This is a genomic window from Mesorhizobium sp. RIZ17 (genome assembly GCF_051127865.1).
Classification (GTDB): Bacteria; Pseudomonadota; Alphaproteobacteria; order Rhizobiales; family Rhizobiaceae; genus Mesorhizobium; species Mesorhizobium humile.
On record NZ_CP147861.1, the window covers coordinates 6,190,930 to 6,246,946 of the forward strand.

Annotated in this window: 54 protein-coding genes and 1 tRNA gene (1 of these 55 cut by a window edge); 19 read left to right on the plus strand and 36 right to left on the minus strand. The window is 63.2% G+C overall.

All coding sequences use genetic code 11. The annotated features are described in order from the left end of the window. Positions 1–169: 169 nt before the first annotated feature. A complete protein-coding gene (locus tag WDX12_RS30225) occupies positions 170–406 on the minus strand; it encodes a hypothetical protein (protein WP_320295474.1) in 237 nt (78 codons plus the stop codon). Between the two features lie 113 nt (positions 407–519). After that, on the minus strand, positions 520–888 hold the full coding sequence (locus tag WDX12_RS30230) for a hypothetical protein (protein ID WP_434723072.1): 369 nt from the start codon (positions 886–888) through the stop codon (positions 520–522). Between the two features lie 197 nt (positions 889–1,085). Between WDX12_RS30230 and map the strand changes: the two genes are divergently transcribed. The 8 genes from map to WDX12_RS30270 all read left to right on the plus strand — a co-directional run bounded on the left by map (position 1,086) and on the right by WDX12_RS30270 (position 8,010). Continuing rightward, the gene (gene map, locus WDX12_RS30235; RefSeq protein ID WP_320295472.1) at positions 1,086–1,913 is read left to right on the plus strand and encodes a type I methionyl aminopeptidase; all 828 of its coding nucleotides are present in this window, start codon (positions 1,086–1,088) and stop codon (positions 1,911–1,913) included. Positions 1,914–1,948: 35 nt separating this feature from the next. Continuing rightward, positions 1,949–2,710 (plus strand): RadC family protein, encoded by a 762-nt coding sequence (gene radC, locus WDX12_RS30240; protein WP_434723073.1) that lies wholly within the window; start codon positions 1,949–1,951, stop codon positions 2,708–2,710. 142 nt (positions 2,711–2,852) lie between these two features. After that, positions 2,853–3,737, plus strand: a complete 885-nt coding sequence (locus WDX12_RS30245) for a cytochrome c oxidase subunit II (RefSeq protein ID WP_320295470.1) — start codon at positions 2,853–2,855, stop codon at positions 3,735–3,737. Positions 3,738–3,758: 21 nt separating this feature from the next. Next, complete coding sequence (gene ctaD / locus WDX12_RS30250; RefSeq protein ID WP_434723074.1) at positions 3,759–5,528, plus strand: cytochrome c oxidase subunit I; 1,770 nt, start codon at positions 3,759–3,761, stop codon at positions 5,526–5,528. Further along, the gene (locus tag WDX12_RS30255) at positions 5,525–6,229 is read left to right on the plus strand and encodes a cytochrome c oxidase subunit 3 (RefSeq protein ID WP_434723075.1); all 705 of its coding nucleotides are present in this window, start codon (positions 5,525–5,527) and stop codon (positions 6,227–6,229) included. Before ctaD ends, WDX12_RS30255 begins: the two co-directional genes overlap by 4 nt. 10 nt (positions 6,230–6,239) lie before the next feature. After that, positions 6,240–6,959 (plus strand): heme-copper oxidase subunit III family protein, encoded by a 720-nt coding sequence (locus WDX12_RS30260; RefSeq protein ID WP_320295467.1) that lies wholly within the window; start codon positions 6,240–6,242, stop codon positions 6,957–6,959. Positions 6,960–6,968: 9 nt separating this feature from the next. After that, the gene (locus WDX12_RS30265; protein ID WP_320295466.1) at positions 6,969–7,370 is read left to right on the plus strand and encodes a cytochrome C oxidase subunit IV family protein; all 402 of its coding nucleotides are present in this window, start codon (positions 6,969–6,971) and stop codon (positions 7,368–7,370) included. Positions 7,371–7,536: 166 nt separating this feature from the next. After that, positions 7,537–8,010: an aminoacyl-tRNA deacylase gene (locus WDX12_RS30270; RefSeq protein ID WP_434723076.1), complete on the plus strand. Its 474-nt coding sequence runs from the start codon at positions 7,537–7,539 to the stop codon at positions 8,008–8,010. Between the two features lie 43 nt (positions 8,011–8,053). On the opposite strand, the gene WDX12_RS30275 is transcribed toward WDX12_RS30270, so the two are convergent. The 5 genes from WDX12_RS30275 to tig all read right to left on the minus strand — a co-directional run bounded on the left by WDX12_RS30275 (position 8,054) and on the right by tig (position 12,989). Next, positions 8,054–8,872 carry a DUF2189 domain-containing protein gene (locus tag WDX12_RS30275; protein WP_434723077.1) on the minus strand — a complete coding sequence of 273 codons (819 nt, stop codon included), beginning with the start codon at positions 8,870–8,872 and terminating at the stop codon, positions 8,054–8,056. Between the two features lie 391 nt (positions 8,873–9,263). Beyond that, the gene (locus WDX12_RS30280) at positions 9,264–10,193 is read right to left on the minus strand and encodes a heme o synthase (RefSeq protein ID WP_434723078.1); all 930 of its coding nucleotides are present in this window, start codon (positions 10,191–10,193) and stop codon (positions 9,264–9,266) included. Between the two features lie 35 nt (positions 10,194–10,228). Continuing rightward, positions 10,229–10,609 carry a c-type cytochrome gene (locus WDX12_RS30285; RefSeq protein ID WP_320295568.1) on the minus strand — a complete coding sequence of 127 codons (381 nt, stop codon included), beginning with the start codon at positions 10,607–10,609 and terminating at the stop codon, positions 10,229–10,231. A 175-nt stretch (positions 10,610–10,784) separates the two neighbouring features. Beyond that, a complete protein-coding gene (locus WDX12_RS30290) occupies positions 10,785–11,312 on the minus strand; it encodes a hypothetical protein (RefSeq protein ID WP_320295462.1) in 528 nt (175 codons plus the stop codon). 177 nt (positions 11,313–11,489) lie between these two features. Further along, entirely contained in the window at positions 11,490–12,989 is a 1,500-nt protein-coding gene (gene tig, locus WDX12_RS30295) for a trigger factor (protein WP_434723079.1), read from the minus strand. 446 nt (positions 12,990–13,435) lie between these two features. Between tig and WDX12_RS30300 the strand changes: the two genes are divergently transcribed. Beyond that, positions 13,436–13,520, plus strand: a tRNA-Leu gene (locus WDX12_RS30300). 67 nt (positions 13,521–13,587) lie between these two features. Here the strand turns inward: WDX12_RS30300 and WDX12_RS30305 are convergent. Both WDX12_RS30305 and WDX12_RS30310 read right to left on the minus strand, forming a co-directional pair. Further along, positions 13,588–14,169 (minus strand): GDYXXLXY domain-containing protein, encoded by a 582-nt coding sequence (locus tag WDX12_RS30305; RefSeq protein ID WP_434723080.1) that lies wholly within the window; start codon positions 14,167–14,169, stop codon positions 13,588–13,590. Then, complete coding sequence (locus tag WDX12_RS30310; RefSeq protein WP_434725730.1) at positions 14,166–15,284, minus strand: DUF2157 domain-containing protein; 1,119 nt, start codon at positions 15,282–15,284, stop codon at positions 14,166–14,168. Before WDX12_RS30310 ends, WDX12_RS30305 begins: the two co-directional genes overlap by 4 nt. Before the next feature lie 235 nt (positions 15,285–15,519). Between WDX12_RS30310 and WDX12_RS30315 the strand changes: the two genes are divergently transcribed. From WDX12_RS30315 to WDX12_RS30335, 5 genes are all read left to right on the plus strand, one after another. Beyond that, positions 15,520–15,660, plus strand: a complete 141-nt coding sequence (locus WDX12_RS30315; protein ID WP_006335194.1) for a DUF1127 domain-containing protein — start codon at positions 15,520–15,522, stop codon at positions 15,658–15,660. A gap of 51 nt (positions 15,661–15,711) precedes the next feature. After that, a complete protein-coding gene (locus tag WDX12_RS30320; RefSeq protein WP_084508100.1) occupies positions 15,712–15,852 on the plus strand; it encodes a DUF1127 domain-containing protein in 141 nt (46 codons plus the stop codon). Between the two features lie 481 nt (positions 15,853–16,333). Then, positions 16,334–17,743 carry a methylenetetrahydrofolate--tRNA-(uracil(54)-C(5))-methyltransferase (FADH(2)-oxidizing) TrmFO gene (trmFO, locus tag WDX12_RS30325; protein WP_434723081.1) on the plus strand — a complete coding sequence of 470 codons (1,410 nt, stop codon included), beginning with the start codon at positions 16,334–16,336 and terminating at the stop codon, positions 17,741–17,743. A 70-nt stretch (positions 17,744–17,813) separates the two neighbouring features. Beyond that, positions 17,814–18,104, plus strand: a complete 291-nt coding sequence (locus WDX12_RS30330) for a type II toxin-antitoxin system ParD family antitoxin (protein WP_320295458.1) — start codon at positions 17,814–17,816, stop codon at positions 18,102–18,104. A gap of 123 nt (positions 18,105–18,227) precedes the next feature. Continuing rightward, positions 18,228–18,419 carry a type II toxin-antitoxin system RelE/ParE family toxin gene (locus tag WDX12_RS30335; protein ID WP_434725731.1) on the plus strand — a complete coding sequence of 64 codons (192 nt, stop codon included), beginning with the start codon at positions 18,228–18,230 and terminating at the stop codon, positions 18,417–18,419. 7 nt (positions 18,420–18,426) lie between these two features. Here WDX12_RS30335 and WDX12_RS30340 read toward each other — a convergent pair whose 3' ends face one another. From WDX12_RS30340 to yajC, 6 genes are all read right to left on the minus strand, one after another. Continuing rightward, positions 18,427–19,377, minus strand: a complete 951-nt coding sequence (locus WDX12_RS30340; protein ID WP_434723082.1) for a sterol desaturase family protein — start codon at positions 19,375–19,377, stop codon at positions 18,427–18,429. After that, the gene (locus WDX12_RS30345) at positions 19,377–19,802 is read right to left on the minus strand and encodes a hypothetical protein (RefSeq protein ID WP_434723083.1); all 426 of its coding nucleotides are present in this window, start codon (positions 19,800–19,802) and stop codon (positions 19,377–19,379) included. Before WDX12_RS30345 ends, WDX12_RS30340 begins: the two co-directional genes overlap by 1 nt. Positions 19,803–19,884: 82 nt before the next feature. Beyond that, the gene (locus WDX12_RS30350; RefSeq protein ID WP_320295455.1) at positions 19,885–20,751 is read right to left on the minus strand and encodes a phytoene/squalene synthase family protein; all 867 of its coding nucleotides are present in this window, start codon (positions 20,749–20,751) and stop codon (positions 19,885–19,887) included. After that, positions 20,752–21,141, minus strand: a complete 390-nt coding sequence (locus tag WDX12_RS30355; protein ID WP_140646714.1) for an Mth938-like domain-containing protein — start codon at positions 21,139–21,141, stop codon at positions 20,752–20,754. 85 nt (positions 21,142–21,226) lie between these two features. Further along, positions 21,227–23,776, minus strand: a complete 2,550-nt coding sequence (gene secDF / locus WDX12_RS30360; protein ID WP_320295454.1) for a protein translocase subunit SecDF — start codon at positions 23,774–23,776, stop codon at positions 21,227–21,229. 55 nt (positions 23,777–23,831) lie between these two features. Then, a complete protein-coding gene (yajC, locus tag WDX12_RS30365; protein ID WP_095765024.1) occupies positions 23,832–24,170 on the minus strand; it encodes a preprotein translocase subunit YajC in 339 nt (112 codons plus the stop codon). A 266-nt stretch (positions 24,171–24,436) separates the two neighbouring features. Between yajC and WDX12_RS30370 the strand changes: the two genes are divergently transcribed. After that, positions 24,437–25,309, plus strand: coding sequence for an ATP-binding protein (locus WDX12_RS30370; protein ID WP_434723084.1), 873 nt, complete (start codon positions 24,437–24,439; stop codon positions 25,307–25,309). Here the strand turns inward: WDX12_RS30370 and WDX12_RS30375 are convergent. Then, a complete protein-coding gene (locus WDX12_RS30375; protein WP_320295452.1) occupies positions 25,306–26,145 on the minus strand; it encodes an AraC family transcriptional regulator in 840 nt (279 codons plus the stop codon). The genes WDX12_RS30370 and WDX12_RS30375 overlap by 4 nt on opposite strands. A gap of 112 nt (positions 26,146–26,257) precedes the next feature. Between WDX12_RS30375 and WDX12_RS30380 the strand changes: the two genes are divergently transcribed. After that, complete coding sequence (locus tag WDX12_RS30380) at positions 26,258–27,148, plus strand: NAD-dependent epimerase/dehydratase family protein (protein ID WP_320295566.1); 891 nt, start codon at positions 26,258–26,260, stop codon at positions 27,146–27,148. Between the two features lie 107 nt (positions 27,149–27,255). Here the strand turns inward: WDX12_RS30380 and WDX12_RS30385 are convergent, their stop codons facing one another. The 13 genes from WDX12_RS30385 to WDX12_RS30445 form a co-directional block, all read right to left on the minus strand. Continuing rightward, the gene (locus WDX12_RS30385) at positions 27,256–28,779 is read right to left on the minus strand and encodes a peptidoglycan DD-metalloendopeptidase family protein (RefSeq protein WP_434723085.1); all 1,524 of its coding nucleotides are present in this window, start codon (positions 28,777–28,779) and stop codon (positions 27,256–27,258) included. Between the two features lie 357 nt (positions 28,780–29,136). Next, positions 29,137–29,790 carry a protein-L-isoaspartate(D-aspartate) O-methyltransferase gene (locus WDX12_RS30390; RefSeq protein WP_320295450.1) on the minus strand — a complete coding sequence of 218 codons (654 nt, stop codon included), beginning with the start codon at positions 29,788–29,790 and terminating at the stop codon, positions 29,137–29,139. 47 nt (positions 29,791–29,837) lie between these two features. After that, positions 29,838–30,596: a 5'/3'-nucleotidase SurE gene (gene surE, locus WDX12_RS30395; RefSeq protein ID WP_434723086.1), complete on the minus strand. Its 759-nt coding sequence runs from the start codon at positions 30,594–30,596 to the stop codon at positions 29,838–29,840. Between the two features lie 4 nt (positions 30,597–30,600). Then, positions 30,601–31,905: a serine--tRNA ligase gene (serS, locus tag WDX12_RS30400; RefSeq protein WP_434723087.1), complete on the minus strand. Its 1,305-nt coding sequence runs from the start codon at positions 31,903–31,905 to the stop codon at positions 30,601–30,603. 209 nt (positions 31,906–32,114) lie between these two features. Continuing rightward, on the minus strand, positions 32,115–32,978 hold the full coding sequence (gene tatC, locus WDX12_RS30405; protein WP_320295447.1) for a twin-arginine translocase subunit TatC: 864 nt from the start codon (positions 32,976–32,978) through the stop codon (positions 32,115–32,117). Then, on the minus strand, positions 32,975–33,703 hold the full coding sequence (tatB, locus tag WDX12_RS30410; RefSeq protein ID WP_434723088.1) for a Sec-independent protein translocase protein TatB: 729 nt from the start codon (positions 33,701–33,703) through the stop codon (positions 32,975–32,977). Before tatB ends, tatC begins: the two co-directional genes overlap by 4 nt. Before the next feature lie 83 nt (positions 33,704–33,786). Then, on the minus strand, positions 33,787–34,008 hold the full coding sequence (locus tag WDX12_RS30415; protein ID WP_320295445.1) for a twin-arginine translocase TatA/TatE family subunit: 222 nt from the start codon (positions 34,006–34,008) through the stop codon (positions 33,787–33,789). Between the two features lie 179 nt (positions 34,009–34,187). Beyond that, complete coding sequence (scpB, locus tag WDX12_RS30420) at positions 34,188–34,943, minus strand: SMC-Scp complex subunit ScpB (protein ID WP_320295444.1); 756 nt, start codon at positions 34,941–34,943, stop codon at positions 34,188–34,190. Further along, entirely contained in the window at positions 34,940–35,740 is an 801-nt protein-coding gene (locus WDX12_RS30425) for a segregation and condensation protein A (RefSeq protein WP_434725732.1), read from the minus strand. The genes scpB and WDX12_RS30425 overlap by 4 nt, the downstream gene beginning before the upstream one ends. A 62-nt stretch (positions 35,741–35,802) precedes the next feature. Beyond that, on the minus strand, positions 35,803–36,822 hold the full coding sequence (gene nagZ / locus WDX12_RS30430; RefSeq protein WP_434723089.1) for a beta-N-acetylhexosaminidase: 1,020 nt from the start codon (positions 36,820–36,822) through the stop codon (positions 35,803–35,805). A 131-nt stretch (positions 36,823–36,953) separates the two neighbouring features. After that, complete coding sequence (locus WDX12_RS30435) at positions 36,954–40,400, minus strand: SPOR domain-containing protein (RefSeq protein WP_434723090.1); 3,447 nt, start codon at positions 40,398–40,400, stop codon at positions 36,954–36,956. 103 nt (positions 40,401–40,503) lie between these two features. After that, positions 40,504–42,261 carry an arginine--tRNA ligase gene (gene argS, locus WDX12_RS30440; RefSeq protein WP_434723091.1) on the minus strand — a complete coding sequence of 586 codons (1,758 nt, stop codon included), beginning with the start codon at positions 42,259–42,261 and terminating at the stop codon, positions 40,504–40,506. Between the two features lie 61 nt (positions 42,262–42,322). Next, the gene (locus WDX12_RS30445) at positions 42,323–43,552 is read right to left on the minus strand and encodes a deoxyguanosinetriphosphate triphosphohydrolase (RefSeq protein WP_434723092.1); all 1,230 of its coding nucleotides are present in this window, start codon (positions 43,550–43,552) and stop codon (positions 42,323–42,325) included. Positions 43,553–43,622: 70 nt separating this feature from the next. On the opposite strand from WDX12_RS30445, the gene erpA reads away from it, so the two are divergent. The 3 genes from erpA (at position 43,623) to WDX12_RS30460 (ending at position 45,291) form a co-directional block, all read left to right on the plus strand. Beyond that, positions 43,623–43,970: an iron-sulfur cluster insertion protein ErpA gene (gene erpA / locus WDX12_RS30450; protein ID WP_320295439.1), complete on the plus strand. Its 348-nt coding sequence runs from the start codon at positions 43,623–43,625 to the stop codon at positions 43,968–43,970. A 163-nt stretch (positions 43,971–44,133) separates the two neighbouring features. Continuing rightward, positions 44,134–44,928: an exodeoxyribonuclease III gene (xth, locus tag WDX12_RS30455; protein WP_434723093.1), complete on the plus strand. Its 795-nt coding sequence runs from the start codon at positions 44,134–44,136 to the stop codon at positions 44,926–44,928. Positions 44,929–44,997: 69 nt separating this feature from the next. Further along, a complete protein-coding gene (locus WDX12_RS30460; RefSeq protein WP_320295437.1) occupies positions 44,998–45,291 on the plus strand; it encodes a hypothetical protein in 294 nt (97 codons plus the stop codon). Positions 45,292–45,489: 198 nt separating this feature from the next. Here the strand turns inward: WDX12_RS30460 and WDX12_RS30465 are convergent, their stop codons facing one another. The 7 genes from WDX12_RS30465 to WDX12_RS30495 form a co-directional block, all read right to left on the minus strand. Beyond that, entirely contained in the window at positions 45,490–46,317 is an 828-nt protein-coding gene (locus WDX12_RS30465) for a tetratricopeptide repeat protein (protein WP_434723094.1), read from the minus strand. Continuing rightward, positions 46,304–48,028, minus strand: coding sequence for a dihydroxy-acid dehydratase (ilvD, locus tag WDX12_RS30470; protein WP_434725733.1), 1,725 nt, complete (start codon positions 48,026–48,028; stop codon positions 46,304–46,306). The genes WDX12_RS30465 and ilvD overlap by 14 nt, the downstream gene beginning before the upstream one ends. Positions 48,029–48,318: 290 nt before the next feature. Continuing rightward, positions 48,319–49,542, minus strand: coding sequence for an OmpP1/FadL family transporter (locus tag WDX12_RS30475; protein ID WP_434723095.1), 1,224 nt, complete (start codon positions 49,540–49,542; stop codon positions 48,319–48,321). Between the two features lie 362 nt (positions 49,543–49,904). Further along, positions 49,905–52,688: a valine--tRNA ligase gene (locus tag WDX12_RS30480; protein ID WP_434723096.1), complete on the minus strand. Its 2,784-nt coding sequence runs from the start codon at positions 52,686–52,688 to the stop codon at positions 49,905–49,907. Positions 52,689–52,924: 236 nt separating this feature from the next. Next, a complete protein-coding gene (locus WDX12_RS30485) occupies positions 52,925–53,722 on the minus strand; it encodes a DUF2497 domain-containing protein (protein WP_434723097.1) in 798 nt (265 codons plus the stop codon). Between the two features lie 300 nt (positions 53,723–54,022). Further along, positions 54,023–55,402: a TolC family outer membrane protein gene (locus WDX12_RS30490; protein ID WP_434723098.1), complete on the minus strand. Its 1,380-nt coding sequence runs from the start codon at positions 55,400–55,402 to the stop codon at positions 54,023–54,025. A gap of 184 nt (positions 55,403–55,586) precedes the next feature. Then, on the minus strand, positions 55,587–56,017 hold the 3' portion of the coding sequence (locus WDX12_RS30495) for a protein-L-isoaspartate O-methyltransferase family protein (protein WP_434723099.1). 244 nt of this gene lie beyond the right edge of the window; 431 of the gene's 675 nt are visible here — the last part of the coding sequence; the start codon falls outside the window, past its right edge — the gene reads right to left on this strand; its stop codon occupies positions 55,587–55,589.

The following is a 56,017-nucleotide window of genomic DNA, read 5'->3' on the forward strand; positions in this document are numbered from 1 at the left end:
CGCCGCTCGATGTGAAAAGTTGCTTTTGCGGCCTTCTGACTCGCAAATGTGACCTCAGTGCGGTGAAGAATCGGTTCGCCGGCGCGGCAGATCGCGGAATGCGATGCGGAAATGGCTGCCGTTCGATGCAACCGCATCGCCTATCGGAGGTTCCCCATCCTCGTCCCACCTACTGGTTGGCCGGGTCGGTCTCGGCATCGTAGGCCATGCGGATGACCACCATCAGCACATAGGCGGACGGCAGCGCGAAAATGGCGCCGAGCACGATCGCCGCCGTTCCTTCCATGCGAAGGGTGGCGGCAACGGCCCAGTAGACGGTGCCGATGCAGATTACCGCCTGGATTGCCAGAAAAGAGGCAGCGGCCGCCGCGTGGGTAAGTGTCTTGAACGTCTTGATGCGTTGCATTGAATGGAATCCGAACTGACGCGCACACGACCGGCGGACGGCCTGTGGCCGTCGCCGTTTCGCGACGCGAAGGGATGTTTTTGGTTTGAATGCCGAGCTTGGCGGCTAGGGCTTTACGCGGCGGGCGGCGCGCGTGGCTGGTTGGTGCGCGAAGCTGTAGCGCTTCCCGATACGGGTGTGATGCCCATCTCGGCCGGCAACGCCTTGCCGATGAGCAGGAAATCGGATGCGGGCGCGAGCGCGCCGGGATTGCCGCTGACCAGCTTTGTCGGGAGCGGCCGGCTGGCCCGGACTTCAAGCGCCTGCGCCTTGCCGGTGGTTCTGAGCAGCGCGATCGTATCGCCCTGACGAGCAGCGCTGATGCTGGAACCACCCGAGAACGGGGCGGTCGACGCGGAGATTTCAGCCTGAGCGAAGCCCAGCAGCGCGAGCATCAGCAGCGCCATCAAGCCCGCAAAAGCGGTCCTGACCGGCAGCAGCATCGATCTTTCGCGTTCAGGTGCCGTCAAGGCAATCTCCATATACCAGAACCCGCCCTAACCCATGGAATGGCCGAAGGAAAGCCGCAATGGACGCCGCAACCGCACTTCGTCCTTGAACCTTGCGGCTTCCGGTGCCAAATCTGGGGCAGATTTTCGCGTTCGGCCCCTTTGGAGCCAACGCCGGCAAACGGACAAAAATGGTTACCTATCTCGACGCCTCCACCGCGCCCCTTCGAAATACCGGCCAGATCCGCCTCTATGGCGAGGAAGGTTTTGCCGGCATGCGCAAGGCCTGCGACCTCACCGCGCGCTGCCTCGACGAGTTGGTGCCGATGGTGAAGCCCGGCGTAACGACGGAAACGATCGACCGCTTCGTCTTCGAATTCGGCATGGACCATGGCGCGCTGCCGGCGACGCTCAACTATCGCGGCTACACCAAGTCGTCCTGCACCTCGATCAACCATGTCGTCTGCCACGGCATTCCCGACAACAAGCCGCTGAAGGAAGGCGACATCGTCAACATCGACGTCACCTTTATCCTCGACGGCTGGCACGGCGATTCCTCGCGCATGTACCCGGTGGGCACGATCAAGCGCGCCGCCGAGCGCCTGCTCGAAGTGACCTATGAGTGCCTGATGCGCGGCATCGCCGCGATCAAGCCCGGCGCCCGCACCGGCGCCATCGGCGCCGCGATCCAGACCTATGCCGAGGCCGAGCGCTGCTCGGTGGTGCGCGATTTCTGCGGCCACGGCGTCGGCCAGCTTTTCCACGATGCGCCGAACATCCTGCATTACGGCACCGCCAATGAAGGCGTCGAGATGCGGCCGGGCATGATCTTCACCGTCGAGCCGATGATCAATCTCGGCCGGCCGCATGTGAAGGTGCTGTCGGACGGCTGGACGGCGGTCACCCGCGATCGCTCGCTGTCGGCGCAGTACGAGCACACGATCGGCGTCACCGACACCGGCTGCGAGATCTTCACGCTGTCGCCGAAAAAGCTCGACCGTCCGGGCCTGCCGGCCTAGAACTTCGACCTAAGCCTGAGGGGGAGCGGGCGAGCATGGGGAAAGTCGAGGACGAGCCGGCGTTCTTTTCCGAAGGCTGGATCGAGCCGCCCAAGACGGCGCTGAAAAAAGCCGCAACAACAGAAACGCCGCATTATCACGGCCATCGTGACCGTCTGCGCGAACGCTTTGTCGCCGGCGGGCCGGATGCCCTGCCCGACTATGAACTGCTCGAACTGCTGCTCTTCCGGCTGATCCCGCGCGTCGACACCAAGCCGATCGCCAAGGCACTGATCGCCCGCTTCGGCTCGTTGGCCGAGGTGCTCGGCGCGCCGGCATCCCTGCTTGAGGAAGTCAAAGGCATCGGGCCGGCCGTCGCGACCGATCTCAAGGTCGTCGCCGCCACGGCCCAGCGCATGGCGCGCGGCGAGGTGCGCGGCCGCGAGGTCCTGTCCAACTGGACGCAACTCCTCGACTATTGCCGCTCGGCCATGGCCTTCGAGGCGCGCGAGCAGTTCCGCGTCCTGTTTCTCGACAAGAAGAACGGGCTGATCGCCGACGAGGTGCAGCAGACCGGGACCGTCGACCATACGCCGGTCTATCCGCGCGAGGTGGTGAAGCGGGCGCTCGAGCTCTCCGCCAGCGCCGTCATCCTGGTGCACAACCATCCTTCGGGAGATCCCACACCTTCCCGCGCCGACATCGAGATGACCAAGCAGATCATCGATACGGCCAAGCCCCTCGGCATCGCCGTGCACGACCACATCATCATCGGCCGCAAGGGCAACGCCTCGATGAAGGGCCTTCTGCTGATCTAGGCCTGACGTTCGAGGTTCCAGGCGCGAACAACATCGTCATCAGGTAGTCGGCTCTGGAATTTCAACCGAAAATCGAGCATGATGCGGCTTGGTATTTCCGTTGGATGCCTCGCGCGCCTGTGAAATACCGGAGGAACGGGACATGGCCATCGCGCTTGTACTCGTTTTGATCGTCGTAGGCTCGGTGTTGTTCCACCTCCTGAGCCCATGGTGGTGGACGCCGATTGCCTCGAACTGGGACTATATCGACAACACCATCATCATCAGCTTCTGGATCACCGGCGCCGTCTTCAGCGCCGTCGTGCTTTTCATGGCCTATTGCGTGTTCCGTTTCCGCCATCGCGAAGGCAACCGCGCCGCCTATGAGCCCGAGAACAGGCGCCTCGAATGGTGGTTGACTGTCGGCACTGCTATCGGTGTCACGACCCTCTTGGTTCCAGGCCTGTTCGTCTGGAGCCGCTTCGTCAACGTTCCAAGCGACGCGACCGAGATCGAAGTGATCGGCCAGCAATGGCAGTGGAGCTTCCGCCTGCCGGGCAAGGACGGCAAGCTCGGCACGTCGGACACCCGTGACGTCACCGCCGACAATCCGCTCGGTGTCATCCCCAGCGATCCCAACGGCCAGGATGACATCGTAGTCGAGGCGGCGGACCTGCATCTGCCAGTCGGCAAGCCGGTCAAGGTGCTGCTGCGCTCGATCGATGTTCTGCACGATTTCTACATCCCGGAATTCCGTGCCAAGATGGACATGATCCCGGGCTCGGTCACCTATTTCTGGTTCACCCCGACAAGGACCGGAACCTTCCAGGTCCTCTGCGCCGAGCTATGCGGCCAGGGACACCCGCTGATGCATGGCGAGGTCATGGTGGACACCGAGCAGGATTATCTCGCCTGGCTCGGCCAGCAGCAGACTTTTGCGCAATTGTCGGCGCCCAAGCAAACAGGCTCGGCGAACCCGTTGTCAGAAAAGACGATGGCGTCCGGTTTGGACGTCGGGGCAAAACTCGAAACGCTCGAGGCCCGCTGAACAGGGCACGGAGGTGCTCCCATGGTCGACGTCACACCCGCAGATGCCGTTCCGCCCGCCGAAGTCGGGGAGGTGGAACTCTACCATCCACACAGCTGGTGGACGAGATACGTCTTCTCTCAGGACGCCAAGGTCATAGCGGTCCAGTATGCGGGGACGGCCACGGCGATCGGCCTGGTGGCGTTGGTGCTGTCCTGGCTAATGCGGCTACAGCTCGGCTTCCCCGGCACCTTCGACTTCATCACGCCGGAGGCCTACTACCAGTTCATCACCATGCACGGCATGATCATGGTGATCTACCTGCTCACCGCGCTCTTCCTCGGCGGCTTCGGCAACTATCTGATCCCGCTGATGGTCGGTGCCCGCGACATGGTCTTTCCCTATGTCAACATGCTGAGCTACTGGATCTATCTGCTTGCCGTGTTGGTCCTGGTCTCGAGCTTCTTTGCGCCGGGCGGACCGACTGGTGCAGGCTGGACGCTCTACCCGCCACAGGCGATCATGACCGGAACGCCTGGCGGCCAGAACTGGGGCATCATCCTGATGCTCTCTTCGCTCATCCTGTTCATCATCGGCTTCACCATGGGTGGCCTGAACTATGTCGTGACGGTGCTGCAGGGCCGCACGCGCGGCATGACCTTGATGCGCCTGCCGCTCACCGTCTGGGGCATCTTCACTGCGACCGTCATGGCGTTGCTCGCCTTCCCGGCGCTGTTCGTCGCTTGTGTGATGATGCTGCTGGACCGCGCGCTCGGCACGTCTTTCTTCATGCCGGCGATCGTCGAGATGGGCGAGCAGTTGCAGCACAATGGCGGCAGCCCGATCCTCTTCCAGCATCTGTTCTGGTTCTTCGGCCACCCGGAAGTCTACATCGTGGCGCTGCCGGCTTTCGGCATCGTGTCCGACCTGATTAGCACCCATGCGCGCAAGAACATCTTCGGCTACCGAATGATGGTCTGGGCCATCATCGCCATCGGCGCTCTGAGCTTCGTGGTCTGGGCGCACCACATGTATGTCAGCGGCATGCATCCCTATTTTGGTTTCTTCTTCGCCACTACAACCTTGATCATCGCCATACCGACCGCGATCAAGGTCTATAACTGGGTGCTGACGCTGTGGCGCGGCGACATCCACCTGACCATACCGATGCTTTTCGCGCTCGCCTTCATCGTCACCTTCGTCAATGGCGGCCTGACGGGACTGTTCCTCGGCAATGTCGTTGTCGACGTGCCGCTGTCGGATACGATGTTCGTTGTCGCCCATTTCCACATGGTCATGGGCGTCGCCCCGATCCTGGTGATCTTCGGCGCGATCTATCACTGGTACCCGAAGGTCACCGGCCGCATGCTCGACGAGACGCTAGGCCGGTTCCATTTCTGGGTCACCTTCCTCGGCGCCTATCTGATCTTCTTTCCCATGCACTATCTCGGCCTGATGGGCATTCCGCGGCGCTATGCCGAATTGACTGATATGACCATCATGACGGAGTCGGCACACCATCTGAACTCGTTCATCAGCATCATGGCCTTCATCGTCGGTTTCGCCCAGATGGTGTTCCTGTTCAACCTGATCTGGAGCATCCGCCACGGTCGCGAGGCCGGCGGCAATCCGTGGCGGGCCACGACGCTGGAATGGCAGACGCCTGAAACGCCGCCGGCTCACGGCAATTTCGGCAAGGAACTGCCGATCGTCTATCGCTGGGCCTACGACTACAGCGTGCCGGGCGCCAAGGAGGACTTTATTCCGCAGAACGTGCCGGGCTCCTTCGCCCCCTCGAGGGAGCCGATATGAGCGTCATCCTGGTCTTCCTGGCTGTGATCGCCGGCTTTGCGGGATGGTGGCTTTCGCATCAGCGGCTAACGTCCAAGCCGTGGCTGGAACAGGGCCTGGCGGGGGATTTCGTCGGTCTCGACCGGTCTGCGCTGCCCACCGCCAAGATCGGCCTCGGCGTCTTCCTCGCCGTCGTCGGCTGCCTGTTTTCGCTATTCACCAGCGCCTACTTCATGCGCATGGGGCTGTCGGACTGGCGGCCGCTGCCACTGCCGCGCCTGCTCTGGCTGAACACCGGCGTGCTGGTGCTGAGCAGCATCGCGCTGCAGTGCGCCGTAGTCGCCGCGCGCAGAGGCCAGACGGACATGGTCAGGCTCGGTCTTGCAACGGCCGGGCTCACCGCCCTCGCCTTCCTCGCCGGCCAGTTGCTAGCCTGGCGCCAACTGACCGAAGACGGCTATCTCCTGGCTTCCAATCCGGCCAACAGCTTCTTCTATCTGATCACCGCAATGCATGGCCTGCACATTCTGGGCGGGCTGGTCGGCCTTGGCAGGGCAAGCGCCAGCGCTTGGAACGGCGCCCGGGCGGAGCGGCTGCGCCTCAGCGTCGAACTCTGCGCCATGTATTGGCACTTCCTGCTTTTCGTCTGGCTCGGCATCTTTGCCCTGTTGGCCGGTTGGGCGGGGACCTTCATCGACATTTGCCAACGGCTGCTGACCTAGGAGACTGGCGATGGCTGAGACGACACTGACGCATTCCAGCCAGTTGGATCGCCCCCAGGGTTGGCGCGGTATCGCCGCTGACTGGGCCTCGGATCAGCGCGCGTTCAAGAACGTGTCCTGGGGCAAGGCCATGATGTGGATCTTCCTGCTCAGCGATACCTTCATCTTCGGCTGCTTCCTGCTTTCCTACATGACGGCGCGAATCTCCACGCGCGTGCCCTGGCCGAACCCGAGCGAGGTCTTCGCCTTGCGCATCGGCGGTTCGGAAATTCCGCTGATCCTGATCGCCATCATGACCTTCGTGCTGATCTCGAGCAGCGGAACCATGGCCATGGCTGTCAATTTCGGCTACCGCCGCGACCGCCGCAAGACAGCGATCCTAATGCTCTTGACCGCCGCGCTCGGCGCGACATTTGTCGGCATGCAGGCTTTCGAATGGACCAAGCTGATCACTGAAGGGGTGCGGCCCTGGGGCAACCCTTGGGGCGCGGCACAGTTCGGCTCCTGCTTTTTCATGATCACCGGCTTCCATGGCACCCACGTCACGATCGGCGTGATCTTCCTGATCATCGTGGCGCGAAAAGTCTGGCGCGGCGACTTCGACACAGGGCGGCCCGGCTTCTTCACCAGCCGCAGGGGCCGCTACGAGAATGTTGAGATCATGGGCCTCTACTGGCACTTCGTCGATCTGGTCTGGGTGTTCATTTTCGCCTTCTTCTATCTTTGGTGAGAGGCAGACATGGCTGAAGCAACCGCAAACGGTCTCGGGCAGCACGCATTGCACCCTACCCATGCACATGAAGCCTCGGCGACAGTGGTCGTCGCCGAGGCTCATCAGCAACATCCGATCAAGCTCTATCTGGTGGTCTGGGCCTGGCTGTTCATCCTCAGCACCTGCTCCTATCTGGTCGACTATTTCGGCATCCACGGTTACCTCAGATGGTCGCTGATCCTGATTTTCATGGTGCTTAAGGCAGGGCTGATCGTTGCCGTCTTCATGCACATGGCCTGGGAGCGGCTGGCGATGTTGTATGCAATCGTCCTGCCGCCGATACTGGTGCTGGTTTTCGTGACCATGATGGTCTTCGAAGCCGACTACACGCTGCTGACCCGCATAGCGTTTTTCGGCGCCGGTCCCTGATCGCGGCTCGAATCCAACCCGCGACTGATCCAGCCGGGGGCCGCGGATGCCGGCACCTTGAAACAACAGGCTGCCGGTCCATTTTTCCCGGCCCGACGACAAGGGCGCGAGAATGATTGCGCTCGTGTGCACGCGCGTCACAAACTCAAGCAAAGGACGCCCAAAAATGACAATGGCAAACAGACTTAGGGATTTTATCGACGGCAAGGGAGTCTCGTACGACACCGTCGCGCATCATCGTACAGCCACCAGCAGGCAGGCAGCCATGGCCGCGCATGTGCCCGGCAGCATAATGGCGAAGTCAGTGGTCGTTCACCACGAACTTGGTTATGCACTGGCCGTGGTTCCCAGCACCCACAGGATCGAACTCGGTAAGTTGCAAGACGTTATGGACAAACGCCTCGGGCTCGCCTCGGAGGACGAGGTGGTATCGCTCTTCGATGACTGCGACATCGGCGCTGTTCCGCCGATCGGCGCGGCCTACGATGTGCCGGTAATACTTGACGAAAGCCTCGTCGACGCCGCCGATGTCTACTTCGAAGGCGGCGACCACAGGACGCTGGTGCATGTCAGTGGCAAGGATTTCCGCAACCTGACCACCGGCGCGCGCCAGGCTCGGTTCAGCCACCTGGCCTACTGAAAACGCGCCAGCGCTGTTGCCGGTGCGTCATTGCAGGATTTGCTCATCTCGCCGGTCCGGTCGCAGCCGGTGGTTCGACGACTTTGCGATAAACATGCCAGGTGGCGTGACCGAGGATCGGCAGTACGATCGCCAGCCCCGCGAACACCGGCACCGACCCGATGATCAGGGCCACGGCGACAATCAGTCCCCACACAGCCATCACAATCGGGTTCGCCAGGACCACGCGCACCGAGGTGTGGATAGCTTCGTAGGCGCCCACGTCACGGTCGAGAAGCAGAGGGAAAGCGACGACCGTCGTGCACAACACCACTACGGCGAAGACGAAGCCGATGACATGTCCCATGATGATAAGGGTCCAACCGCGTCCGGTGGCGAATATTTCGTTGATGAAGCTCGATATCGATTCCGGCGGCTCCGGGCCGAAGAGATGCTGGTAGAACAGCTGTGCTGTCAAAAGCCAGGTGATGAAGATTGCAAGCAGCATGATCCCGACGGCGGCGATGGCAGGCAGCGCCGGAGAATTCCTGACTTCGAATGCGTGACGCCAGGAGGTATCCAGGCTCGCTTCCCGCCGCCGGCTAATTTCATAGAGGCCAATCGCCGCGAATGGACCGATCAGCGCGAAACCGGAAACGAGCGGAAACAGCAGGGGAAGTGCGTTGGCCCCCGAGGTCCAGGCGGCAAGCACCACGCCGACAAGCGGATAGATCATGCAAAGAAAAACGATATGCGAGGGTTTGACCATGAAGTCGTCGACGCCGCGCCTAAGAGCATCGACGAGGTCGGCAACGCCGATTTTTCGAATTTTTGTGTGTTCCAGCGCCTCAGTGGCGCCAGCTATCACGTGAAAACTTGCCATGACCATTCCTCCAGACCGGGTCTGGCAAGGTCGCGGGCCTCGTGGTGCTGCCGTTCTGGCTGGCCACGCGTACCGCGACCTGCACTAGTGTCAATATACGCGCTTGCAAGGAGGTTGTCGCGCTTTGTCGAGGCGGCCTGCCGTTCGGAGCCAGAACCTGGCAAGGCGCGCTCTCGGATCGAGCGCTGGCTCTAGAGGGGTTTTTTCGATATTCTTGACGGACGGAGAAGGTCATGGATGCAAGGACGCTTCTCATACTCGGTCTTGGCGTCATCGCCCTGCTGATCCTGGGATTTTGCGCGCTTCCTACATGAAAGCCAGGGTTCAAGCGTCAGGACGCTAACTGTCGATCACCGTTCCGGCGACCGATCCACAAGCATTGCGCATGTGGTCAATTTGCAGCTGTCGCGCGCATCACAACGGTGTCGGTAAGCAGCATTGCGAAGATCGCGAAAAGATAGAAGATCGAATAGGCAAACAGCGTCCTTGCCGGTCTCATCTCTTGGTCTGGGGCAGCGAGAACCTTCCACGCATGCCAGATGAAGCCTCCGCCCAATGCGGTCGAGGCGGCCGCGTAGAATCCGCTGGCGAATCCCAGGGGCCAGGGCAGTACGCCGATCGGTGCCAGCAACAGAGCGTAAATGAGAATCTGTCTTTTCGTCGAAGCCTGGCCGGCCACGTTCGGCATCATGGGGATGCCGGCTGCTTCGTAGTCGCCGATCTTGAACAAGGCCAACGCCCAGAAATGTGGCGGCGTCCACAGGAAGATGACCAGGAACAGGACTAGGCTTTCAATACCGATTTGGCCGGTGGCGGCCGCCCATCCGATTACAGGTGGAAGCGCGCCCGCAGCACCACCTATAACGATGTTCTGCGGCGTCGAGCGTTTCAGCCACATCGTATAGATCACAACGTAGAAGAAGATGGTGAAGGCCAGCAGCGATGCGGCAAGCCACCCGACCAGCACCCCAAGCGTCATCACCGACAGCGCGGAAAGCACAAGGCCAAAGCTGAGCGCCTCACCGGCAGTGACACGGCCAGACGGCACCGGTCGCTTTGACGTGCGTGACATCAACGCGTCTATATCCGCGTCGTACCACATATTGAGGGCACCGGCCGCTCCGGCTCCAACGGCAATCGCGCCGATCGCTATCACCGCGATGATCGGATTCAAACCACTGGGCGCCACCACGAGACCGACGAAAGCTGTGAAAACGGCAAGCGCCATCACGCGAGGTTTCAACAGCGCGAAGAAATCGGCCGCCGTCGCTTCCGAAAGGCCGATGCCGGAATCCTTGAGGCTACTATCCTTGACCGACATTGGCACTTCCAACGGTGGGAGTGGGAACAGCCGGATTAGTTGGAGAATTGCTTCAGATAGGCAATGACGTTGGCCACGTCCTCGTCTGTCTTGAGGCCGGGAAATGTCATCTTCGTCCCTTTGACCATAGCCTTGGGGTCGTGAAGATATTTGGTGAGTGTCGGTTCGTCCCATTTGACGCCGGATTTCCCGGCTGCAACCATGGCTTCAGAATATTTGAAATCCGGATGCGTGCCGGCGGTCCGGCCAATCACACCGTGCAACGACGGGCCGACCTTGTTCTTGTCCTCTTCCGCCACATGGCAGACTTTGCACTTGACGAAGACTTTCTCGCCGGCCGCGGCATCCTGTGCCTGCGATGGGTGCACAACGAAGACAACAGCTGCCACGACAGCTGAGAACACGATTGAACGCATGGCATTTCCTCCCTGATCGCCATTATGCACGCGTGCCGGTCGCGGCGGCATGCTGCCCTCATGGCAGAGCGGAATATCCGCACCCTCCCAGTGGAATTGCGTTACCTACATACCACGGAATCCATCGGTCAGGTAGGAAAACCTAACATTTGCGAAGGTTTACAGCCAGCAGCGCTCAAGGCGGATCGGTTTTGCAGCTTGCCGCGATCTGGCCGATCGCCTCGGAAAGGCCCGCGAGTTCGAAATCGGCCTCGCCGCGTCCCGACAGCAGGCCGAAGCGCCACGACAGCGTCAGCCGGTTCGCTGAAGCCAGACGCTTGATGCCGTCGTCCCCATCCCTGACCAGCGTCCTGCCGCGCGTGCCGACCGACCAGCTTTCATCGGTTTTGCCGCCGCCGTCGACCACGACGGAGATGGTGATCTTGCGGCTGGCGGAGACGGCATCGTTGAGCTGGAGCCATTCGCTCCAGCGCGGTTCGCCATCGGGCCGGCAGGCCAAGGTCAGCACCGGACTGTAGCCCAACGCTCCGCCGCCGGTGATCAGCTTGTTGCTGGCGTGCAGCGATGCCGTGATCTGGCCGTCATTGCCAGCGCCAACGCTCCAATTGCCGAGATCCTGCTCAGCCCGGGCAGCGCCGGCGGCTGCGGCAAACAAGAGCGCCGCGGCGACGACCACGTCCCTCATCATGAACCCCAGTCTCACCAATGCCTCCAAGCGCCCGCGAATGCGATGAAGCGCAGATAATGTTCAACGGTTGGTATCGCCAGCGGCGGGCCATCAAGACAAGTTGTCTGTGTTGCCGCGCCGCCACAATAAAGTACCTCTCAACGAAAAAGGCCGCCCGGAGGCGGCCTTTCGAAATCGATGGATTGGAACCTGTTACTCGGCTTCCTTGGCGGCCTTCTTCTTCGGCGCGGCCTTCTTCTTCGGCTCTTCCGCCTCGTCGGCGGCTTCGCCCGCCTTTGCCTCGCTTGCCTTGGCTTCGGCCTTCTTCGAGGAAGCCTTCTTGGCCGGCTTCGCCTTGGTCGCGGTCTCGGCCTCCTCGTCGTCGGCCATCAGCTCGTCCTTGCCGACCTTGACGTCGTTGACCGAGATCTGGCCGAGCAGATAGTCGACGACCTTCTCCTCGAACATCGGCGCGCGCAGCGCGTTGATGGCTTCCGGATTGCTGCGATAGTACTCGAAGGCTTCCTGCTGCTGGTTGGCCGGGAAGCGGCGCACCTGCTCGAATAGGCCGCGCTGCAGTTCCTCGTCCGACACGGTGACGCCGGCCTTCTCGCCGATTTCGGCCAGAACGAGACCGAGGCGCACGCGGCGCTCGGCAAGGCGCATATATTCGGCGCGCGCCTCTTCTTCCGTCGTCTCTTCGTCGGTGAAAGTGCGGCCTGCGGCTTCAAGGTCACGGTTGACCTGAGCCCAGATGTTGTTGAACTCGGCCTCAACGAGCTTGGACGGCGCCTCGAAAGAATAGGCGGCGTCGAGCTGGTCGAGCAGCTGGCGCTTCACCTTCTGGCGGGTCATCGAGCCGAACTGGTTCTCGATCTGGCCGCGCACGATCTCGCGCAGGCGTTCCAGCGATTCCAGGCCGAGATTCTTGGCCGTCTCGTCATTGACCTCGAGCGCGCCGGGCGCCGACACCTCCTTGACGGTGACGTCGAAGGTGGCTTCCTTGCCGGCCAGATGCGCCGCCTGGTAGTTTTCGGGGAAAGTGACGGTGACCTGCTTCTCGTCGCCGGCCTTCGCGCCGATTAGCTGGTCCTCGAAGCCCGGGATGAACTCCTTGGAGCCCAGCACCAGCGGCTGATCGGTGCCGGCGCCGCCGGCGAAAGCCTCGCCGTCGATCTTGCCGACATAGTCGATGCTCACGCGGTCGCCCTCGGCGGCCTTGCCGGTCTTCGGCTCGTAGCTGCGCGCCGATTCGGCGACGCGCTTGACCTGATCCTCGACTTCCGTGTCCGGCACGTCATAGACTTGACGGGTCACCTTGATGTCGGAGAAATCCTTGATCTCGATCGCCGGGATGACTTCGTAGTTGAGGCTGAATTCGAAATCGGTGCCGCCGGCCAGGATCTTCTCGGCCTCCTTCTCGTCCTCGGTCATGATCACCTCGGGCTGCATGGCGGCCTTTTCGCCGCGCCCCGAAATGATCGAACGGGTCGAGTCGTTGAGGATCTCGTTGACGACCTCGGCCATGAACGACTTGCCATACATCTTGCGCAGGTGCTGCACCGGCACCTTGCCCGGGCGGAAGCCGTTGATGCGCACCTTGTCGCGGGCGTCGGTCAGCCGCGCCATCAGCTTGGCTTCCATGTCACCGGCCGGCACGGTGATCTTGATCTCGCGCTTGAGACCGGAGTTGAGCGTTTCGGTGACCTGCATCCTAGAACCTTTGTTTTCAACAACGAGACTGCCAAACGGTCGTAGCCGTTTACAGCCTGCCGGTATGATCTTGCCGGAAATGGCTTTTGGGACGGAACCTGGCGATTTGACCGCTAGCGCGGTTCAAACTCTCCTGAACTACGCTTTGCCGGATGCGAATAAGTTTTTGTTTTTCCTACAACTTTTCACATCTTGCAGAAGCGGAAACTCACGTTCCGTCACATTCGACACGCCTTTTGTCACAGGCTAGGCCAATTTTCAACTATCTTCGCTCCAATGCATGTCGCCCAAAAGCGCGCAGCGGTTTTGGGAAAACGGCATGCATCACAACAAAGACTTAAGGCGCGTCGCCTGAACCCGTTTCGACGCAACGCGCTTTAGCCGGATAAGCATGGCTTGAGCCGCGACATTGACAGAATGATGGCTACATGGGATTGCCGGGGAAAGCGGATGTGGCGGAATTGGTAGACGCCCTGGATTTAGGTTCCAGTGCCGAAAGGCGTGGGGGTTCGAGTCCCTTCATCCGCACCAGCCTTCGCTCTTCGAGCTTCGGGTTGCTAGCCAGCCAGCCCTGTCTCCTAGCCTTGGCGGCTGAGGACTAATAAAGCGGCTCCTCGAACAGCGTCTTGTCGCCGTCCATCAGCGCCTTGATCTGCGCCGTGCCGTCGGACGCTAGCGCGAGCTTGATGCCGAACGGCCGCACGCGCATGTCGTCCTGGATCGCCATGCCCTCGCCTTCGGGCACATAGAATCGATCGATCCCGTAGTCCGGTGCGATCGTCGCGTCGGGGCTGCGCAGGTCCCAGCCCGCGGCGACATGTCCGGCGATATCCGCCTCGTCCGCTCCGGCCGGGGCCGGCGCTTTGCCGAACCAGGCCGCCGTCGGCTGCCAGTAACCGTCAGCGCCCTTCTTCAATCGCACCGTGATCGAGCCGTCGTCGCTGGAAAACGCGCCTTGCGGAATGTTGGCGATCAGCTTCACCGAGACGCGCGAAATGGTGTTGTTCAACGAGACGTAGTCGCCGCGCAGGAGATCGCGCGGATCGATGGGCTCGACTTTCAGAAGCACTTCCTTGCCGTTGCGCAGGATCGCGGCCCGGCCGGCGATGATCCAGCTGAGAAAGCCGATCTGGACAAGCGCCAGCACCAGCGCCGAGACGATCAGTTTCTTGCCGGTCATGCCGTTGCTCCCTTCTCCGTGGGCGCCCTCATGCGTTTCTCGACGCGGATGATGATCAGCGCCAGGATGCCGAGCAGCACAGCCGCGGCCAGGAAGAATCCGGCCGTATCGAGCATCGACCGCAAGGTGACGCCGTAGATGATGGCGAGTTCGAAGGCGAAGCCGGCATAGGCCAGCCAGCGCAGCCCCCTGCTCTCGCGGCCAGCCTGGATGATTGACGCCACGATGCCGGCAAGCGCCACGATCGAGGCGACGGCGAAACCGCTGTTGTAGGTGCTTTCATCCGCCAGCTCGAACTGGATGATCGCCATGCCGGTGAGGAAACCGAACAAGGCGTGCAACGGCAGTCGGCCGTCCAGTTGAAGGATCCTATCGATCGGATCGCCCGCAAAGACGGCGGCGACAAAGAGCAGCGACGACACGATGGCCAGAGACATCGCTACCGGCAGCGTGTCATGATCCGTCGCCAGCAAAACCAGATAGAGAACCACCGACAGGATGATGAGGTGGCGTGCCGCCCGGCTGCGCGTCCAGAACGAAATGGCGAACAGGACGATCGCCATGACGATGAAGAGGTGCGGAATTTCCGCTCGCCAGTAGAAGCCGAACCCCTTGAGAACCAGCCAGGCATCGGCAATGCCAACCGCCGCCACCGTCAGCGGATTGGAACGCAGCGCCACCGCCGCCAGCGCCGTGCCGGCGCACCATGTCAACAGCGCCGAGGCCTCGTCGCCCGAGAGGTGATACATCTGGCCGATCAGCGCAATCGAGCCGCCGAAGGCGGCGGCGGCGACGATCCACAGCGCCTCGCCGATCGCGGCATGGTCGCGCGTCTTCAGCACCGCGCCGCCGACATAGCCACCGAGGATGAGGGCAAACAGCGCCGCCACGCGAACGAGACGCGGGATGACCTCCCAGTTGGCAGCGACGAAAATCAGGATCGCCGCGCCGAACAAAAGCGCCGCCATCATCGCCAGGATGGAACCGAAACTCAGCGACGCTCGCTCATTGGCGGCGATGTCGCTCGTCAATGCTTCCGCCGTGGCGGGATCGATCAGCCCTCTCTCCCGCCAGCGGGCGATATCCGCCCTCACTCGTGCCGCATAGCCCGCCATGCCTTCCCCCAAAAACCCGGTCATTCCCTTAGCCGGAACAGCCAAGCCGTTGACGCTGCGGCATTTTCCGATTCGGTCTTCTTCGTGACGCAGGCGTGAATGGCCGTTAATGTTGCATTGCACAATTTGCATTGCTGCCATGCGCCAACGGCACTTTTAAATCGATATGACCCCACCTATTTTCTATTCGTACACAAACGGAATGATCCGAACCAAAGACGAAACGAGAACTACCATGAACCTGATCCGCAACTACCGCAACTGGCGCCGCTACCGGGACACCGTCTCCGAGCTGAGCCGCCTGTCGAACCGTGAACTGACCGACCTGGGCATCAGCCGCAGCGACATCCACTACGTAGCCCGCAAGGCGGTCTAATCCGCTTCGGACCGCAAATGGTCCGAGCCAGTTTTGAAGAGAGTTAACACAATGAACCTGATCCGCAGCTATCGTAACTGGCGCGTTTACCGCGACACCGTTACCGAGCTGGGTCGGCTTTCGAACCGCCAGCTCCACGATCTCGGCATCGTTCGCGACGAGATCAAGATGGTCGCCCGCAAGGCGATCTAAGCAAGGAATTTCGCCAGGGTCGACCTCCTCCCCGACCCTGACGGATACGGCCAACCCTCACCTCCTCCCGAGGGTTGACCACCGAAACGGCGCCCGCCGGACCTCCTCCCCCGGCGGGCGTTGTTCCAGAAGTGAACGAAGTTCGTCATCCAAGCGAACGAAGTTCGTCTTCGAAGGTTTCGCCCCTTCTCAAAGGCGAAAGGAATTTTCGCCCTCAAAAGCGAAAGAGATTTCGTCGAAGCCGACCTCCTCCCCGGCAATGACGAATAAGGTCGATCTTCACCTCCTCCCGAGGATCGACCCCCAAAACGACACCCGCCGGACCTCCTCCCCCGGCGGGTGTTGTTGTTTTCAGAGCATGATCCCGAAAAGTGGGAACCGGTTTTCGGAAAAAGATCATGCTTCAGGGATATCGAGGGCAGGCGGCGCCGTTGCCGGCCGGCAATTGCAATCGTGCCGCCAAGCGACTATTCCGGCGCTCATGAGCAAAAATCCCGTACACGTCATCGGCGGCGGCCTCGCCGGCTCCGAGGCCGCATGGCAGATCGCCGAGGCCGGCGTTCCCGTCGTTCTGCATGAGATGCGCCCCGTGCGCGGCACCGACGCCCACAAGACCGACGGTCTGGCCGAGCTCGTCTGCTCCAATTCCTTCCGCTCCGACGACGCCCAAAACAACGCCGTCGGCCTGCTGCATGCCGAAATGCGGCTCGCCGGCTCGCTGATCATGAGCGCCGGCGACGCGCATCAGGTTCCGGCCGGCGGCGCGTTGGCGGTCGACCGTGACGGCTTTTCCGATGCGGTCACCGCGGGGATCGAGGCGCATCCGCTGATCACCATCCAACGCGAGGAAGTGCCGGGACTGCCGCCCGAGGATTGGGACCAGGCTATCGTCGCCACCGGCCCGCTGACGGCGCCTTCGCTGGCGCAGTCGATCGCCGAGGCGACCGGCGCCGATGCGCTTGCCTTCTTCGACGCCATCGCGCCGATCGTGCATTTCGACACGATCGACATGAACACGGCCTGGTTCCAGTCGCGCTACGACAAGGTCGGCCCCGGCGGCACTGGCAAGGACTACATCAACTGCCCGATGGACAAGGACCAGTATCTCACCTTCGTGGCGGCGCTTCTGGAAGGCCAGAAGACCGAGTTCAAAGAGTGGGAAGGCACGCCTTATTTCGACGGCTGCCTGCCGATCGAGGTGATGGCCGAGCGCGGCGTCGAGACCTTGCGCTACGGGCCGATGAAGCCGATGGGCCTGACCAACGTCCATAATCCGACGGTCAAGGCCTATGCGGTGGTGCAGCTTCGCCAGGACAATGCGCTGGGCACGCTCTACAACATGGTTGGTTTCCAGACCAAGCTGAAGCATGCCGAACAGGTGCGCATCTTCCGCACCATTCCGGGGCTTGAGAACGCCGACTTCGCGCGGCTCGGCGGCCTGCACCGCAACACCTACATCAACTCCCCGACCCTGCTCGACCCCTCGCTGCAGCTGAAGTCGCGGCCGGGCCTGCGCTTTGCCGGCCAGATCACCGGCTGCGAAGGCTATGTCGAAAGCGCCGCGATCGGCCTGCTCGCCGGGCGCTTCGCCGCCGCCGAACGGCTTGGACAGGCGCCGTCGCTGCCGCCTTCGACCACCGCATTCGGCGCATTGCTGAACCACATCACCGGCGGTCATATCGTCTCCGACGACGAGCCCGGCAAGCGCTCCTTCCAGCCGATGAACGTCAATTTCGGCCTGTTCCCTCCGGCGGAAGCGCCGAAGGTCGAGGGCAAGCGCCTGCGCGGCAAGGACAAGACCGTCGCCAAAAGGCACGCCATCACCTCGCGCGCGCTGGCCGATTGCAGGGAGTGGCTGGGACTGCCGGCGCAGGCGGAGGCGGCCGAGTAGCCGCTTCGCATTAGACACCATGGTACAAAGTAGGATATTATCCTACTTACTCTTCGATAGGAGCTGTGCCATGGAAGCCGCCGAGAAACTGTCCGTCACCGTCACGCCAGCCATGGCGCGAATGATTCGCGAAAAGGTCGAGGACGGGTCTTTTGGGTCGGCGAGCGAGGTTATCCGTGCAGCGCTACGCGCCTTCCAGCGCGAGGAGGAAGAGCATGCCGAGCGCATGGCATCGATCCGGGCGCGGGTGAAGGCTTCGATCGAGGACAAGCGGCCGAACCTTTCAGGAGAACAAGTGCGCGCTCATCTTCAAGGGCTGTTTGCCGAGCATTCGAGCCCTGTCGATGATTCAGCGGCTTGAAGTCGAATACCGCCAAAGCGCGAGAGACGATCTCGCTAACATTTTCAGGCACATAGCCGAGGCCAGCGGAAATCCTCTTGTAGCGCTGAATTCGTTCTGCGCATAGAAGACCGCTGCCAAAGCATCGGTGACGCACCCCGCGGCGGGCGCTCTCGTGACGATATAGCATCAGGTCTGCGAACCGTCCCTTTTGAGCATTCAGCCGTCATAGCTTATGTTGTCGAAAACGATGTTGTTCGCATACTCAACATCTTCTATGGCGGCCGTGACTATGAAGCACTGATGCGCGACGGTGGGTTGAGCGCTCCATCCTGAAGGGGTCTTACTCCGCAGGCTTGGCGTTCGCAGTCGGCAACCCCGGCCTGCCCGCCTCTCCCGGATTCCTCCGCACATAAGCCGCCTTCAGCGTCTCCGAGGTATCGCGCGAGCCATCATGGCTCCAGCCCGGCGGCTGGATGAGATAGTTGAGGCGTTGGCCGAACGTCAGCCCTGGCGCAAACGCATCCTTGAACATGCCGATCCATTCGTGGAAGGCCACCTTCAGCGGGTTGAAGGTGCCGATGTTCTTGACGATGCCGTAGCGCGGCCGATCCTCCTCCAGCTCCGCGACGAAGGTGCCGAACATGCGGTCCCAGATGATCAGCGTGCCGGCATAGTTGGCGTCGAGATAGCGCGGATTGGTGGCGTGGTGGACGCGGTGGTGCGAGGGCGTGTTGAAGATGAATTCGAACCAGCCCCACATCTTGCCGATCGTCTCGGTGTGGATCCAGAACTGCCAGACGAGGTTGAAGCCGAAGACGAAGGCGATCACCGCCGGATGGAAGCCGGCGAGCACCAGCGGCGCCTGCAGGATGAAGGTGAAGGTGAACAGCCCCGTCCAGCTCTGCCTCAGCGCCGTCGACAGATTGTAGTGCTGGCTGGAATGATGGTTGACGTGCTCGGCCCACACCCAGCGCACCCGGTGCGCGATGCGGTGATAGACGTAGTAGCGCAAATCATCGAGCAGGAAGGCGGCGACGAACACCCAGATCGACAGGCCGAGATTGAAGAAGCGGAACTGCCACAGCCACAGCAGCGCCCAGTAGGACACGACGCCGAGCAGCAGGCCGGCAACGACATTGCCGGTCCCCATCATCAGGCTGGCCAACGTGTCGCGCGTCTCGAACGATCCCTTGGCGCGGCCGGTGCGCACCAGCCAGAGCTCGATCAGGATCGCGGCGACGAAGAACGGGATCGCAAGCTGGGTCACCTGTGGGAAATTGTACTCGTCCATCACGCCGCCTTTCGGATCCCATCATGGCCCTGCAATGCCGCCGCCACCGCGAGCGCGCCGGCTTCGTCGGCAAAGACGAAATTGCCGCCTTTCCAGGTGAAATCATTGAGCCGCAGCGAGACCGCGTTCCTTTCCCTTGCCAGGGCCAGAATGTCGTGCGGCGTGACGATGCGCGTCAGAAAACAGTCGCCAATGCTCTGGACGATGCCGCAGCGCTGCGGGCCGAGATCGAGAAACGCAGCATGGGCGTCGGCTGTCAGCCGCACAGCGCCTGGCCTTTCATCGGGAAAATCCTCGGCAAAGCGTGCGAGCGCGTGGTCGGCGCCGGCAAGCGTCGCGGTCGTCGTGCCACCGGTGAAGTGCACGGCCGCGACGGACAAGGCGATGCCGAACACGACAAGGACGACCAGGACTGGCAGGCTCATGGAAAGGCGACTCCTCCAGCGGCCCGCATTTCTTTGACGCGAGTCCGCCCAAATGGAATCCCTAGCATGATTGACGTTTACGTCAAAGGGGCGTCCAGCCCCGCATAGCATGACGCAAGAGCAGCCAGTGGCGGCGCAAGGTGGAGAGCGTCGCCGTTGTACTGAGCGGCGACCTGCCCGCCTTCTCCATCTTGTCGAGATAGGCACGGGTCAGCGCCAGCGGCAGGAAGGCCGGCCGCAGCGCAACGGGAAGCGCCGGCGCGCCTTTCTCGAAGGCGTTGAGATGGTCGCGCGCCAGCGCGATCATCGCAGCGATCGCGCGCTCCGCGGCGGCCCCGCCCTCTCCCTTGACGAACCCTTCCGGCGTCGTGCCGGCTGCCGAAAGGATGTCCGCGGGCACGAAACATTGTCTACGCCGACGGTGCAGCGGCAGCAGAAGCAGCAGGCCGGTGATCGCCTGCGCGCAACCGGCTCGGCCCGCCAGTTCGGCAAAGCCTGGCGCCGCGACCGGGTCGAGCACCATCGCCGCAAGCTGGATCAGCGCCGCGGCCGTTTCGCCGCAATAGCCCTCGAGGTCGGTCCGCGACGGCATCGGATCGTCATAGAGATCGAAGATGCGCGCCTCGAGCATGTTGTCGAAGGCGGATCTCGGCAGATGATTGCCGACGATCGCGGCCTTCAGGGCGTCGGCGATCGGATGGCCGGTCTCCTCCGTGCCGTCGGCATCGATGACGTCGCGCCACCATTGCAGCCTGACCTCGCCCGGCAGCGGCTCATGGATGCGGTCGCGCACGCCGGCGATCTCGGCGTTGAAGGCGTAGAGGGCAAGCAGCGCGTCGCGCTTGTCGACCGGCGCATAGAGCGCCGACAGATAACGGTCATGGTCGGCGGCCCGGGCCGCACCCATGACGATGTCGCCATTCTTGACGATGTCGGGAGTGCCGGCCATTCAGTCGACGGCGATCAGCGCTGCGGCCACGGCGCGGTCTTCGGCGAGCAGCACGTTATAGGTCCGCACCGCTGCTCCGGTCGACATCGGGTCGGCCGAGATACCGGCCTCCTTGAGCGCGGCGCGCAGTGCCGCCGGCAGCGGCCGCAATTCCTTGCCCATGCCGACCAGCAGGATCTCCACCCTGCCGGCCTCGGCGAACAGCCTGTCGAAGTCCGAGGCCTTCAGCGCCAGCGGATCGGCCGGCTCCCAGCCGTGGATGCCTGACGGCAGGACGAGCAGCGATCCGCGATGCGACATGTCGGCAAAACGGAAGCCGCCATTGCCATAGGCCTCGATCGGCGCCTTGCCGGGGAAATGCGCCTCGCGGATGATGATGCCTTTGGCCATGGGTCTAGAGCATGATGCCGAAAAGTGTGAAGCGGTTTTCGGACGACATCATGCTCTATCTCTTTACCATCCGGCCCTGGCGACGTCAGGTCGCCACGGCCTTGCCGTTGACCGGCTTCTTCTCGTCTTCGGTGGCGGCCTGCGGCCGCAACCGGAACAGGATCAGCAGCGGCGCGGCAATGAAGATCGACGAATAGGTGCCGAACACCACGCCGAACAGCATCGCCATCGTGAAGGACCGGATCACCTCGCCGCCGAACAGCACCAGCGCCAGCAGCGCCAGGATGGTGGTGACCGAGGTCAGCGTGGTTCGAGACAGCGTCTCGTTGATGGCGTTGTTCAGGAGCTGCGGCAGCGGCATCTTCTTGTATTTTCGCAGATCCTCGCGGACGCGGTCATAGACCACGATCGTGTCGTTCAGCGAATAGCCGATGATGGTCAGGATCGCCGCCAGCGACGACTGGTTGAACTCCAGCCCTGTCAGGACGAAGAAGCCGATCGTCATCACCACATCGTGCACCGTGGCGACGATGGCGCCGACCGCGAACTGCCACTCGAAGCGGAACCAGACATAGAGCAGGATGCCGACCAGCGCGATCAGCATGGCGATCGTGCCCTGCTTGGCGAGTTCGCCGGAGACCGTCGGTCCCACCACTTCGACACGGCGGAAGTCGTACTGGTCCTGCAACTCGCCCCGCACCTTGTCGATGACGGTCTGCTCGGCGTTCTCGCCGCCGTCCTGCGTACCGACGCGGATCAGGACGTCGTTCGGCGCGCCAAACTGCTGCACCTGGATCTCGCCGATGTTGAGTTCGGACAGCCGGTTGCGGATGTCGCCGAGATTGGCGTCGCCCTGCTTGGACTGCACCTCGATCATCGAGCCGCCCTTGAAGTCGATGCCGTAATTGATGTCGATGGTCAGGAACCCGACGACCGACAGGATCGACAACAGGCTGGACAAAGCGAACGTCCAGCGGCGGATGCCCATGAACGGGATTTTTGTGCCCGGTGGAATGAAGGTGACCGGCGCGCGTGGCAGTTCCTTCGGCCGGGCGCGACGCAGCCACATCGACACCAGCATGCGGGTGAAGGTGAAAGCGGTGAAGACCGTCGTCAGAATGCCGATCGCATAGGTGATGGCAAAACCCTTGACCGGGCCGGTGCCCAGCCAGAACAGCACCACGGTGGCGATCAGCGAGGTGACGTTGGAATCGACGATCGTCGCCAGCGCCTTGGAGAAACCGGTATCGATCGACTGGATCACCGAGCGGCCGTTTCGTCGCTCCTCGCGGATGCGCTCATAAATGAGAACGTTGGAGTCCACCGCCATGCCGATGGTGAGCACGATACCGGCGATGCCGGGTAAGGTCAGCGTTGCGCCCAAAAGCGACAGCACCGCCACGATCATCGCCACGTGGACAGCGAGCGCGATGTTGGCGAGGAAGCCGAGGAAGCCATAGGCGACGAACATGAAGGCGACGACGAGAATCGAGCCGATGATGCCCGCAACCTTGCCCGCATGGATCGAGTCCTGGCCAAGGCCCGGACCGACGGTACGTTCTTCGATCACCGTCAACTTCGCCGGCAACGCGCCGGCGCGCAGGAGAACCGCAAGATCGTTCGCGCTTTCGGCGGTGAAGTTGCCCGAAATCTGGCCAGAACCGCCGAGAATTGGTTCGCGAATTTGCGGCGCGGAAATGACCTGATTGTCAAGGATGATCGCGAAGCGCTTACCGACATTCGCAGCTGTCGCCTGGCCGAACCGGGTCGCTCCTCTCGAGTTGAAGGTGAATGAAACGACCGGTTCGTTGTTCCGGGAATCATAGGTTGCCGACGCCTTGGCAAGGTCCTCCCCTGAAACGAGAACGCGGTTTTCGATCAGATAGGGAACCGGCGGATCGTCCTGGGAATAGAGCACCGACGAACCGGCCGGCGGACGATTCTTCACCGCATCCTGCGCCGGCATCGACTCGTCGACCATCTGGAAGGTCAGCTTGGCGGTCTGGCCGATGATCTCCTTCAGCCTCTGCGGGTCCTGCAGGCCCGGCACCTGAACCAGGATGCGGTCGTCTCCCTGCCGCTGAACGATCGGCTCTGTGGTGCCCAATTCGTTGACGCGACGTTCCACGACTTCGATCGATTGCGCCAGAGCGGACGAGGTACGAAATTTTATGCCGGCGTCGGTAACAGTGAATTTAAGCAACCCAGCTTCGGAATCATCCAGCGCCATTTCCTGGACAGAGCCGCCAGAGAACAAGCCGGCAGCGACGGGAGCGGTCAGCGACTTCAACGCGGTCTTTGCTGCATCGATCTGGGTCGGATCCGTGATGCGAACCTGCACGGTTCGGCCCGTTCCACCTAGTGCTGTATACTGAATCTTGGCCTCGCGCAGCAGCGTCCGGATTTCGTCACGCGCCGTCTCCAATTGCGCCTTGATCAGGTCGTTCTGATCCATCTGGAGCAGGATGTGCGAACCGCCCTGAAGGTCGAGGCCGAGCGTCATCTGCCGCTTCGGCACCCAGCTGGGCAATTGCGCCAGCATGCTTGCCGGGAAAAGATTGGGCGCGGCGAGGATCACTGTGATGGCCACGGCGAGCCAGATCAGGATCATCTTCAGGCGCGAGAAATAGAGCATTCGTTCTTATCCGTTCAGGCGTACAAGCGGCAGCGTTCCGCCATGAGGGGTTAGGTTACTTCTTGGCGTTCTGGTTCGCCACCGGTTCGCCCTTGACGCGCACGTCCGAGATCGTCGAGCGCAGCGCCGTCACCTTGGTTCCGCCGCCAAGGTCGATCTCCAGCTCATTGTCGTCGATCACCTTGGTCACCTTGCCGACGAAGCCGCCACCGGTCACCACCGTATCGCCGCGGCGCACCGCCGACAGCATTTCCTGGCGCTTCTTCAGCTGTGCGCGCTGCGGCCGGATGATCAGAAAATACATGATCACGAAAATCAGGACAAACGGCAAAATCGAGATGAGCATGTCTGGCGAGGCGCCGACGCCCTGGGCATATGCCGGTGTAACGAACATCAAGAAACTCCTGGGTGGTGAAATACCGCCGCGGCCGCCCCGCGAAAATTTGGCCGGAATATAGTCGCTAAACTTGCCAATGCAACTGCGCTGCGAGCCCAATCCGTTGCTTTTCCAGCCGTTTGCGGCGTGCTAGAGCGTCGCAGCGGAAGCCGCTTCGAGGCCACCGAAAGATCATGCTCCAACAAAAGCTTGGGCCTGGTTCTTGCAGCGATGTCATGGAAGCTGCTCCCGCATCCCGACATACCACAACACAAAGACCTGACATGACCGACAGCCTGGACGCCTTGAACAAGAAGCTCGACCGCCTGATCGAGGCGGTTTCCCGCCTCGCCCCGCCGCCGGTCCCGCAGACCGACCTCGGCGTGGCGGACTGCTTCGTCTGGCAGGCAGATCCCGGCTTCCTGGAACCGGTGCGCAAGGTCAACCGCGTCGACATCGGCCTGATCCGCGGCGTCGACCGCGTGCGCGACATCCTGCTCGACAACACCGAGCGCTTCGCGTCCGGCTACGCGGCGAACAACGTGCTCTTGTGGGGCGCGCGCGGCATGGGCAAATCCTCCTTGGTCAAGGCCGTGCATGCCACCGTCAACGCCTCCGACAAGCTCGACCGGCCGCTGAAGTTGATCGAGATCCATCGCGAGGACATCGACACGCTCCCCAAGTTGATGGGCCTCCTGAAGGCGGCTCCCTATCGCTTCATCCTGTTTTGCGACGACCTTTCGTTCGACCATGACGACACGTCGTACAAGTCGCTGAAGGCGGCGCTCGAAGGCGGCGTCGAGGGTCGGCCCACCAACGTCATCTTCTATGCCACGTCCAACCGGCGGCATCTGCTGCCGCGCGACATGATCGACAATGAGCGTTCGACCGCCATCAACCCTTCGGAAGCGGTTGAGGAAAAGGTTTCTCTTTCCGACCGTTTCGGCCTGTGGCTCGGCTTCCACAAATGCTCGCAGGACGAGTATCTCGACATGATCGACGGCTATGTCCGCCATCACGGCCTGGCGATCGACCCCGAGCAGCTGCGCGCCGAGGCGCTGGAATGGGCAACCACGCGCGGCAGCCGCTCCGGCCGCGTCGCCTGGCAGTTCACCCAGGACCTCGCCGGCCGCCTCGGCAAGCCGCTGAAGGACTAAGCGCGGACGTCACCTGGACGGCCGCGCCCCCGCAGGTCACGCGGCGTCTGGCCGATCTCGCGGCGCATCCAATGCGCCAGATGCGACTGGTGCGCGAAGCCGGTCAACGCAGCAACCTCGCTCGTGCTGAGATCGCCTCGCTGCAGCAGAACGCGCGCGCGTTCCACGCGACGCCGCAACACATAGCGATGCAAGGTGACGCCCATCGCCGCCTTGAACCATGTCCGCAAATGCGAGCTGCTCGCGCCGGCAACCCTACTTAGGCGATCGATCGAAAGCGGCTCATGGAGCGCGGCCTCGATATGCTCCAGGACGCGCTTGAGCTGGGCGTCCGACAACCGATTCACTCTCGAACCAACTATGTCTGGCCCATCGAGGCCAAGCAGCCTCACGGCAAGCGCGGCGCCAATGCTGTCGGCAAACAAAGGGCTGCTCGGCGTGCCTGCGTCGAGATCGCTCTGCAGCGCCCGGGCCAGATGTTCGATGCGCTGGTCACGCAGCAGATGGCGCGTCTCGAACCGCGACACTCGCGCCCTGCCGCCGAGTTCCGCCGCGACCCTTTCCATCAAGGCCGGCTGCAAGACGATCTCAACCGTGTCGAACGGGGTTTCCGCCTCGAAGCCGCCCTCCTCGCCGGCTGGCACAAGATCGATATCGCCGGCGCGCCTGACGAAATATCGCCCGACCTGATTGCAGTAGGAGCGCGTCGCGGCACTTGCATGCACCATGATCCGATGGTGCAGCGCCCGGGGCAGCCGATGGATGCCGGCTTCGACATGCCGGGAAACCATTGCTACGTCGGACGCGGATCGGGCCGGAGCGGATTGCGGGCGCATGCTCTCTCGATTCATGGCAAAACCCGTTCAAGATTTGGCGGTTCCCGCGCGATTTTCAATGCCGCGAACCTGTACTCACCCCTCTCCCATCAAGCTTGGAAGAGAGGTTGCCATGAGTTTGTATGTCGTTGTCGGCGCAGGCCCGGTCGGACGCGAGACCGCTCGCCTTCTTGGCGAAGAGGGACATGACGTCATTCTGACGAGCCGGAGCGTCGGCTCGAATGCGTTGCGGAACGTGCGGACCGTACAGGCCGACGCCACGGATGCCTCGGAATTGTCGCGTGTCTGCCGAGGCGCCGATGCCATCTTCATGTGCGCCATGGCCACATATCATCGCTGGCCAACCGACTTTTTCCCCATAATCGACGGCACCGTGCGCGCCGCGGAGACGGTCGGCGCCAAGCTCATCGTGCTCGGAAACCTGTATGGCTATGGGAAAAATACCAATGGCCCGCTTCGCTCCGACATGCCGCTGGACCCGACTTCGAGGAAGGGAACCGCAAGGACGATCATGTGGCAACGGGCGGCCCGTGCCGGTGTGCCGGCGATCGAAATACGCTCCAGCGACTATCTCGGGCATGGCGCGATCAGCTACTTCTCGCTGGTCGCGCTGCCCTCCATCATCGAGGGCAAGCCAACCGCCTTCATTGGAGACCTCGACGCGACCCACGCCTGGAGCTTCACCAGGGACGTCGCCAGGACACTTGCCGCGGCCTCCTTCTACACAGGCGAATGGGGACGGGCGTTCCATGTCCCCTCCCAACCCGCCTCGCCCCGGGAGCTCATCCGCAAGACCACGGCGATGCTCGGAAAAGAGGTTCCGGAGATGCGTTCCTATTCCGTCCCCGAGATGGAAGCGCTGGGCATGCATGAGCTCATCGAGATGAGCTACCTCTTCGAAAGCCCCTTGCTGGTCGATTCATCCGACTCCGAGGCACTTCTGGGTGTGAAGGCCAGCAGCCTCGAGGAGATGATCGCCGACACGCTCCGCGATCACCTTTGAGCCTTGCGGGCGGGCATTTCATACAACTGAAAAAGCCCGCTCCTTGCGAAGCGGGCTGAAGACGGCGGGCCGGACTGGAGGTCAGGCGGCCCGCAAAGGTTCTTGTTCTATTCGAGGTAGCCGGTCGGATCGACCGGGGCCGAGTTCTTGCGCACTTCGAAGTGCAGCTTGGGCGAGTCGGTGGTGCCGCTCATGCCGGACAGCGCGATCTCCTGGCCGCGCTTGACCTTCTGGCCGCGCTGCACCTCGATCGAGCTTGCATGGCCATAGACGGTGACCAGGCCGTTCTCGTGCCGCACCAGGACGGTGTTGCCGAATTCCTTGAGGCCGTCGCCGGCATAGATGACGACGCCGTTCTCGGCCGCCTTGATCGGCGTTCCTTCCGGCACCGCGATGTCGACGCCGTCCTTGCCGGAACCGAAGCCGGAGATGACACGGCCGCGCACCGGCCAGCGCATCTTGCCGATGCCTGTTGCGTCGGGCGCCTCCGCATTGTCGTCCTCGGCCTGCTGAATGACCTTGGCGTCCTTCTTCGGCGGCGTATAGGAGGCGAGCGTCTCGGTGGTCTTGGCCGCCGGCGGCGTCGTTGCCGTCGTCACTGGGTCGACGGCCGGCTTGGCCGCCGCCGCGGGCTTGGCGGACGCGACCTGAACGGTGCCGCCGGCCGGAACCTTGAGTGTCTGGCCGATCTTGAGCAGGCCGTCCTTCATGCCGTTGGCCTGCTTCAGCGCCGTTGTGCCGACGCCGGTCTTCCTGGCGATCGACGACAGCGTGTCGCCCTGCTGCACCGTGTAGGTGCCGCCGGCGCCGGCTGGCTTGGCCTCGGCCATCTGCTGCGCGGGCTTCGGGTTCTTGGAACCCGCGGCCGCGGCCGATGCATCGACCTGGGCGGCTGCCTTGCCGTCCTTGACCTTGGGCTGCTGCGGCAGCACGGCGACCTTCTCCGGAGCGGGCTGCTTCGGCGTGTTCGTCGGCTTGCCTTCCGCGACCTTCGCCTCCGCCTTGCTGGAATAGGCATAGGCGGGGATAACGATCTTCTGGCCGCTGCGGATGCCCTTCTTCGGATCGATCCCGTTGACCTTGGCGATGGCATCGGCCGGCACATGATAATGCGCAGCCAGGCCAGAAAGCGTCTCGCCGTCGCGCACCACGATCTCGCTCGCGTGCGGCGCGGCGCTCGCATTGCGCACGGCGTCGGGCTCAGCGGTCTTGAACGGCTTGGCCGCGGCAACCGTGCCGGTGGCCGTCCTGTCGAGATGCGGCGCTGGCGCAAGCGCCGGAGCGGGCGTAAGAGCAGGAGCCGAAGCGGTACGCATCGGCTTTGCCGGAGCCGGCGCCGACGGAGGCGGCAATTGCTGGGCGGTGACCGGCTCGAGGCTCGAGCGGCTCACCGACTGGGTATGGGCGCCGTCGACCGGCGCCGGCGCGACCGTGTCGCCCGGATAGGGCTGGTCGACATTCTGCTTGTTGATGATGGCGCGCTGATTGTTGGTGGATGATGTGAAGACATCATCGACACCGTTGAAGCGCATCGACTGGGAACTGCACCCGGCCGCCGCGCCGGCAATCATCAGGACAGCGCAACCGCGCGCCAGATTACGTCTGTTTGCCTTCAAGTGATTGAATTGCATCGCACTAACCCGCACAGACCCGGTACAAACTGGCCCTGATTAAAGCGCGTTAATGTTACTGGGCGGTTAACCCGTTAGAATCCGACGAAAATTTTCTTAAAACATTGGCGGAAATTTTGGCGAGGCCGAAATCCGGGTGACGGCAACGCGGATATCCCGGCTTTCCGGCGCATCGCTACGATGAGCTGAAGGCTCCTGAACCTCGTCATTCCAGAGCGGAGCAAGGAGCGTAGCGACGTCGCTTCGCTCCTGCTCCGCCCGTGGATGACGACCGCGATAGGCGTCTCGGCCAATCGCCAGGGCATCGGATCTGCCAACGCACACTAACCAACCGGTTAGAACTTTTGTGTTGAGGAACTAGATCACCGCGGCAACACTGCGCAGGATCGGCTGCAGCCTGACCATGCCGATGTCCTCGCGCTCGAAGCGGCTGCCGACCTTGGTGAGCTTGGCCAGCACCTGCTCGCCCTCCTCCGGACCGATCGGCGCGATCACGACGCCGCCACTCGACAACTGGTCGAGCAGGAAGCGCGGCAGGCTGTCGAAGGCCGCCCAGGCGACGATGCGGTCGAACGGCCCCTCATTGGGCAGGCCGTTGGAACCGTCGGCCTGGCGGGCGATGACGTTGCTGATGGCCAGCGCCTCGAAGCGCTGCTTGGCCTGTTCGGTCAGCGTCTTGTAGCGGTCGATGGTGATGACGCGCGCCGCGAGCCTCGACATCACAGCTGCCGTGTAGCCCGAGCCGGTGCCGATCTCGAGCACGCGGTTGCCCGGCTCGATGTGGAGCGCGGCGATCACCGCCGCCTGCAGATCGGCGCCCTCGATCGCCTCGCCGCATTCGATCGGCAGCATGCCGTCCGACCAGGCGATCGCATGGAACTGGGCCGACAGGAAACCACGCCGCGGCGTCGCCTCGAAGGCGGCAACCAGCGCCTTCGGCGCCGTGCCCCTGCCCCGCAGCCTGAGCAGGAAAGCGGCGAAACCTTCGCGGTCGTCGATGCCCGTATTCATGCCAAAACCGTATTCATGCCAAAACCGTGTTCATGCCAATGCCTTGTTCATGACAGCGCCTTGGTGAGCTGGTCGCGGAGTTCATGGGCGGTAAGGTCGAGCTGCAGCGGCGTCACCGACACCAGCCGGTTGCGCATCGCATAAAGGTCCGTGCCCTTCTTGCCCTCGACCGGCTCGCGGCCGAAGCGCAGCCAGTAATAAGGCAGGCCGCGCCCATCGCGCCGCTCGTCGACCCACAGGCTATGCACCAGCTTGCCCTGCGAGGTGACGACTGTGCCCTCCACTTCGTCGGGGGCGCAGTTCGGGAAATTGACATTGAGCAGCACGCCTTCCGGCAGCGGCGTTTCCACCAGCCGCTTGAGCAGCGCCGGCGCCAGCGCTTCGGTCGTCTCGTACGGAACGACGCGGTCCTCGCCGACATAGGAATAGGCCTGGCTGACCGCGATTGAGCGCACGCCGAGCAACGCGCCTTCCATGGCGCCCGCCACGGTGCCGGAATAGGTGACGTCGTCGGCGATGTTGGCGCCGGAATTGACGCCGGACAGGATCAGGTCCGGCGGTCCGGGCAGGATCTTTTTCGTGCCCATGATGACGCAGTCGGTCGGGGTGCCGCGCACGGCGAAATGCTTCTCGCCGATCTTGCGCAGCCTTAGCGGCTCCGAGATCGACAGCGAATGCGCATAGCCGGACTGGTCCTGCTCCGGCGCCACCACCCAGACATCGTCCGATAGCGTGCGCGCGATGCGTTCGAGCGACGCCAGCCCTTCGGCGTGGATGCCGTCGTCGTTGGTCAGGAGAATGCGCATCAAGTCACTTCGCTTCGATCTTGGCCAGACCACCCATGTAAGGCCGCAGCACTTCAGGAATGGTTACGCTGCCATCCTCATTTTGGTAGTTTTCGATGACGGCAATCAGAGCGCGGCCGACAGCGGTGCCCGAACCATTCAACGTATGGACGAAGCGGTTGCCCTTGCCGTCCTTGTCCTTGTAGCGGGCATCCATGCGCCGGGCCTGGAAATCGCCGCAAACCGAGCAGGACGAGATTTCGCGATAGGCGTTCTGCCCTGGCAGCCAGACCTCGATGTCATAGGTCTTGCGCGCGCCAAAACCCATGTCGCCGGTGCAGAGCGTCACGGTGCGGAACGGCAGGCCGAGCCGCTTCAGCACCTCCTCGGCGCATTGCGTCATGCGCTCATGCTCGGCGATCGAGCTTTCCTGGTCGGTGATCGAAACGAGTTCGACCTTGTAGAACTGGTGCTGACGCAGCATGCCGCGCGTGTCACGGCCGGCCGAACCCGCTTCCGAGCGGAAGCATGGCGTCAAGGCGGTGTAGCGCAACGGCAGCTTTTCATGCGCGGTGATCTCTTCGCGCACGAGGTTTGTCAGCGGCACCTCAGCCGTCGGGATCAGGCCGAGGCGACCGTCGCCATGCGGCGTGAAGAACAGGTCCTCCTCGAATTTCGGCAGCTGGTTGGTGCCGAAAAGCACCTCGTCGCGCACCATCAGCGGCGGGATGATCTCTTCATAACCGTGCTCGGTGGTGTGCAGATCGAGCATGAACTGGCCAAGCGCGCGTTCCATGCGCGCCAGCTGGCTCTTCAGCACGGTGAAGCGGGCGCCGGACAGTTTCGCCGCGCGCTCGAAATCCATCATGCCGAGCGCTTCGCCGATCTCGAAATGCTCCTTCACCCAGTTCGGGCGCGTCGGCACCTCGCCGACGATGCGCTTGACGACATTGTCGTGCTCGTCCTTGCCGACCGGCACATCCTCAAGCGGCACGTTGGGCAGCACCGCAAGCGCGTCGTTCAGCGCCTTGTCGAGCTGACGCTCGCGCGCCTCGCCGTCCTGGATGAACGCCTTGATGTCGCTGACTTCGCCCTTGAGCTTTTCGGCAAGCGCTGAATCGCCCGAACGCATGGCGTTGCCGATCTCTTTCGAGGCGGCGTTGCGGCGTTCCTGCTTGACCTGCAGCTCGCTGAGATGCGAACGCCGCGCTTCGTCCTTCGCGACCAGATCGTCGACCGTGGACTGCGCCTCGCCCGCCGACCACGAGCGCTTCACCAGCGCCTCGACAAGGGCCTTCGGGTTTTCACGAATCCATTTGATATCAAGCATGGTCGATCCTCAAAGTCATGCATGTCGCCCGGAAGTGTGCCGCGGTTCTGGAACAACAACATGCATCAAAGCTAAAACTTAAAGCGCGTCGCTTGAATTCGTTTCAGCGCGATGCGCTTTAAGGATCGAGGGCGTAAACCGCATCCGCTATCGATGCAAGACGGTGGCTATGCCGAGCGCCTCGATTTTCCCTGCTTGAACTGCCTTGCCTACGCCGACGGCGCGTCCGGCGTGTCGCTCGCGACCGAGCTCTCCGCCTCTGCCTGCTCGCGCGCCAGCCGGTCGCGCGCCTGGCTGCGCTCGATCATGCGCGACGACCAGATGGCGACCTCGTAGAGGATGATGGTCGGGACCGCGAGGCCGATCTGGCTCATCGGATCTGGCGGGGTCAGCACTGCGGCAACGACAAAGGAAAGGACGATCGCCCATTTGCGCTTCTCGGCCAGCGCCTGCGACGACAATATGCCGACGCGCGTCAACAGGCTGGTCACCACCGGCAGCTGGAACACCAGGCCGAAGGAGAAGATCAGCGTCATGATCAGGCTGAGATATTCCGAAACCTTCGGCAGCAGCGAAATCTGCACCTGATCGTTGGTGCCGGTCTGCTGCATGGCCAGGAAGAACCACATCACCATCGGGGTGAAGAAGAAATAGACCAGCGAGGCACCCATCAGGAACAGGATGGGCGACGCGATCAGGAAGGGCAGGAAGGCGCTGCGCTCGTTCTTGTAGAGGCCCGGCGCGATGAACTTGTAGATCTGCGTGGCGATCAGCGGGAAGGCGATCACCATGCCGCCGAACATGGCGAGCTTCACCTGGGTGAAGAAGAACTCCTGCGGCGCGGTATAGATCAGCTCGACCTTGTGCGGATCGAGCCCTGCCCATTGCGTCGCCCATTTGAAGGGGACGACCAGAAGGTTGAACAGGCGCTTGGCGAAGAAGAAGCAGACGAGAAAGGCGACGAAGAAGCCGCCCAGCGACCAGATCAGGCGACGGCGCAGCTCGATGAGATGCTCGATCAGCGGCGCCGACGATTTCTCGATTTCTTCCCGCTCCTTGTCCGATACGCTCACTTGGCGGCTCCCGCCGTCTTCTTGGTGTCAGATGTCTTCTTTGCGGCCGGCTTCTTCGCCACCGCAGGCTTCGCCTTGGCCTTGGGCGCGGCTTTTCCGGCAGTCGCTGCGGCTTTGGCCGCAGCCGGTGGGGATTTGGCCGGCGCTTTTGCGGTCGGTGCCTTAGTTGCCGCAACCGGCTTGGCAGCGGCGCCAGCCATCTTGGCCTTAGCGGTCGCAGCATTTTTCGCGGGCTTGGCCGCCAGAGGGGCCGCCGAAACCGATGCCGTGACGGAGGCGTCGGTCATGGCGGGGAAGGTCGGGGAGGTCGAAGCAGCCTCGGCTCCGCCGGCGCCGGGCATGTCCGTCGCGCCGTTCTTGAGCGGCTCGGCGGCCTGCGGCGTCTCCGCTGCCGGCGCCGCCGGATCGGCGGCCGGCTTGGGCTTCATCATCGTATCGACGCCGGACCGCACATCGGCCGCGGCCTGCTCGAAGGGATTGAGCTGCTTGCGCACCTCGTTCATCGGATTGAGACCGCGCAAGCTATCGATCGAACTCTTCACGTCGTCGAGTTCGGCTTCCTTCAGCGCTTCGTTGAACTGCTTCTGGAAGTCGCCGGCCATGGCACGCAATTTCGCCGCGGTGCGGCCGAAGGTGCGCAACATGTTGGGCAAATCCTTGGGCCCGACGACCACGATCATGACGACCGCGATCACCAGCAGTTCGCTCCAACCGACTTCGAACATGGCAATCTATTCCGACGGGTGCCTGCCGCCCAAAAATGCGAAGCGGTTTTGGGACAACAGCATGCTCAAACCAACAAACGGGATCAGCTCTTGCTGACCTTTTCCTTGCCCGGCGAAACAGTCTCGTCAGCGCGGTGCTCGACGGTACGCTTGTCGTCCGCAACGTCGTCGTCAGCCATGCCCTTCTTGAAGCTCTTGATGCCCTTGGCCATGTCGCCCATCAGTTCCGGGATCTTGCCGCGGCCGAACACCAGAAGCACGATGACCAGCACGATCATCCAGTGCCAAATCGAAAATGAACCCATTGCCAATCTCTCTCGAATGTTTTCCCTGGCGATGATCTATGCGTTTTCGCTCGGGGATTCAAACACAACCGCAATGAAGTTGATAAAATGGCTAGCGGATGTCACGCACTTTCGGCGTGAGCGCCTTGCTACGAATCCGCGCAGGCCTTGCTAATAAACCATCCGCGCCGGGTTCGCGCTCACTCTTCCGTGACGCGCGGCGTCAGCAACCCGAGTTCCTCGAGATCGATATCGGTCAGCTCATCCTCGTCCTCGGTCAGCGCATCCGGGTCGGCCGGCGGCACCGGCATCGAGAAGTTGGCCGGCATGCGCGTCGAGAGCAATCCGGCGCCCTTTAGTTCTTCCATGCCAGGCAGATCGCGGATCTCCTCCAGCGCGAAATGATCCAGGAAAGCGTCGGTGGTGCCATAGGTCACCGGCCGTCCAGGCGTGCGGCGACGACCGCGCATCCTGACCCATTCCGTTTCGAGCAGCGTGTCGAGCGTGCCCTTGGACGTTTCCACGCCCCTGATGTCCTCGATCTCGGCGCGCGTCACCGGCTGGTGATAGGCGATGATCGCCAGCACTTCGAGCGCCGCGCGGGAGAGCTTTCTCTGCTGGACGGAGTCCCGGCTCATCAGGAAAGCCAGGTCGCCAGCGGTGCGGAAGGCCCAGGCATCGCCGACCCGCACCAGGTTGACGCCGCGCTTGGCATAGATTTCCTGCAAATCCGCCATTGCGGCGGCAATGTTCACGCCTTCGGGCAGGCGCGCTGCAAGCTGCTTTTCGCTGACCGGCTCGGCGCTGGCGAAAATGATCGCCTCGGCCATGCGCACGGCTTCCGACAATTGCAGCCGCTCGGCGGGGTTTTCGATGGAACCCTGCTCGGCCATCTCGTCTTCCGGTTCGTCCTCGACCTTGAACGGAATGACCGAAGCGTTGGCGCGTTCGCTCATGATACCACCTCGACTGCCCTTACCCCTTGCGCGCGGCCGCGCAGATAGATCGGCGCGAACACCTGATCCTGCCGCACTTCCAATTTGCCCTCGCGCACCATCTCTAGCGTCGCCGCGAAGGAACTGGCCATCGCCGTGCGCCTTTCCTCCGGCGCCGCCAGATATTCGATCAGAAAACTGTCGAGCGCCGTCCAATCGCCGACCGCGCCGATCAGCCGCGCCAGCACCTCGCGCGCGTCCTTCAGCGACCAGACGGCACGCCGGGCGATCGTCACATTGTTGATCGCCTGCTTCTGGCGCTGTTGCGCATAGGCGGTGAGCAGATCGTAGAGCGAAGCCGAAAAGCTGTTGCGCTTCTCGACAATGACCATTTCCGGCATGCCGCGCGCAAAGACGTCACGGCCAAGGCGGTTGCGGTTCACCAGCCGCGCCGAGGCGTCGCGCATGGCTTCCAGCCGCTTCAGCCGGAATTGCAGCACCGCCGCCAGTTCCTCGCCGCTCTCGCCCTCTTCGCCAGGCTGTTTCGGGATCAAGAGCTTCGACTTCAGGAAGGCGAGCCACGCCGCCATTACCAGATAGTCGGCGGCAAGCTCGAGCCTCAGCGCCCGCACCTTCTCGATGAAGGCCAGATATTGCTCGGCAAGCGCCAGGATAGAAATGCGCGCCAGATCGACCTTCTGGTTGCGGGCAAGATGCAAGAGAAGATCGAGCGGACCTTCGAAACCTGCCACGTCGACGACCAGCGACGGGTCGCCGGTCAGGCGTGAATCGTCGTTTTCGGCCCATAGACGGTCCATCGGTGCGGCCTTCGCGGCCTTGCCTTCCAATGTCTCCGCCACTTGCCTTTTGTCCCTTCGGTTCAGGCCACCGCTTCGAAATAGGTGGCGAATTCTGCGCGTATCGCCGTTTCGTCGGCGACGTCGCGATCCTTTATATAGGTCAGCGCCCGCTCCGCGCGCTGCAACGACTTGCCCGACAGCGCCGTCGTGCGCGAGGCGATCCCCGACATCTCCTCGAAAACGCCGTTGCAGTGAAGGACGAGATCGCAGCCGGCCGCAAGGATCGAGGCCGCCTTTGTCGGGAAATCCCCAGAAAGTGCCTTCATCGAGGTGTCGTCGCTCATCAGCAGCCCGTCGAAGCCGATCTCGCCGCGGATCACCTGATCGACGACCTTGGCGGACGTCGTCGCCGGATTGTCGGGGTCGACGGCGCTGTAGACGACATGCGCCGTCATCGCCATCGGCAGCTCTCGGAGCGCCTTGAAAGGGGCAAAATCATGCCGGCGGAGCTCCTCCAGCGGCGTATCGACGGTCGGCAGCGCAAAATGGGTATCGGCAAAAGCCCGGCCGTGGCCGGGAATATGCTTCATCACCGGCAGCACGCCGCCGGACATCAGCCCCTCGGCCGAAGCCCGGCCAAGCTCGATCACCGCATTGGGCTCCTTGCCATAGGCGCGCGCGCCGATGACGTCGCTGGCGCCTTCGACCGGCACATCGAGCACCGGCAGGCAGTCGGCCGTTATACCCAGGCGGGAGAGATCGAAGGCATGCAACCGCGCCATCAGCCAGGCGGCGCGGCGGCCGGCTTCCTTGTCCTCGCGCCACAGCGCGCCGAGCGCGCCGCCGGCGGGATAGTTCGGCGCCAGCGGCGGACGCAGGCGCTGCACCCGGCCGCCTTCCTGGTCGATGAAGACCGGAGCGTCCGGTCGGCCGACGCTGTCGCGCATCGCGGCGACAAGGTCGCGGATCTGCCCGGCTTCGCCGATGTTGCGCGCAAACAGGATGAAGCCCCAGGGACGTTCATCGCGATAGAAGCGGATTTCGTCTTCGGTGAGGGATTTCCCGGCGCAGCCGAGGATCATGGATTTTGATTCGCTCATAGACGGAAGCTTAAGGCTTTGAGCGAGCAAAGGGAATCACCCCTGCCCTTGGACACGCCAAAGGCCACAATCGTCCACAACGAAAAGCCGGCGCGGCCTTGCGGCGGCGCCGGCTTGAAAGGCTGGGCAGGTCAGCGCGATACGAAGCAGTTGCCGCCGGCCGCCTTGTAGCTGGTGCAAAGGTTGATCGCATCGTTGCGTGACTGGGCCGGGACGCGGACACGGTAGAAGGTGCCCTTGCCGGCGACCTCGGCCTTGACGATGTTGGCGGTGCGGCCGGAGAGCACGCTGCCATAGCGGCGCTGCAGGTCCTGATAGGTCGACTGCGCGCTTTCGACCGTCGGCTGCGAGGCGATCTGCATCGACCACGAGCCGCCGCCCGCTGCCGCCGCCGGATCGATCGAAGCGACCTGGTCCGGCTTGACCTCGCCGACGATATCGACCGGCTGGTCGGACGGCCGCGCCGGCGCCACCGGCACCACCGCCGGCGTGTTGGTCGACTGCGCCTTGGCTTCAGCCTTCTTCCCGGGCTTCGCCGGCTTGACGGCAGGCGCATCGGCCTGGTCCGTATCGGAAGCTACGGTTCCCGTCTGCTGGCCGTCGGAGGCCGGCGCGACATGCTGCGGCGCAGGATCGCTCGGCTCGGCCGCCGCGACCTTCGGCGCGGCCGGAGCCGGGTCCTCGCGCGGCACCAGCGAGCCGTCAGGCTTCACCATCATGGTCTTCACCTTGCGCGGTGCGACCGCGACGACGTCGTTGCTGGCGCCGTTGTCGGCATCCTGCTGCAGCACCTGGGCGATGCGGTCTTCCGACTTCGGCGCCGGTGCTGCCGGCTGGGCGCTCGCCGGCGCAGCAGGTTGCGCGCTTTTGGGCGCAGCCGCTTTCGCGACGCCGGGCAAGGCTGTGTCCGAATTGTCGGCGGCGCCAGTTCCGGCCGCAGCGTCGTTGTCGTTGGGCGAGAGATCGACGACCCGGCTCGGCGGCGGTTCCTTCGACGCCAGGTCCACGGGCTGCTCGGTGGTGTTCACCAGCTTCTGCTGCACCGACTCGGCGGGCTTCGTCGCGCCGCCGCCCTTGGCCACCGCGTCATAAACCTTGTTGTCCTGGTTCGGCACCACCGCGCCGCCCGGATTTTCGGGCTTCACCTTGATCGGCGAATTGTCGGCCTTGACGATCACCGGAGCCTCGCCACTGCCCTTGCCGCCGAAGGAGAAGGCCAGCGCGCCAAGGCCGCCGAGAACCACCACGGCGCCGACAAGCGCCGCGATCATCACGCCGCGCCGGCGCGGCTGCGCCGCCTCGCGCTCGGCAAGCCCGGGGATCGCCATCGCTTCCTCGAGCTCGGGGTCGTAGTCGAGCTCATCGGCGGCGAAATCCTCCGCCTGCGAAACCGGCCGGCTGCCCGGCAGGTCGTCGGCGTCGTAATCGTTCGCGACGGCAAACGAAGCCGGGGCCACCGGAGCCGCCGGAGCCTCGGCGCGCAAGTCGCGACGGTCGTAGCCGCTGAAGCCGGCGCTGTAGGAGTCGTCGTCATAGCCCCGGTTCTGCGTCGGCGCCGACGCGATCTCCGTCGCGTTCATGTCGGTGAGCAGGCTGGCGAATTCCGCATCGAGATCGTCGTAAGCGGGGGTCGCCGGCTGGTCTTCCTCGAAGCTGAGCTCCGGAATGTCGAGGTCGTCCGCGAGCGCCACCACGCGCTCCGGCACGTCGACCGTCTCGACATCCGGCACGTCGTCATGCTGGCCGGGCCGCGGCGGAGACGCCGGCGACTGCGCCGGCTTGGCATAGGCGGCATAATCCGTTGCCGGTTCGCTGCGATAGGTCGGCTCGGCCATCTGCACTGGCGCCGAAGGCGCCGCCATCTGTACCGGCGCCGAGGGCGCGGCCATCTGCGCCGGAGCCGAGGGCGCCGGCTGCGCGGCAAACGAAGCCTGCGCCGGCGGAGCGGAGGTCGGGGTAGAACGGCTCCACGACTTGGCTGGTTCCGCAGGCGTCGAATGCAGCCAATCGGAGGAATTTACCGGAGACCTCGCCGTGGCGGCTGCCGCCTGCTCAGCCTCGATACTCCGAGCGAAAGCGGCACCGAAATCGTCATCGAAATCAACATCGGCTTCGGCCTTGGCCGAGCTTGAGAAATCCTGGCGATCGAACTCGCTGGCAAGCAGGTCGTCCATGTCGCTCTCTGCCGGCTGAGCGCCCTGCCCGTTCTGCGCCGGCTGGTGCTCGTCGATATCCCAGTCGAGATCGTCGGCTGCCGCCTTCCCGCCAGCATAGCTCGCGGATTCCGCAACCAGGCGCGGCGCGGGAGCAGGCTCCTTGACCACCGGCATCGGCCGCGCGGTCATGGCGCCGAGCAGCGCATTGAGCTCGTCTTCCAGGCTGCGCTCGCTGGCTGCCGGCTTGGCCGGCTCGACGGCGGCGACAGGCGGAACCGGAGCGGCGACGGGAGCCGGCTCAACCGCGACCGGCTGCAACCGGGCAGCGGGCTCGGCGACCGGAGCTTGCGGCTCCTCATTCAGCGCATCGCGGAAACTCAGTTCGAAATCGTCATCGAGGGTCAGCGCGGCTGCGGGTTCGGGCGCCGGGAGCTCCGGTTCAGCGGCAAAATGGGCCGTCTCGATCGGCGCCTCTATCATCGGCGCCGTCTCGTCGTCGAGCTCCGGCTCTTGAACATCCTGAGCCTGACCGAGATTGACATCGGCATCGCTCATCGCCTGGTCGAAATGACCGGCAAAATCATCCTCGGAAATCAGCGGCGCAGCCGCTTGAGTTTCGACCGGCTCGACAGCCTGGGCGTGCTGCTCCGGCTCGTGGCTCTCAAACGACAACTCGTCTTCGAGCGACATCTGGACCGCATTGTCGAAATCGGCGTCGAACGCCTCCTCGCTCGCGGCCTGCACGGCTTCGACGGCGTCCTGACGGGCGTCGGTCGGCTCGCGATAGTCGAGATTCGCGGGTTCGTGATGGTCGAGCTGGAAATCCTGATCCAGCGAAGCAGCCATTTCCTGATCGATCGGAAGCTCGTCCTCGAGCGGCGAGACATCCAGCGAACTGGCGACGGCCTTGTCGAAATCATCGTCGAAAGCGACTTCCGGCTCGGGAGCTTCTTGTGGCTCGGGCGCGAAATGCGGCTCGGATGCGAAATGCGCCTCCGGCGCAACTTCCGGCTCCGGCGCGAAATCCGGCTCCGGCGCATGGGCCACGGCGAAATCGGCATGATCCGCCGCGTCGTCGAACACGAAATCCTGCTCGAAGGAAGCGGTTAGCTCATCGTCATTGGCGGCGCTGGCAGCCTCGAAGGCCGGCTGATTGCTGATCTGGTGTATGGCAGCCTGCTGAGCGACCGGAGCGCTTTCCTCGGCGGAATCGAACTCGCCCATCAACTCCTTCTCGAGGTCGATGTCGAAATCGCCCTCCTCCACGGTCTGATGGGCCGGCATGGCTTTCTCGGCCGCGGGGGCCGGCTGCCTCGCCGGCTGGCGCGGATCGAAACCCATGATCCGGGTCAGCTCCGCGAACGGATCATCGTCGGCGATATCGTTGTGGTCGGCTACTTTCAGCGGGGTTCTGTCTGCCATTATTGTTCCCGAACTCGCACACAGTCGGACGCCATGGACGTCGCGCAGGGTTGGCCCTTACCAGCGCAATGTGGGCAAAAGGTGACAGGTTTTTTAGTTAAACCTAACGCATTTCAGTGGGCGCGTCTGCCCCGATCAGCGTCAGGCCGGAGGTCAAAACATCCGAAATAGCCTGCACCAGCCCTAGTCTGGCATAGGTTGATTCTCGGTCGTTAACCTTAACAAAACGTAAGTCCTGGTTGTCATGGCCGCGATTCCACTGTGCATGGAAGCCGGAAGCGAGATCGTAGAGGTAGAATGCGAGCCGGTGCGGCTCCAGCGAAAGCGCCGCGGACTCGATCAGCCGGGGATATTCAGCCAGCTTCCGGATCAGCGCGATTTCACCCTCGTCCGTCAGCGCAGCCACGGAAGCCGCGAGCCGGTTGCGGTCGAAATTTGCCTCGCCAAGCTGCTCGCTCGCCTGCCTGAAGACGGAATGGCAACGCGCCGACGCATACTGCACGTAGAACACCGGATTGTCCTTCGACTGCTCCGTGACCTTGGCGAAGTCGAAATCCAGCGGCGCGTCGTTCTTGCGGTAAAGCATCATGAAGCGGATCGGGTCGCGGCCGACCTCGTCCACCACCTCTCGCAAGGTGACGAAATCGCCGGACCGCTTCGACATCCTGACGGGCTCGCCGTCACGGAACAGTTTTACGAGCTGGCAAAGCAGCACGGTGAGCTTGACCGTATCGCCGGCAACCGCCCGCGCCAGCGCCTCGAGCCGCTTCACATAGCCGCCATGGTCGGCGCCAAGCACATAGATCAGGTCGACGAAGCCGCGCTCGACCTTGTCCTTCAGATAGGCGACGTCGGCCGCAAAATAGGTGAACGAACCATCCGACTTGACGAGCGCCCGGTCCATATCGTCGCCGACCGCGGTCGAGCGGAACAGCGTCTGCTCGCGGTCTTCCCAATCGTCCGGCTTCTCGCCCTTGGGCGGCGGCAGCGTGCCCTTGTAGATATGCCCTTTGAGGGTCAGGTCGGCGATCGCCGCCCGGATCTTCCTGGCATTGTCGGCATGCAGCGTGCGCTCCGAGAAGAACACGTCGTGGTGCACGTTGAGCAGCGCCAGATCCTCGCGGATCATCGCCATCATCGCATCGACGGTGCGGTCTTTGACGATCGCCAGCGCTTCATCTTCCGGCATCTGCAGCAGGCCACGGCCGAATTCCTTGGCCAGCGCCTGGCCGACGGGGACCAGATAATCGCCCGGATAGAGACCGGACGGGATCTCGCCGATATTGTCGCCGAGCGCCTCGCGATAGCGCAGGAACGCCGAGCGTCCCAGCACGTCGATCTGCGAACCCGCGTCGTTGATGACGTATTCCTTGGTCACGTCGTAGCCGGCGAAGGCCATCAGATTGGCCAAGGCGTCGCCGACCACGGCGCCGCGGCAATGGCCGACATGCATGGGCCCGGTCGGGTTGGCCGAGACATATTCGACATTGGCCTTGCGGCCGCCGCCGATGGTCGAGCGGCCATAGTTGCGCCCCTCGCCAAGCAGCGCTGTCAGATGCGTGTGCCAGAACGCGTCCTTGAGCCTGAGATTGACGAAGCCCGGCCCGGCGACATCGGCTGAGGCAACGTCCGCGTCGGCGCGAAGCGCTTCGGCCAGTCTTTCGGCAAGCGCGCGCGGGTTCTGTCCAGTGGGCTTGGCCAGCACCATCGCCGCGTTGGTTGCGAGATCGCCGTGGCTAGCGTCGCGCGGCGGCTCGACCGCGATACGCGACAGGTCGAGCGCGGCCCCGTCCTTGTCTTTCAGGTCAAGGGCTTCGACGGCCTTTACGATCCGCGCGTTGAAATCGGCGAAGATATTCATTGGATATGCTCTGGGCTTTAAGAGGCGACCGGCTCGATGGCCGGCAAAATCGAGGCTCGCCCTAGCTCAAATCGGGCGTATGGTCAAACAGACGCCGATGCTCCTTGAGCGCATAGGTGTCGGTCATGCCGGCCAGGAAGTCGGCAACGCTGCGCGCCTTGATGCGATCCTCGGCCCGGTCGAGCCCTTCGCGCCAGCCATCCGGCATGGCGCGCGGATCGGCGAAATAGACATCGAACAGCTCGCGCACGATGCGCTCGGCGTCGGCCCGCACCCGCATCACTTCCGGATGCCGGTAGAGGTGCTTGTAGAGGAAAGCCTTCAGTTCTTTCTCCGCCGCGGCCATGCCTGTCGAAAAGGTCACCAAGGTCTCGCCCGCCGCGCGCACCGCATCGGCGCTGTCCGGTTTCAGGCGCTCGATATTGGCGGTGGTCGACCCGATGACATCCTCCACCATCAGCGTGATCTGCCGGCGCATCAGCTCGTGGCCGGTGCGGACGTCGTCAAGCTGGGGATATCGCTCACGAACGCCTCTCAGGATCGAGCCGGGCAAGCCGACCTCCCCCAGCATGTCGAGCGTCAGCAGGCCGGCGCGCAGGCCGTCGTCTATGTCATGGTTGTTGTAGGCAATGTCGTCGGCGATCGCGGCGCACTGCGCCTCGATGCCGGCGAAACGGTCGAGCTCGAGGTCGTGCAGCTCGGAATAGTCGCGGATCGCTTGCGGCACCGGACCCTTGAGCCCCTTCCCGTTCGCATCGGTCAACGGGCCGTTATGCTTGACCAGCCCTTCCAGTGTCTCCCAGGCAAGGTTCAGCCCGTCGAATTCGGCGTAGCGCCGCTCGAGCCGCGTGACCACGCGCAGCGACTGGGCGTTGTGGTCGAAACCGCCCCAGGCGGCCATCTTCTCGTTGAGCGCGTCCTCGCCGGTATGGCCGAAGGGCGTGTGGCCGAAATCATGCACCAGGGCGACTGCTTCGGCGAGATCCTCGTCGCCGCGCAGCGCCCGTGCCAAGGCACGCGCGATCTGCGCCACCTCGATCGAATGCGTCAGCCGCGTGCGGTAGTGGTCGCCCTCATGCGCGACGAAGACCTGGGTCTTGTGCTTCAGCCGGCGGAAAGCGGTGGAATGGATGATGCGGTCGCGGTCGCGCTGGAACGGCGTGCGGGTCGGGCTTTCGGGCTCCTCGAACAGGCGCCCGCGCGAGCGCGCCGGGTCGCTCGCATAGACGGCGCGCGGCCGATCGCCGAACCCGATGTCGCCGAGAGCATCCTTGCCCTGCCGCTCGTTCATTGACCCACCAGTTGACTCAGGCCTGCCTGCTTCATACCTATCATGTGAAACCGAAAGCAAGGTGACGCCGATGGGCGCGGATGCCAAGACTGCCATGAAGGTCGAAATGACCGATGCTGCGGCCAAGCGGATCGCCAGGATTGTCTCCAGCGAACCAGGCAAGACGGCTCTGCGGGTCTCCGTCGAAGGCGGCGGCTGCTCGGGCTTTTCCTACAAGTTCGATCTCGTCGCAGGTGCGAACGATGACGACGTCGCCATCGAGAAGGATGGCGCGACGGTCCTTATCGACGACCTGTCGCTGGTCTATATGGGCGGCTCGGTGATCGATTTCGTCGACGACCTGATGGGCCAGTCCTTCCAGATCAGGAATCCGAACGCGGTTGCTTCCTGCGGCTGCGGCACCAGCTTCTCAATCTGATCGACCGAGACTTCGCAGGCCTATGACCGGTGCGAACCGGGTAGCCAATGGCTGTCGCCGGGGTATTGGCAGGAATGCGAATGGACGGCCTTTCTAAAGGCCGGCGCAGGCAATACGATCGGCTTCGTCGAACGCCTTCCGTCCGAACAGCATCGAGGCCTGCATGAAGATCGTCACCTGGAACATCAACGGCGTTCGCGCCCGCATCGGCAACCTCACCCACTGGCTGACCGAAAGCGCGCCGGACATCGTGTGCCTGCAGGAGATCAAGACGGTCGATGAGCAGTTCCCGCGCGCCGAGATCGAGGCGCTGGGCTACAATGTCGAGACCAACGGCCAGAAGAGCTTCAACGGCGTCGCGATCCTGTCGAAGCTTCCTTTCGACGAGGTCAACCGCGGCTTGCCGGGCGACGACGCGGATGACCATGCACGCTTCATCGAAGGCGTCTTTTCGACCGACCAGGGCGCCCTGCGCGTCGTCTCGCTCTATCTGCCGAACGGCAACCCGATCGACGATGAGCGGAAGTTTCCCTACAAGCTGGCCTGGATGGCGCGGCTGGAGCGCTGGGCGCAAGAGCGACTGCGCCTGGAAGAGGCGCTGGTGCTGGCCGGCGACTACAATGTCATCCCGGAACCGGCCGATGCCCGTTTTCCCGAAAACTGGCTGGGCGACGCGCTGTTCCAGCCGCAGACGAGGCAAGCCTTCCGCCGGCTGAAGAATCTCGGCTTCACCGAGGCGGTGCGCGGTGTGACCGACTCGCCCGGCGTCTACACCTTCTGGGATTATCAGGCAGGCGCCTGGCAGAAGAACAACGGCATCCGCATCGACCACCTGCTGTTGTCACCGGAAGCCGCCAACCGTTTTGCGTCGGCCTCGGTGGAAAAGCACGTCCGCGCCTGGGAAAAGCCGTCCGACCACGTGCCGGTCGCGATCGAGCTCAGCCTGCAGCCGGCCTGAGACGTCCTGCCGTCAGGACCTGATCTCGCCACAAATCCCGTCTTTGATATGGATTGCTGTGGGGGTTGAATGGCGATCCGATTTCCTTTTCGGCCGGTCGGCCTTGCTTTGGCGCTTGCCGCGCCGACGCCATCGCTGGCGGCGCCGACCTGTCTTGCCAATGGCAAATCCTTCGATGTCGGCCAGACGGCGTGCCTGACTATTGCCGGCGAAAGCCACCTCGCCCGTTGCGACATGGTCCTCAACAACACGTCCTGGACCAGGATCAAGGACGAATGTCCGGGGGAAGCGCCCAAACCGCACCCGACATCGCTCTCGACCCCGACGCCTGGTCCGGCGCCGACAGAGCCGACCGAGAACTGAAGCGGAAACTGCTGATCTCCCCCAAGTGGGGAGATGGCCGGCAGGCCAGAGGGGGCGCGCAGGAACGCAGCTTTCCGATCAAACCTGCCGCATCGAGAACGGCCGCAATTGCGTGTGACTGACAGACCAGCGGGACAGCGTCCCGCTCTGCCCTGCCGGGCATCTCTCACAGGGAAAGATCAGCAATTTCAGCGGCGCTTACTGGTCGCCGTTATTGCCCTTGGTCAGGATATCGTCCGCGAGCGAGATCGCGGTCCGGCGATCGGCCTCGCCGGCCGCGGCGAAAGCCTCTTCCTGCATGTTGCGGATCCAAGGCTGATCGGCCGCCGGAGCCCGCTGCAGCGCCGCCGTCATCATCGCCAGGCCGCGCACGACCTTGCCGCTCTGGAACAGAAGGTTGCCGAGCGTCGCCTGCGCGCCGGCATGGCCCTTCTCGGCCGCCAGTTGCAACCAGCGGCCTGCCTGCTTGACGCTGGCCTTCACGCCGCCCTCGCCCTTGAGGAACATCTGGCCGATCTCGAACTGGGCATTGGGATTGCGGTAGTTGGCGGCGGCGCGCATGTAATATTCCTGCGCGGCGACGTCGTTCTCCTCGACCGGGGTGCCGGGAATGCCCTTGCGCAGATAGTCGCCGAGCGCCACCAGCGCGTCCGACACATAGCTCTCTTCCGGCGAGCCGGGCTCGACATCCTGGTCGACGATTTCCGAGAAGAACTTGAAGGCGGCATAGTCGTCGCGCGTCACGCCATCGCCTTCGGCGTACATGCGCGCAAGCTTCCAGGTGGCGCCGATCTGGCCGTTCTCGGCGGCGTATTTATAAGCTTCGACAGCCTGTTCCTTATGGCCGCTCTTGTAGGCGGAGAAGCCGAACTGGAACACCGCCCATGGGCTCGATTGCGGCTTCACGCCGGTCTTGTCGTCAAACACCTTGTCGTCGAAGGCCATGGCCTGCCCGATGGCGCCCAAGGTCGCGACTGCGACCAGTGCCGGTAGGACAAACGACCTCAACACCTCAGATGTCCGCATAGCAGTGTGTTTCTTTCGCACCGCCGGGATGGGTCACCGCGCCGTCGCGGGCCGACCCTACGGTCTGCGCATATTTCCAGATCGCGCCGGACTGATAGTCGGTCTTGCGCGCCTTCCAATTCTTTGCCCGGGCCGCCAGCTCGGCGTCCGACAGGGCAACTTCGATCGTGCCCTTCACGGCGTCGATCGAGATCACGTCGCCATCCTTCAAAAGCCCGATCGGTCCGCCGACCGCCGCCTCCGGCCCGACATGACCGATGCAGAAGCCGCGCGTGGCGCCGGAGAAGCGCCCGTCGGTGATCAGCGCCACCTTGCCGCCCATGCCCTGACCGTAGAGTGCCGCCGTCGTCGACAGCATCTCGCGCATGCCCGGGCCGCCGCGCGGCCCCTCGTAGCGGATGACGAGAACCTCGCCTTCCCGGTAGTTGCGCTGCGTGACCGCTTCGAAGCACTCCTCTTCCGAATCGAAGCAGCGCGCCGGACCCGAAAATTTCAGTTCCGACATGCCCGCGACCTTCACGATCGCACCTTCGGGGGCAAGGTTGCCCTTCAAGCCCACAACGCCGCCTGTCTTGGTGATTGGCCGATTGGCGGGACGCACAACATCCTGGCTCTCATTCCAGGCAACGTGCTCCATATTTTCGGCCAAAGTGCGGCCGGTGACCGTCATGCAGTCGCCATGCAGATAGCCATGGTCGAGCAGCGTCTTCATCAGGAGCGGAATGCCGCCGGCCTCGAACATATCCTTGGCGACATATTTGCCGCCCGGCTTGAGGTCGGCGATGTAGGGTGTCTTCTCGAAGATCGCCGCCACGTCGAACAGGTCGAACTTGATGCCGGCCTCATGCGCGATCGCCGGCAAATGCAGCGCCGCGTTGGTCGAGCCGCCGGTTGCCGAGACGACAGTCGCCGCGTTCTCCAGCGCCTTGCGCGTGACGATGTCGCGCGGCCGGATGTTCCTGGCGATCAGTTCCATGACCTTTTCGCCCGAGGCGAAATTGAAGCGGTCGCGCATTTCGTAAGGCGCCGGCGCGCCGCAGGAATAGGGCAACGCCAAGCCAATTGCTTCAGCGACGGTCGCCATGGTGTTGGCGGTGAACTGGGCGCCGCAGGAACCAGCGGAGGGACACGCCGCCTGCTCGATCTCGAGCAGATCGGCATCGCTGATCGTGCCGACCGAATGCTGGCCGACCGCCTCGAACACGTCCTGCACGGTGATCTGCCGGCCGCGATAGCTGCCAGGCAGGATCGAGCCGCCATAGATGAAGATCGACGGCACGTTGAGGCGCACCATCGCCATCATCATGCCGGGCAGCGACTTGTCGCAGCCGGCGAGCCCGACAAGGGCATCGTAGCAATGGCCGCGCATGGTGAGCTCGACCGAATCGGCGATCACTTCGCGCGACACCAGCGACGACTTCATGCCCTGGTGACCCATGGCGATGCCGTCGGTGACGGTGATGGTGCAGAACTCGCGCGGCGTGCCGTTGGCGGCCGCAACGCCCTTCTTCACCACTTGCGCCTGGCGCATCAGCGAGATGTTGCAGGGCGCCGCTTCGTTCCAGCAGCTGGCGACGCCGACCAGAGGCTGCGCGATCTCGGCCGCCGACAGGCCCATGGCATAGAGGTAGGAACGATGCGGCGCCCGCGCCGGACCAACGGTCACGTAGCGGCTGGGAAGCTTGGCCTTGGAGATTGCCTTGGCGTCCATCATCGTCCTTGCCGCACACCCCGCGGCCGGTCCCATCGCCGCGCCAACCTGGCACGCATCCCGGGACATATCTCGGGTGCTCCGGGTTTATGGCGGGAAATGGGCAGTTCCCTTTGTCTGACTTCTACAGCAGGGGTTGTTCAGAAAGTGTTGCCGAAACGTCACAATCGCATCGGGCGCCGGTTGCGCGGCGAATCTGCAACAGCGGGCGGAAGGGCGAGGCCGAAGCAACAGTCACGAACAAAAAAGGCCGGGCGATGCCCGGCCTTTTTTGTTGAATTTTCAGAAACTTAGAACTTGATCTTGATTCCGCCCGAGATCGCCGTGACAAGATCGTTGCCGAAGTCATAGCTGGCGTCCGCACCAACAATCTTACCGTTCTCGCCAATCAATATGCCGGAGTGGCCGCTGGTCATCACGCCGACCGCGCCGGCTAGGCGAACCTCAATGTTAGGCTGCGGCGTATAGGCGACGCCGCCACCGAGCGTCCAGGTGTCAGTCTGGGCGCCGTAGCCATGCGACGTGCCACGATCCCAGGTGAGCTGACCAGCTGCGCTCCACTGATCGTTGAACTTATGGCCGATACCGCCCGAAACGGTCCAACCGTCTCGATACATCAGGTCAAGCGAAGTTACCTCTCCAGGACCATTCGTAAAACATACCGACGATGGGGCTTGGGGAGTCGGGCAGATAGGAACGCTTTGCAGCACACTCCAGTTGACCCACTTGATCGAGCCGAAGGCAAGCCAGCCAGGCGCGATGCCCGATTGAACCTTCAACTCCAGAGTGTCAGGCATATACTGCGTCGAGCCATAGATCGCCTGCGACCCGCGTGGCGTCGTAAGCGTGCCGGAGATGTTGTCGAGCTTGACCTGGGAATTGTAGACCAGGCTGGCCCGAAGCGCGATCTCAGGGATTTCGTATGCAATGCCGGCGCGCCAGCCCCAACCATTGGCCTCTAGGTCGACGCGGCCAATCGGTGACGGTCCAACTGGATTGAAGCCCACCAGGCTTTCCTTGAACCCCGAAATGTCCTGATAGAACACGCCGCCGATAAAACGGAGCTGGCCCTTACCCGCATCAAACTTATATGAGCAGGTACCAGCATAGTTATTGCTCTTGATATCCGTTTCGACGTTGGAAAAAGCGCCATTCCACGACGCGCCGGGTGCGGTGTGGGCACCCCACGGCTGTGAATAGTCGACCATGCAGTCGACGCCTTGCACAACTTGGGCTTTGACCCCAATGCGCGGCACCCAATAGGGCTCGGCGCCATCCGCAGTAGAACTGAGGAAATTGAAGCCGAGCGGACCGCGCGCATTCTTGTACTTGCGGTCTGGCATCACATACGTCGCTTCAGCCTCCGTCGCGACCGGCGCCGGATCGAACAACAGGTCGATGTCGTAGCCGCCACGCTCCAGGCCGCCGGCATGCGCGGGATGCATCGCGGCGCCGATCAAAGCGATCGAAAAGCAGCCTGCCCCCGCCAGAGCTTTGAGCCGCAAAATATTCATGGAAATCCCTCCCCGAAATACAAGTGGCTCAAGCTAGAACCAATTCGGGTTAACGGCGCAACAACGTTTTCAAGAGCTGTACATGTACACCTTGACAGCACGTATTTTTGCCATGGTCAGGGGCGCCGCAATTGGCGCCCAAATCGCGCCAACCAGCGTCAAACGATCGAAAAAATCCGATGAAGCTACCCGAAACAGGGCAAAAACAGCCATTTTCGGGGCTAGTGGGCCCCATTGTTACATTATGGCAACAATGGGGCGCAAACTTTCCGTTTACGTCAAAATTAACGTAGCGGCACGCCCATTTTCGAGGCAGCTAACGTACCGGAAAGCGCCTCCGGAGCGAGGGCGATTCTTGCCGCTCAGCCGGCGTCGCGGACCCTGGTCAAAGCCACCGAAAGCTTCTCCTGCACCTCGCGATATTCGGCGAGTTTCTCGCGCTCGGCTTCGACCACTTCTTCCGGCGCGTTGGCGACGAACTTTTCGTTCGACAGCTTCTTGTGCAGGCGGGCGATCTCCTCGGTCACCTTGGCCAGTTCCTTCTGCAGCCTCGCGGCCTCCGCCTGGAGGTCGATCAGGCTGCCGAGCGGCAGGCTCACCGTCGCCTCGTTGAGCACGATCTGGGCCGAGCCCTTGGGCGGAGCATCGGTGAACGCGATATCGCCGACGCGCGCCAGCCGCTTGATCGCCTGGGCGTGACGCTCCAGCCGCTCCTGCGTCAGCGTGTTGGCGCCGATCACCATCAGCGGCGCGATCGCCGCCGGCGGCACATTCATTTCCGAGCGCACCGAGCGGATGCCCGAGACGAGGTCGACCAGCCAGTTGATGTCGGCGGCGGCCTCGCCGTCCTCGAAGTCGGGCGACGGCCAGGCGGCATGGCAAAGCAGCGAGGAGCGCTCCTTGCCCTCGCCCGCGGTCTGCGCCCACAACTCCTCGGTCATGAACGGCATCATCGGATGCAACAGCTTGTAGATCTCGTCCAGCACGAAGGCGACGCAGGCCCGGCTCTCGGCCTTGGCGGCCTCGTCCGTGCCCATGAACACCGGCTTCAGAAGTTCCAGGTACCAGTCGCAGAACAGGTTCCAGACGAAGCGATAGGCCGCGCCCGCCGCCTCGTTGAAACGATAACTGATGATGCCTTCGGTGACCGCGCGCGCCGCCCGAGTCAGCTCGGTCAGGATCCAGCGATTGACCTGCAGCTTCGCGTCGTTCAGCCAGAACTCGTCGTTGCGCGCGACCTCGTTCATCTCGGCGAAGCGCGTCGCGTTCCACAGCTTGGTGCCGAAATTGCGGTAGCCGGCGATGCGCGCCGGATCGAGCTTCACGTCGCGCCCTTGCGCCGCCATGACGGTCAGCGTGAAGCGCAGCGCATCGGCGCCATATTCGTCGATCAGGTCGAGCGGATCGATGACGTTGCCTTTCGACTTCGACATCTTCTGCCCGTTCTTGTCGCGCACCAGCGCATGCACATAGACGGTGTGGAACGGCTCCTCGTCCATGAAATGCAGACCCATCATCATCATGCGGGCGACCCAGAAGAAGATGATGTCGAAGCCGGTCACCAGCACGTCGGTCTGGTAATAGGTCTTGAGCTCCGGCGTCTGGTCCGGCCAGCCGAGCGTCGAGAACGGCCACAGCGCCGACGAGAACCAGGTGTCGAGCACGTCCTCGTCACGGGTCAGGATCTCGCCCGGCTGGAAATTCTCCAGCTTGTCCTCCACCCAGGCCTTCCACGGCCCTTCCAGCGCAAGGTAATATTCGACCGCCGAGGCCAAGGCTTCTTCCTCGGTCTTTTCGACGAAGACGTGCCCGTCCGGCCCGTACCAGGCCGGTATCTGGTGGCCCCACCAGAGCTGGCGCGAGATGCACCAGGGCTGGATGTTCTCCATCCAGTCGAAATAGGTCTTTTCCCAGTTCTTCGGCACGAAGTTGGTACGACCCTCGCGCACCGAGGCGATCGCCGGCTTTGCGAGCTCGGCGGCGTTGACGTACCACTGGTCGGTCAGGAACGGCTCGATCGGCACGCCGCCGCGGTCGCCATGCGGCACGGCATGCCGGTGCGGCTCGGTCTTGTCGAGGAACCCGCCGGTCTCCATCAGCTCGACGATCTTCTTGCGGGCAGTGAAACGGTCGAGCCCGTCCAGCTCGTCCCACACGGCCTGGCGCTCCGGCGTGACCTCGAGACCGGCGAGGAAATCCTCATTGTCCTTCAGCTTGATGGCCGCTTCGACCGTCAGGATGTTGATCGCAGGCAGCTTGTGGCGCTTGCCGACTTCGAAGTCGTTGAAGTCATGCGCCGGCGTGATCTTGACCGCGCCGGACCCTTTCTCCGGATCGGAATACTCATCCGCGATGATCGGAATCTTGCGGCCGACGATCGGCAGCACGACGTTGCGGCCGACCAGATTGGTGAAGCGCTCGTCGTCCGGATGCACAGCCACGGCCGTGTCGCCGAGCATCGTCTCGGGGCGCGTCGTCGCGACCGTGATGAAGGTCTTCGGGTTCTCAGGGTCGAACGCCTCGCCTTCGATCGGATAGCGGAAGTGCCAGAGATTGCCGTTGACCTCGTGCTGCTCGACCTCGAGGTCGGAAATGGCGGTGAGCAGCTTCGGGTCCCAGTTCACAAGGCGCTTGTCCTTGTAGATGAGGCCTTCCTTGTAGAGCGTGACGAAGACTTCCAGCACCGCCTTGGACAGGCCTTCGTCCATGGTGAAGCGTTCGCGCGACCAGTCGGCCGAGGCGCCGAGCCGCTTCAGCTGGTTGAAGATCGCGCCGCCGGATTCGGCCTTCCACTCCCAGACCTTCTCGATGAACTCTTCACGCGTCAGATCGCGGCGGTGGATCTGCTTTTCCATGAGCTGGCGCTCGACCACCATCTGCGTGGCAATGCCGGCGTGATCCATGCCGGGCTGCCAAAGCACGTTCTTGCCGCGCATGCGCTCGAAGCGCACGAGAATGTCCTGCAGCGTGTTGTTGAGCGCATGGCCCATATGCAGCGAGCCGGTGACGTTCGGCGGCGGGATGACGATGGTGAAGGCTTCGGCCCCTTCTTCCGCGCCGGCGCCTGCCCGGAAGGCATCCGCGTCTTCCCAGATTTTGGCGATCTTCGGCTCGACGGTTTTGGCGTCGTATGTCTTTTCAAGCATGGAGGAGGTCCGAACTGTCGGGAACAAGCGTCCGGTGTAAATCGGAAGGTCTTGGCCGAGTCAACCGCGAGACCTGCGATCACTCTCACAGATAGGCGTGACGCGCACGGCGGCAATCCCGGCCGGTGCCGCAATGGCGGCTCGCCTGACGCATGTCGCTCGCAAGGGCGCGGCGGGTCCTAAAGCAAAAGCGCCGCCCCGAAAGGCGGCGCTTTCAGCATTCGTATTCCGGCAGCTTACTGCGCCCCGCGCGCCACCCGCTCGATCTCCTCGCGCACCAGCCTTTCGACCAGCGTCGGCAGATTGTTGTCGAGCCAATCCTGCAGCATCGGCCGCAGCATCGCCTCGGCCATCTCGTCGAAACTCTTCTTGCCCCGGCTGGCGAAAGCATCGGAAAGCTCGCCGAAGGCCGCGGCAACCTGCCGGCCCGTATGCTCGGAAAGGATCGCGGGCCGGGCCGGCTGCGCCTCCGGTTCGGATGCTCGGGGAGCGCCGGCATGCGCGGCAGCTTCAAGCGCCGGCTCTTCCCTCTCGATCTCGACCCTCGGCGCGGCTTCCGGGGCCCGGACGGCCGGTTTCGCGGTGACCGTGCTGCCGCCGACCGCGGCTATTTCGCGCCGCCAATCGGCGACGATGGTCTCGGCCGTCTGCGGCGCATTTGCCGCGGCCGGCCTGCTCGTGGCGGTTTGCGCGCTCGGCTCGGCGCCCTCGGGATCGACCGCAGCCGGAGCCGCCCTGACCGGCTCGGGACGAGCCTCGACGCGCGCGATCGCCGGATCGGCCGCAGCAAGCTGAGCCTGGACCTCCGCCAGCGTCGCCGGCTTGCGGGGGCCGGTGTCGGCATGCAATTCGGAACGAAAGGCGTCGACCTCGACAGTGGGAGCGGCAACCGCGGCCGGTTCCAGATCCTGGCGCAGCTCCCCCGCCTCGGCCGGCTGCTTGCGCCCGGTGTCGCTGTCTTCGATGATCCTTCTGATGGAAGCCAGTATCTCTTCCATCGAAGGTTCGCGCTGCGCGCTGCTTGCCGTCGCCATCGTCACATCCGCCGCCCTAGTGACCGTTCAAGAACTGACGCGTTCAAGAACTTGACCATTCCAGGAATTCCCGCCTGCCCAGGTTGGAATTCGAATCAATGCCGACAGCGTAACCGACCGATCGTCATCCGAGAATCCCCAATCTGGGGACTCTTTGGATTTCAACAGATTAGGGGGATTTCAACAGATTGGGGGATTTCAACAGATTAGGCGACGCGCGGCCCGACGAGCCGCCCGCAAAGACAAACGCCGCGCATCCATCGGACACGCGGCGTTTTGCCTGAAACATGCTGTCGGGAATCAGCGCCCGTCGGGCGTGCGCAATCCGAACCACTTGTCCTTGACGGCGTTGTAGTGCTCTTCCGGTCTGTATTTGGTGACCGCCAGGCCAAGGCGATCGACCGACAGCCGGCCTATCGCCGACAGGATGGCATAGCTCGCCACGACCACGTCGCGCTCGGAGCTGGCCTGATTGATCTTGGCGGTGATGACTGCGTTCTGGGCATTCAAGACGTCCAGCGTCGTGCGCTGGCCGACATTGCGCTCCTCGATGACGCCGTTGAGCGCCAGTTGCGCGGCATCGATCACCTGCCTGTTGGCATCCACGCTTTCGCGCGCGGCGACATATTGCGTCCAGGCCGAGACCACGGCCTGGCGCACCTGGTCGCGGCTGACGTCGACCTGGATACGCGCCTCGCTGAGCGATTCCTTGTTCTGCCGCACAACCGCCGAGGTCCGGCCGCCCGAATAGATCGGGATGGTCAGCGTCGCGCCGATATTGGCGGACGTCGAAGTGCCGTTGGTGCCCCTGATATCGGGAGAGGAGTGGCTGTAATTATCTGAAATGCCGGCCGAGGCCGTCACTTGCGGCAGCAGCGCCCCTTCCGAGGATTTCACCGAGAATGCTGCCGCATCCACAAGGTGCTGCGTGGCAAGGATGGCCGGATGTTCGGCCGAGGCGACAGCCAGCGCGGAATCGAGGTTGCCCGGCAGCAGCTTGCCCACCGGCGAAGCCGCCTTGAGCTTGCCCGGCTCGTCACCGACGATCTGGTGATAGGTCGCGGCACTCGCCAGCGCCGTCGCGCGGGCGGCGCTCAACTGCGCCACGGCCGTCGCGCGCGAGGCATCGGCCTGGGCGACGTCGGTGCGGGTGCCCTCGCCGACCTCGAAGCGCGAGCGGGCGGCGCGCGCCTGCTCGGTCAGGAACTGCAGGTTCTGCGCGGTCAGCACCGCGACCTGCCGGTCGCGAATCACGTCCATATAGGCGCTTGCCGCATTGAACAGGATGTTCTCTTCGGTGTTGCGCAGGCTTTCGACCGAAGCCTTCACCTGCGACTCGGCGGCGGCGACGTTGTTCTTGGTCTGAAAGCCATCGAATAGCGTCTGGTTGATCTGCACGCCGAAGCTGCCCGTGGTGATGTTCTGGGTGGCGCCCTGCGCGTGCGTGCTGGTGTAGTCGATGCTGCTCGAACCCGTGACGGTCGGGCGCCAGCCCGACTTGGCGATGGCCACGCCTTCGTCGGTGACGCGCACGCCGGCGCGCGCTGCGTTGAGCTGCGAATTGTACTGATAGGCTTTGGCGAGAGCGCCCGTAATGGTTTCGGCGGAGGCGGCCAGCGGCGAAAGCGCGGTGGCGGAAACAAGGATAGCTACTAAAACACTCTTGCGTAGAGGCGGCACGTTATTTCCCTCATTCGTTTTGCATGGGAACCACGCCACGTCAGCCCACCCTTACGGATCGGCCGGCGCCGCGTTGTTTATCGTTCCCCCGCTGACTGGCCTCCCGGATGCCCGATTAACCAATCAGCAACGATTGTCAGGCGCAAGCGATCATGACAGCGCCTTTGCTGCAAGGCAAAATCACTCAGAATTCGAAAGCGTGGACGCGTTCGAAGCCCGGTAGTGGCTTAATTGCCGCATTAAAGGCCCTTCTTCCGGTTACAACCCCCCCTGCCTTGAAAAACAGCCTGGCCACGCCAGAGTTGCCCCGCCCTTCGACCACAACCAGGCGACCTTCTTCCGCAAGCTGGTCGAGCAATGCCGGCGGCACTTCCTCGACGCTGCCGCCAATGAAGATGGCGTTGTAGGGCCCCTTGGCGGCGTACCCTTGCGGCAGGGGCCCGGTGACCACCGTGACGTTCTGGCAGCCAAGGCTGGAAAGCGTGGATTTGGCGGCCTCCGCCAGCGCGGGATCGCTTTCCAGCGCGACGACGGAGCGCGCGAGCCGGGACAGCAATGCGGCGGAATAGCCGGTGCCGCAGCCGACATCGAGCACCGAATCGCCCGCGTCGATTT

Excerpts from the sequence above, each read along its gene's own strand:
- WDX12_RS30225 (WP_320295474.1), bottom strand. The coding sequence starts at position 406 with ATGCAACGCATCAAGACGTTCAAGACACTTACCCACGCGGCGGCCGCT.
- WDX12_RS30230 (WP_434723072.1), bottom strand. The coding sequence starts at position 888 with ATGCTGCTGCCGGTCAGGACCGCTTTTGCGGGCTTGATGGCGCTGCTG.
- map (WP_320295472.1), top strand. The coding sequence starts at position 1,086 with ATGGTTACCTATCTCGACGCCTCCACCGCGCCCCTTCGAAATACCGGC.
- radC (WP_434723073.1), top strand. The coding sequence starts at position 1,949 with ATGGGGAAAGTCGAGGACGAGCCGGCGTTCTTTTCCGAAGGCTGGATC.
- WDX12_RS30245 (WP_320295470.1), top strand. The coding sequence starts at position 2,853 with ATGGCCATCGCGCTTGTACTCGTTTTGATCGTCGTAGGCTCGGTGTTG.
- ctaD (WP_434723074.1), top strand. The coding sequence starts at position 3,759 with ATGGTCGACGTCACACCCGCAGATGCCGTTCCGCCCGCCGAAGTCGGG.
- WDX12_RS30255 (WP_434723075.1), top strand. The coding sequence starts at position 5,525 with ATGAGCGTCATCCTGGTCTTCCTGGCTGTGATCGCCGGCTTTGCGGGA.
- WDX12_RS30260 (WP_320295467.1), top strand. The coding sequence starts at position 6,240 with ATGGCTGAGACGACACTGACGCATTCCAGCCAGTTGGATCGCCCCCAG.
- WDX12_RS30265 (WP_320295466.1), top strand. The coding sequence starts at position 6,969 with ATGGCTGAAGCAACCGCAAACGGTCTCGGGCAGCACGCATTGCACCCT.
- WDX12_RS30270 (WP_434723076.1), top strand. The coding sequence starts at position 7,537 with ATGACAATGGCAAACAGACTTAGGGATTTTATCGACGGCAAGGGAGTC.
- WDX12_RS30275 (WP_434723077.1), bottom strand. The coding sequence starts at position 8,872 with ATGGCAAGTTTTCACGTGATAGCTGGCGCCACTGAGGCGCTGGAACAC.
- WDX12_RS30280 (WP_434723078.1), bottom strand. The coding sequence starts at position 10,193 with ATGTCGGTCAAGGATAGTAGCCTCAAGGATTCCGGCATCGGCCTTTCG.
- WDX12_RS30285 (WP_320295568.1), bottom strand. The coding sequence starts at position 10,609 with ATGCGTTCAATCGTGTTCTCAGCTGTCGTGGCAGCTGTTGTCTTCGTT.
- tig (WP_434723079.1), bottom strand. The coding sequence starts at position 12,989 with ATGCAGGTCACCGAAACGCTCAACTCCGGTCTCAAGCGCGAGATCAAG.
- WDX12_RS30305 (WP_434723080.1), bottom strand. The coding sequence starts at position 14,169 with ATGACCGGCAAGAAACTGATCGTCTCGGCGCTGGTGCTGGCGCTTGTC.
- WDX12_RS30310 (WP_434725730.1), bottom strand. The coding sequence starts at position 15,284 with ATGGCGGGCTATGCGGCACGAGTGAGGGCGGATATCGCCCGCTGGCGG.
- WDX12_RS30315 (WP_006335194.1), top strand. The coding sequence starts at position 15,520 with ATGAACCTGATCCGCAACTACCGCAACTGGCGCCGCTACCGGGACACC.
- WDX12_RS30320 (WP_084508100.1), top strand. The coding sequence starts at position 15,712 with ATGAACCTGATCCGCAGCTATCGTAACTGGCGCGTTTACCGCGACACC.
- trmFO (WP_434723081.1), top strand. The coding sequence starts at position 16,334 with ATGAGCAAAAATCCCGTACACGTCATCGGCGGCGGCCTCGCCGGCTCC.
- WDX12_RS30330 (WP_320295458.1), top strand. The coding sequence starts at position 17,814 with ATGGAAGCCGCCGAGAAACTGTCCGTCACCGTCACGCCAGCCATGGCG.
- WDX12_RS30340 (WP_434723082.1), bottom strand. The coding sequence starts at position 19,377 with ATGGACGAGTACAATTTCCCACAGGTGACCCAGCTTGCGATCCCGTTC.
- WDX12_RS30345 (WP_434723083.1), bottom strand. The coding sequence starts at position 19,802 with ATGAGCCTGCCAGTCCTGGTCGTCCTTGTCGTGTTCGGCATCGCCTTG.
- WDX12_RS30350 (WP_320295455.1), bottom strand. The coding sequence starts at position 20,751 with ATGGCCGGCACTCCCGACATCGTCAAGAATGGCGACATCGTCATGGGT.
- WDX12_RS30355 (WP_140646714.1), bottom strand. The coding sequence starts at position 21,141 with ATGGCCAAAGGCATCATCATCCGCGAGGCGCATTTCCCCGGCAAGGCG.
- secDF (WP_320295454.1), bottom strand. The coding sequence starts at position 23,776 with ATGCTCTATTTCTCGCGCCTGAAGATGATCCTGATCTGGCTCGCCGTG.
- yajC (WP_095765024.1), bottom strand. The coding sequence starts at position 24,170 with ATGTTCGTTACACCGGCATATGCCCAGGGCGTCGGCGCCTCGCCAGAC.
- WDX12_RS30370 (WP_434723084.1), top strand. The coding sequence starts at position 24,437 with ATGACCGACAGCCTGGACGCCTTGAACAAGAAGCTCGACCGCCTGATC.
- WDX12_RS30375 (WP_320295452.1), bottom strand. The coding sequence starts at position 26,145 with ATGCGCCCGCAATCCGCTCCGGCCCGATCCGCGTCCGACGTAGCAATG.
- WDX12_RS30380 (WP_320295566.1), top strand. The coding sequence starts at position 26,258 with ATGAGTTTGTATGTCGTTGTCGGCGCAGGCCCGGTCGGACGCGAGACC.
- WDX12_RS30385 (WP_434723085.1), bottom strand. The coding sequence starts at position 28,779 with ATGCAATTCAATCACTTGAAGGCAAACAGACGTAATCTGGCGCGCGGT.
- WDX12_RS30390 (WP_320295450.1), bottom strand. The coding sequence starts at position 29,790 with ATGAATACGGGCATCGACGACCGCGAAGGTTTCGCCGCTTTCCTGCTC.
- surE (WP_434723086.1), bottom strand. The coding sequence starts at position 30,596 with ATGCGCATTCTCCTGACCAACGACGACGGCATCCACGCCGAAGGGCTG.
- serS (WP_434723087.1), bottom strand. The coding sequence starts at position 31,905 with ATGCTTGATATCAAATGGATTCGTGAAAACCCGAAGGCCCTTGTCGAG.
- tatB (WP_434723088.1), bottom strand. The coding sequence starts at position 33,703 with ATGTTCGAAGTCGGTTGGAGCGAACTGCTGGTGATCGCGGTCGTCATG.
- WDX12_RS30415 (WP_320295445.1), bottom strand. The coding sequence starts at position 34,008 with ATGGGTTCATTTTCGATTTGGCACTGGATGATCGTGCTGGTCATCGTG.
- scpB (WP_320295444.1), bottom strand. The coding sequence starts at position 34,943 with ATGAGCGAACGCGCCAACGCTTCGGTCATTCCGTTCAAGGTCGAGGAC.
- WDX12_RS30425 (WP_434725732.1), bottom strand. The coding sequence starts at position 35,740 with ATGGACCGTCTATGGGCCGAAAACGACGATTCACGCCTGACCGGCGAC.
- nagZ (WP_434723089.1), bottom strand. The coding sequence starts at position 36,822 with ATGAGCGAATCAAAATCCATGATCCTCGGCTGCGCCGGGAAATCCCTC.
- WDX12_RS30435 (WP_434723090.1), bottom strand. The coding sequence starts at position 40,400 with ATGGCAGACAGAACCCCGCTGAAAGTAGCCGACCACAACGATATCGCC.
- argS (WP_434723091.1), bottom strand. The coding sequence starts at position 42,261 with ATGAATATCTTCGCCGATTTCAACGCGCGGATCGTAAAGGCCGTCGAA.
- WDX12_RS30445 (WP_434723092.1), bottom strand. The coding sequence starts at position 43,552 with ATGAACGAGCGGCAGGGCAAGGATGCTCTCGGCGACATCGGGTTCGGC.
- erpA (WP_320295439.1), top strand. The coding sequence starts at position 43,623 with ATGGGCGCGGATGCCAAGACTGCCATGAAGGTCGAAATGACCGATGCT.
- xth (WP_434723093.1), top strand. The coding sequence starts at position 44,134 with ATGAAGATCGTCACCTGGAACATCAACGGCGTTCGCGCCCGCATCGGC.
- WDX12_RS30460 (WP_320295437.1), top strand. The coding sequence starts at position 44,998 with ATGGCGATCCGATTTCCTTTTCGGCCGGTCGGCCTTGCTTTGGCGCTT.
- WDX12_RS30465 (WP_434723094.1), bottom strand. The coding sequence starts at position 46,317 with ATGCGGACATCTGAGGTGTTGAGGTCGTTTGTCCTACCGGCACTGGTC.
- ilvD (WP_434725733.1), bottom strand. The coding sequence starts at position 48,028 with ATGGACGCCAAGGCAATCTCCAAGGCCAAGCTTCCCAGCCGCTACGTG.
- WDX12_RS30475 (WP_434723095.1), bottom strand. The coding sequence starts at position 49,542 with ATGAATATTTTGCGGCTCAAAGCTCTGGCGGGGGCAGGCTGCTTTTCG.
- WDX12_RS30480 (WP_434723096.1), bottom strand. The coding sequence starts at position 52,688 with ATGCTTGAAAAGACATACGACGCCAAAACCGTCGAGCCGAAGATCGCC.
- WDX12_RS30485 (WP_434723097.1), bottom strand. The coding sequence starts at position 53,722 with ATGGCGACGGCAAGCAGCGCGCAGCGCGAACCTTCGATGGAAGAGATA.